Source organism: Rhizobium sp. Root1203 (assembly GCF_001424945.1).
Taxonomy (GTDB): domain Bacteria; phylum Pseudomonadota; class Alphaproteobacteria; order Rhizobiales; family Rhizobiaceae; genus Rhizobium.
In genome coordinates, this window is the sequence record NZ_LMCW01000008.1 from 113,582 (window position 1) to 169,057 (window position 55,476).

The 55,476-nt window shown below is 58.9% G+C and carries 54 protein-coding genes and 9 pseudogenes (2 of these 63 only partly in view); 39 read left to right on the forward strand and 24 right to left on the reverse strand.

Going from position 1 to position 55,476, the window contains the following annotated elements:
• The 3 genes from ASC97_RS08480 to ASC97_RS08490 all read right to left on the reverse strand — a co-directional run.
• Positions 1-84 carry the beginning of an SGNH/GDSL hydrolase family protein gene (locus tag ASC97_RS08480; protein WP_057467917.1) on the reverse strand. The gene continues 1,212 nt to the left of window position 1, outside the view, so 84 of the gene's 1,296 nt are visible here — the first part of the coding sequence; its start codon is at positions 82-84; the stop codon falls past the left edge of the window.
• 190 nt (positions 85-274) lie between these two features.
• Positions 275-514: a hypothetical protein gene (locus tag ASC97_RS08485; protein WP_057467918.1), complete on the reverse strand. Its 240-nt coding sequence runs from the start codon at positions 512-514 to the stop codon at positions 275-277.
• Between the two features lie 247 nt (positions 515-761).
• Positions 762-1,949, reverse strand: coding sequence for an MFS transporter (locus tag ASC97_RS08490; protein ID WP_057467919.1), 1,188 nt, complete (start codon positions 1,947-1,949; stop codon positions 762-764).
• A gap of 97 nt (positions 1,950-2,046) precedes the next feature.
• Between ASC97_RS08490 and ASC97_RS08495 the strand changes: the two genes are divergently transcribed.
• Positions 2,047-2,943 (forward strand): LysR family transcriptional regulator, encoded by an 897-nt coding sequence (locus ASC97_RS08495; RefSeq protein ID WP_057467920.1) that lies wholly within the window; start codon positions 2,047-2,049, stop codon positions 2,941-2,943.
• Positions 2,944-3,064: 121 nt separating this feature from the next.
• A pseudogene (locus ASC97_RS35095) lies at positions 3,065-3,249 on the forward strand (hypothetical protein); the annotation flags it as partial.
• A 2-nt stretch (positions 3,250-3,251) separates the two neighbouring features.
• Here ASC97_RS35095 and ASC97_RS08500 read toward each other — a convergent pair.
• From ASC97_RS08500 to ASC97_RS08510, 3 genes are all read right to left on the reverse strand, one after another.
• The gene (locus ASC97_RS08500) at positions 3,252-4,028 is read right to left on the reverse strand and encodes a molybdopterin-dependent oxidoreductase (RefSeq protein WP_057467921.1); all 777 of its coding nucleotides are present in this window, start codon (positions 4,026-4,028) and stop codon (positions 3,252-3,254) included.
• On the reverse strand, positions 4,025-4,897 hold the full coding sequence (locus ASC97_RS08505; protein WP_057467922.1) for a cytochrome b/b6 domain-containing protein: 873 nt from the start codon (positions 4,895-4,897) through the stop codon (positions 4,025-4,027). The genes ASC97_RS08500 and ASC97_RS08505 overlap by 4 nt, the downstream gene beginning before the upstream one ends.
• Positions 4,898-4,967: 70 nt before the next feature.
• The gene (locus ASC97_RS08510; RefSeq protein WP_057467923.1) at positions 4,968-5,216 is read right to left on the reverse strand and encodes a hypothetical protein; all 249 of its coding nucleotides are present in this window, start codon (positions 5,214-5,216) and stop codon (positions 4,968-4,970) included.
• A gap of 193 nt (positions 5,217-5,409) precedes the next feature.
• On the opposite strand from ASC97_RS08510, the gene ASC97_RS08515 reads away from it, so the two are divergent.
• Together ASC97_RS08515 and ASC97_RS08520 are read left to right on the forward strand one after the other, a co-directional pair.
• On the forward strand, positions 5,410-5,958 hold the full coding sequence (locus tag ASC97_RS08515) for a sigma-70 family RNA polymerase sigma factor (protein WP_057467924.1): 549 nt from the start codon (positions 5,410-5,412) through the stop codon (positions 5,956-5,958).
• Positions 5,955-6,596: an NrsF family protein gene (locus tag ASC97_RS08520; protein ID WP_057467925.1), complete on the forward strand. Its 642-nt coding sequence runs from the start codon at positions 5,955-5,957 to the stop codon at positions 6,594-6,596. Before ASC97_RS08515 ends, ASC97_RS08520 begins: the two co-directional genes overlap by 4 nt.
• A gap of 470 nt (positions 6,597-7,066) precedes the next feature.
• Here the strand turns inward: ASC97_RS08520 and ASC97_RS08525 are convergent, their stop codons facing one another.
• Positions 7,067-7,729, reverse strand: a complete 663-nt coding sequence (locus tag ASC97_RS08525; RefSeq protein WP_057467926.1) for an SGNH/GDSL hydrolase family protein — start codon at positions 7,727-7,729, stop codon at positions 7,067-7,069.
• Positions 7,730-7,835: 106 nt separating this feature from the next.
• Between ASC97_RS08525 and ASC97_RS08530 the strand changes: the two genes are divergently transcribed.
• The 7 genes from ASC97_RS08530 to ASC97_RS08560 are packed head-to-tail and all read left to right on the forward strand — an operon-like array spanning position 7,836 to position 15,355.
• Positions 7,836-8,867, forward strand: a complete 1,032-nt coding sequence (locus tag ASC97_RS08530) for a LacI family DNA-binding transcriptional regulator (RefSeq protein WP_057467927.1) — start codon at positions 7,836-7,838, stop codon at positions 8,865-8,867.
• A 28-nt stretch (positions 8,868-8,895) separates the two neighbouring features.
• A complete protein-coding gene (locus ASC97_RS08535; protein ID WP_057467996.1) occupies positions 8,896-10,497 on the forward strand; it encodes an FAD-dependent oxidoreductase in 1,602 nt (533 codons plus the stop codon).
• 40 nt (positions 10,498-10,537) lie between these two features.
• A complete protein-coding gene (locus ASC97_RS08540) occupies positions 10,538-11,809 on the forward strand; it encodes an ABC transporter substrate-binding protein (RefSeq protein WP_057467928.1) in 1,272 nt (423 codons plus the stop codon).
• 11 nt (positions 11,810-11,820) lie between these two features.
• A complete protein-coding gene (locus ASC97_RS08545; protein WP_057467929.1) occupies positions 11,821-12,753 on the forward strand; it encodes a carbohydrate ABC transporter permease in 933 nt (310 codons plus the stop codon).
• Positions 12,743-13,585, forward strand: a complete 843-nt coding sequence (locus tag ASC97_RS08550) for a carbohydrate ABC transporter permease (RefSeq protein ID WP_057467930.1) — start codon at positions 12,743-12,745, stop codon at positions 13,583-13,585. Before ASC97_RS08545 ends, ASC97_RS08550 begins: the two co-directional genes overlap by 11 nt.
• Positions 13,586-13,601: 16 nt before the next feature.
• Positions 13,602-14,654 (forward strand): ABC transporter ATP-binding protein, encoded by a 1,053-nt coding sequence (locus ASC97_RS08555; RefSeq protein WP_057467931.1) that lies wholly within the window; start codon positions 13,602-13,604, stop codon positions 14,652-14,654.
• A gap of 8 nt (positions 14,655-14,662) precedes the next feature.
• Complete coding sequence (locus ASC97_RS08560; protein WP_057467932.1) at positions 14,663-15,355, forward strand: hypothetical protein; 693 nt, start codon at positions 14,663-14,665, stop codon at positions 15,353-15,355.
• A 313-nt stretch (positions 15,356-15,668) separates the two neighbouring features.
• Here ASC97_RS08560 and ASC97_RS08565 read toward each other — a convergent pair.
• The 3 pseudogenes from ASC97_RS08565 to ASC97_RS08570 all read right to left on the reverse strand — a co-directional run.
• Positions 15,669-15,824: pseudogene (locus tag ASC97_RS08565) on the reverse strand (DUF982 domain-containing protein); the annotation flags it as partial.
• A 151-nt stretch (positions 15,825-15,975) separates the two neighbouring features.
• A pseudogene (locus ASC97_RS33810) lies at positions 15,976-16,273 on the reverse strand (LysR substrate-binding domain-containing protein); the annotation flags it as partial.
• Position 16,274: 1 nt separating this feature from the next.
• Positions 16,275-16,900: pseudogene (locus ASC97_RS08570) on the reverse strand (LysR family transcriptional regulator); the annotation flags it as partial.
• Between ASC97_RS08570 and ASC97_RS36195 the strand changes: the two are divergent.
• Both ASC97_RS36195 and ASC97_RS32655 read left to right on the forward strand, forming a co-directional pair.
• Complete coding sequence (locus ASC97_RS36195; RefSeq protein WP_443216734.1) at positions 16,868-17,215, forward strand: hypothetical protein; 348 nt, start codon at positions 16,868-16,870, stop codon at positions 17,213-17,215. The pseudogene ASC97_RS08570 and the gene ASC97_RS36195 sit on opposite strands and share 33 nt — an antisense overlap.
• Positions 17,216-17,226: 11 nt before the next feature.
• Complete coding sequence (locus tag ASC97_RS32655) at positions 17,227-17,439, forward strand: helix-turn-helix domain-containing protein (protein ID WP_244481420.1); 213 nt, start codon at positions 17,227-17,229, stop codon at positions 17,437-17,439.
• Positions 17,440-17,761: 322 nt separating this feature from the next.
• Here the strand turns inward: ASC97_RS32655 and ASC97_RS33815 are convergent, their stop codons facing one another.
• The gene (locus ASC97_RS33815; RefSeq protein ID WP_156390323.1) at positions 17,762-18,367 is read right to left on the reverse strand and encodes a hypothetical protein; all 606 of its coding nucleotides are present in this window, start codon (positions 18,365-18,367) and stop codon (positions 17,762-17,764) included.
• Positions 18,368-18,510: 143 nt separating this feature from the next.
• Here ASC97_RS33815 and ASC97_RS08580 point away from each other — a divergent pair, with 143 nt between their 5' ends.
• Both ASC97_RS08580 and ASC97_RS36200 read left to right on the forward strand, forming a co-directional pair.
• Positions 18,511-18,999 (forward strand): hypothetical protein, encoded by a 489-nt coding sequence (locus tag ASC97_RS08580; RefSeq protein WP_057467935.1) that lies wholly within the window; start codon positions 18,511-18,513, stop codon positions 18,997-18,999.
• 66 nt (positions 19,000-19,065) lie between these two features.
• A pseudogene (locus tag ASC97_RS36200) lies at positions 19,066-19,272 on the forward strand (hypothetical protein); the annotation flags it as partial.
• Positions 19,273-19,741: 469 nt separating this feature from the next.
• On the opposite strand, the gene otnC reads toward ASC97_RS36200, so the two are convergent.
• The 3 genes from otnC to ASC97_RS08595 are packed head-to-tail and all read right to left on the reverse strand — an operon-like array spanning position 19,742 to position 22,676.
• The gene (gene otnC, locus ASC97_RS08585; protein WP_057467936.1) at positions 19,742-20,386 is read right to left on the reverse strand and encodes a 3-oxo-tetronate 4-phosphate decarboxylase; all 645 of its coding nucleotides are present in this window, start codon (positions 20,384-20,386) and stop codon (positions 19,742-19,744) included.
• A complete protein-coding gene (gene otnK / locus ASC97_RS08590; protein ID WP_057467937.1) occupies positions 20,383-21,648 on the reverse strand; it encodes a 3-oxo-tetronate kinase in 1,266 nt (421 codons plus the stop codon). Before otnK ends, otnC begins: the two co-directional genes overlap by 4 nt.
• A 29-nt stretch (positions 21,649-21,677) precedes the next feature.
• Positions 21,678-22,676, reverse strand: a complete 999-nt coding sequence (locus ASC97_RS08595; protein ID WP_057467938.1) for a LacI family DNA-binding transcriptional regulator — start codon at positions 22,674-22,676, stop codon at positions 21,678-21,680.
• A gap of 174 nt (positions 22,677-22,850) precedes the next feature.
• Here ASC97_RS08595 and ltnD point away from each other — a divergent pair, with 174 nt between their 5' ends.
• The 10 genes and pseudogenes from ltnD (at position 22,851) to ASC97_RS08645 (ending at position 32,519) form a co-directional block, all read left to right on the forward strand.
• The gene (gene ltnD, locus ASC97_RS08600) at positions 22,851-23,768 is read left to right on the forward strand and encodes an L-threonate dehydrogenase (protein ID WP_057467939.1); all 918 of its coding nucleotides are present in this window, start codon (positions 22,851-22,853) and stop codon (positions 23,766-23,768) included.
• Positions 23,769-23,879: 111 nt separating this feature from the next.
• Positions 23,880-24,128, forward strand: a pseudogene (locus ASC97_RS35115) (hydroxypyruvate isomerase); the annotation flags it as partial.
• 1 nt (position 24,129) lies between these two features.
• Positions 24,130-24,599: pseudogene (locus ASC97_RS35120) on the forward strand (TIM barrel protein); the annotation flags it as partial.
• Positions 24,600-24,615: 16 nt separating this feature from the next.
• Positions 24,616-24,954, forward strand: coding sequence for a TIM barrel protein (locus ASC97_RS08610; RefSeq protein WP_057467941.1), 339 nt, complete (start codon positions 24,616-24,618; stop codon positions 24,952-24,954).
• A gap of 937 nt (positions 24,955-25,891) precedes the next feature.
• Complete coding sequence (locus tag ASC97_RS08615; RefSeq protein WP_244481413.1) at positions 25,892-26,881, forward strand: Bug family tripartite tricarboxylate transporter substrate binding protein; 990 nt, start codon at positions 25,892-25,894, stop codon at positions 26,879-26,881.
• A gap of 114 nt (positions 26,882-26,995) precedes the next feature.
• Positions 26,996-27,484 carry a tripartite tricarboxylate transporter TctB family protein gene (locus tag ASC97_RS08620; RefSeq protein WP_057467942.1) on the forward strand — a complete coding sequence of 163 codons (489 nt, stop codon included), beginning with the start codon at positions 26,996-26,998 and terminating at the stop codon, positions 27,482-27,484.
• A gap of 15 nt (positions 27,485-27,499) precedes the next feature.
• A complete protein-coding gene (locus tag ASC97_RS08625) occupies positions 27,500-29,017 on the forward strand; it encodes a tripartite tricarboxylate transporter permease (RefSeq protein WP_057467943.1) in 1,518 nt (505 codons plus the stop codon).
• 1,170 nt (positions 29,018-30,187) lie between these two features.
• Positions 30,188-30,814, forward strand: coding sequence for a hypothetical protein (locus tag ASC97_RS36025; RefSeq protein ID WP_443216733.1), 627 nt, complete (start codon positions 30,188-30,190; stop codon positions 30,812-30,814).
• A gap of 207 nt (positions 30,815-31,021) precedes the next feature.
• Positions 31,022-31,750 (forward strand): sulfite exporter TauE/SafE family protein, encoded by a 729-nt coding sequence (locus ASC97_RS08640; protein ID WP_057467945.1) that lies wholly within the window; start codon positions 31,022-31,024, stop codon positions 31,748-31,750.
• Positions 31,751-31,812: 62 nt separating this feature from the next.
• Positions 31,813-32,519 (forward strand): annotated as a pseudogene (locus ASC97_RS08645) (DUF6088 family protein).
• Positions 32,520-32,769: 250 nt separating this feature from the next.
• On the opposite strand, the gene ASC97_RS08655 reads toward ASC97_RS08645, so the two are convergent.
• From ASC97_RS08655 to ASC97_RS08665, 3 genes are all read right to left on the reverse strand, one after another.
• Entirely contained in the window at positions 32,770-34,482 is a 1,713-nt protein-coding gene (locus tag ASC97_RS08655) for a dihydroxyacetone kinase family protein (protein WP_057467947.1), read from the reverse strand.
• 12 nt (positions 34,483-34,494) lie between these two features.
• Positions 34,495-35,433: a sugar phosphate isomerase/epimerase family protein gene (locus tag ASC97_RS08660; RefSeq protein WP_057467948.1), complete on the reverse strand. Its 939-nt coding sequence runs from the start codon at positions 35,431-35,433 to the stop codon at positions 34,495-34,497.
• A gap of 171 nt (positions 35,434-35,604) precedes the next feature.
• The gene (locus ASC97_RS08665) at positions 35,605-36,594 is read right to left on the reverse strand and encodes a 4-hydroxythreonine-4-phosphate dehydrogenase PdxA (protein WP_057467998.1); all 990 of its coding nucleotides are present in this window, start codon (positions 36,592-36,594) and stop codon (positions 35,605-35,607) included.
• Positions 36,595-36,810: 216 nt separating this feature from the next.
• Here ASC97_RS08665 and ASC97_RS08670 point away from each other — a divergent pair, with 216 nt between their 5' ends.
• Both ASC97_RS08670 and ASC97_RS08675 read left to right on the forward strand, forming a co-directional pair.
• Positions 36,811-37,491: a GntR family transcriptional regulator gene (locus ASC97_RS08670; RefSeq protein WP_057467949.1), complete on the forward strand. Its 681-nt coding sequence runs from the start codon at positions 36,811-36,813 to the stop codon at positions 37,489-37,491.
• A gap of 226 nt (positions 37,492-37,717) precedes the next feature.
• A complete protein-coding gene (locus tag ASC97_RS08675; RefSeq protein ID WP_057467950.1) occupies positions 37,718-37,918 on the forward strand; it encodes a type II toxin-antitoxin system VapB family antitoxin in 201 nt (66 codons plus the stop codon).
• Between the two features lie 70 nt (positions 37,919-37,988).
• Here the strand turns inward: ASC97_RS08675 and ASC97_RS08680 are convergent, their stop codons facing one another.
• Together ASC97_RS08680 and ASC97_RS08690 are read right to left on the reverse strand one after the other, a co-directional pair.
• On the reverse strand, positions 37,989-39,203 hold the full coding sequence (locus ASC97_RS08680; protein ID WP_057467951.1) for an adenylate/guanylate cyclase domain-containing protein: 1,215 nt from the start codon (positions 39,201-39,203) through the stop codon (positions 37,989-37,991).
• 594 nt (positions 39,204-39,797) lie between these two features.
• Positions 39,798-40,805, reverse strand: coding sequence for a sensor histidine kinase (locus ASC97_RS08690; RefSeq protein WP_057467953.1), 1,008 nt, complete (start codon positions 40,803-40,805; stop codon positions 39,798-39,800).
• A gap of 498 nt (positions 40,806-41,303) precedes the next feature.
• On the opposite strand from ASC97_RS08690, the gene ASC97_RS08695 reads away from it, so the two are divergent.
• The 4 genes from ASC97_RS08695 to ASC97_RS08710 all read left to right on the forward strand — a co-directional run bounded on the left by ASC97_RS08695 (position 41,304) and on the right by ASC97_RS08710 (position 43,774).
• The gene (locus ASC97_RS08695) at positions 41,304-41,642 is read left to right on the forward strand and encodes an ArsR/SmtB family transcription factor (RefSeq protein ID WP_057467954.1); all 339 of its coding nucleotides are present in this window, start codon (positions 41,304-41,306) and stop codon (positions 41,640-41,642) included.
• On the forward strand, positions 41,626-42,108 hold the full coding sequence (locus ASC97_RS08700; RefSeq protein ID WP_057467955.1) for an SRPBCC family protein: 483 nt from the start codon (positions 41,626-41,628) through the stop codon (positions 42,106-42,108). The genes ASC97_RS08695 and ASC97_RS08700 overlap by 17 nt, the downstream gene beginning before the upstream one ends.
• An 8-nt stretch (positions 42,109-42,116) precedes the next feature.
• Positions 42,117-42,761 carry a glutathione S-transferase family protein gene (locus tag ASC97_RS08705; RefSeq protein WP_057467999.1) on the forward strand — a complete coding sequence of 215 codons (645 nt, stop codon included), beginning with the start codon at positions 42,117-42,119 and terminating at the stop codon, positions 42,759-42,761.
• 563 nt (positions 42,762-43,324) lie between these two features.
• Positions 43,325-43,774: a pyridoxamine 5'-phosphate oxidase family protein gene (locus ASC97_RS08710; RefSeq protein ID WP_057467956.1), complete on the forward strand. Its 450-nt coding sequence runs from the start codon at positions 43,325-43,327 to the stop codon at positions 43,772-43,774.
• A gap of 284 nt (positions 43,775-44,058) precedes the next feature.
• Here ASC97_RS08710 and ASC97_RS08715 read toward each other — a convergent pair whose 3' ends face one another.
• Complete coding sequence (locus ASC97_RS08715; RefSeq protein ID WP_057467957.1) at positions 44,059-44,316, reverse strand: GlsB/YeaQ/YmgE family stress response membrane protein; 258 nt, start codon at positions 44,314-44,316, stop codon at positions 44,059-44,061.
• Between the two features lie 292 nt (positions 44,317-44,608).
• Here ASC97_RS08715 and ASC97_RS08720 point away from each other — a divergent pair, with 292 nt between their 5' ends.
• Entirely contained in the window at positions 44,609-45,229 is a 621-nt protein-coding gene (locus tag ASC97_RS08720) for a hypothetical protein (protein WP_057467958.1), read from the forward strand.
• A 212-nt stretch (positions 45,230-45,441) separates the two neighbouring features.
• On the opposite strand, the gene ASC97_RS08725 is transcribed toward ASC97_RS08720, so the two are convergent.
• The 3 genes from ASC97_RS08725 to ASC97_RS08735 form a co-directional block, all read right to left on the reverse strand.
• Positions 45,442-45,660 (reverse strand): hypothetical protein, encoded by a 219-nt coding sequence (locus ASC97_RS08725; RefSeq protein ID WP_057467959.1) that lies wholly within the window; start codon positions 45,658-45,660, stop codon positions 45,442-45,444.
• Positions 45,657-45,869, reverse strand: coding sequence for a hypothetical protein (locus ASC97_RS08730; RefSeq protein WP_057467960.1), 213 nt, complete (start codon positions 45,867-45,869; stop codon positions 45,657-45,659). The genes ASC97_RS08725 and ASC97_RS08730 overlap by 4 nt, the downstream gene beginning before the upstream one ends.
• Positions 45,870-45,957: 88 nt before the next feature.
• Positions 45,958-48,810 carry an ATP-binding protein gene (locus ASC97_RS08735; protein ID WP_057467961.1) on the reverse strand — a complete coding sequence of 951 codons (2,853 nt, stop codon included), beginning with the start codon at positions 48,808-48,810 and terminating at the stop codon, positions 45,958-45,960.
• Between the two features lie 194 nt (positions 48,811-49,004).
• Here ASC97_RS08735 and ASC97_RS08740 point away from each other — a divergent pair, with 194 nt between their 5' ends.
• From ASC97_RS08740 to ASC97_RS08750, 3 genes are all read left to right on the forward strand, one after another.
• Positions 49,005-50,312, forward strand: a complete 1,308-nt coding sequence (locus tag ASC97_RS08740) for an epoxide hydrolase family protein (RefSeq protein WP_057467962.1) — start codon at positions 49,005-49,007, stop codon at positions 50,310-50,312.
• A 95-nt stretch (positions 50,313-50,407) separates the two neighbouring features.
• On the forward strand, positions 50,408-51,082 hold the full coding sequence (locus ASC97_RS08745; protein WP_057467963.1) for a VOC family protein: 675 nt from the start codon (positions 50,408-50,410) through the stop codon (positions 51,080-51,082).
• A gap of 81 nt (positions 51,083-51,163) precedes the next feature.
• Positions 51,164-51,589, forward strand: a complete 426-nt coding sequence (locus tag ASC97_RS08750; RefSeq protein WP_082529915.1) for an Ohr family peroxiredoxin — start codon at positions 51,164-51,166, stop codon at positions 51,587-51,589.
• Positions 51,590-51,641: 52 nt separating this feature from the next.
• Here the strand turns inward: ASC97_RS08750 and ASC97_RS32670 are convergent.
• Positions 51,642-51,827 (reverse strand): annotated as a pseudogene (locus ASC97_RS32670) (helix-hairpin-helix domain-containing protein); the annotation flags it as partial.
• A 151-nt stretch (positions 51,828-51,978) separates the two neighbouring features.
• Between ASC97_RS32670 and ASC97_RS08755 the strand changes: the two are divergent.
• The 4 genes in view from ASC97_RS08755 to ASC97_RS08770 are tightly spaced (at most 34 nt apart) and all read left to right on the forward strand, a layout consistent with a single transcriptional unit that may run on beyond the window.
• Positions 51,979-52,767: a GntR family transcriptional regulator gene (locus ASC97_RS08755; protein ID WP_244481415.1), complete on the forward strand. Its 789-nt coding sequence runs from the start codon at positions 51,979-51,981 to the stop codon at positions 52,765-52,767.
• A gap of 34 nt (positions 52,768-52,801) precedes the next feature.
• Entirely contained in the window at positions 52,802-53,917 is a 1,116-nt protein-coding gene (locus ASC97_RS08760) for an ABC transporter ATP-binding protein (RefSeq protein ID WP_057467964.1), read from the forward strand.
• The gene (locus ASC97_RS08765) at positions 53,914-54,843 is read left to right on the forward strand and encodes an ABC transporter permease (RefSeq protein WP_057467965.1); all 930 of its coding nucleotides are present in this window, start codon (positions 53,914-53,916) and stop codon (positions 54,841-54,843) included. The genes ASC97_RS08760 and ASC97_RS08765 overlap by 4 nt, the downstream gene beginning before the upstream one ends.
• A gap of 10 nt (positions 54,844-54,853) precedes the next feature.
• Positions 54,854-55,476, forward strand: partial view of a carbohydrate ABC transporter permease gene (locus ASC97_RS08770; RefSeq protein WP_057467966.1) — the 5' portion only. Its footprint extends 259 nt past the window's final position; the window shows 623 of its 882 coding nt (coding positions 1-623); its start codon is at positions 54,854-54,856; the stop codon falls past the right edge of the window.

Here is a 55,476-nt window from a genome sequence, read left to right on the forward strand (position 1 = left end):
AAGCGCGCCCACAAGCCTGCCGGCAAGAGTGGACCTCCGACTGCCAATGTCGTCGGAGGTGACGCGGTGTATTTCAAGCGGCATTGTTGTTTCCATCCTCTTGTTCACGAGCAGAGCGCGCGTTGGGCGATCCGGGTTGCATCGCAGTGCCTCGGACATAGAGATAGACCCTGAGGAGGCGGTGATATAGTGTGCCGACTTTCACACCATTTATGAATTCAAGGACCAATTAGGCGCGCTGAAACCAACCCTGCCGGCGAAATGGAAGTGTTATCTACGCGGTCGAGCGGGAGGATTCTCGGACCGCTGCGCTCGCCTGCCGTATGACGCCGTCCATGGTCAACAGATTGGTATTCAGGTCAGAGGCACGCCTTGGCACGCGATGGGTGAACCGCTCGACACCAGCGTTCCAGCTAACACGGAGGGATGCGCTTTCAATAAGCGCGCCACGCGAAACCTCGCGGATATCGAGGCAGACGAAGGCGCTGGCACCGGCGAACAACCTGTCAACCATATCCGGGTCAATACAACCGCCTCTTATGCTTCACCTATCCTCGTCTTAGCTTTACCGTGCACGCCGATAGCGCGGCCGGCCGCCTTGTGCCAGTGCTGGGCCCCTTGAGCTCGGGCGACTGGGAAACCTTCCACGCCCATATCGGCCAAGACGGCCCCACTGTCTTCACGCGTCAGGCCCCTCCTCGGTTTTCTCGCCCAACGCGGTAGACATGATGTCCCCCTGGTGTCGAAATTTCGGAGGTTTTTTAGGTTTGGCGGCTGGCAAGAGCCGCGAGCAATGTGGAGCCTGTGAGAAGGCAGGCAGCCAAGAGAAACGGGCTCCACCATCCCGCATTGTCGAAGAGCACTCCGCCTGCAAAAGCGCCTCCCGCTATTGCGAGCTGGATCAACGCGACTTGCAGTCCGCCCGCCGCCTCCAGGTCTCCGGGAATGATCGCCGCCATCCATGTGTTCCAGGCCACCGGAATGGGGGTGGAGAAGAAGCCCCACATTACGAGCAGGAAAGCCGTGACTGCTGCGTATGGGCCGAGAGCGATCAGCAGAAGGGCGATGATTGCAAGCGCACCTGGCAATCCGATCAGCAGAGTTGCGAGATGCCGCCGGACGACGAAACCGATGACGGTCGTACCAGTTAGGCCGCCGAGGCCGAGGCCGAGTAGCACGATGGAGAGGGCGTTCACTTCCAGTCCAGTGACGCTTTCGAGGAATGGGCGGAGGTAGATTGACAGCGAGTTCTGGCCGATGAAGGCGAGGCCAGTTGCCGCCATACCGATGGCGAAGGTGCGGTTGCGCAGAAGCCCGAAGATTTTCTCCACCGATACCGTTGCCGTCGCTGGCATCTTCGGCAGGATGGCAAATTGCCAGACCAGCGCGGCAAGTCCCATTGGAACTGTAATCAGGAAGGTGCCACGCCAACCTATCAGTCCTCCGAGAAAGCTGCCGAGAGGGGCCGCGATGACGACGGCGAGCGCAGTACCGCCTTGGAGCAGAGCGATCGCCTTCGGCAGATCTGACTTCGAGGCCAGACGGGCGAGGATGGCTGTCGACAACGACCAGAAACCTCCAATTGCCACTCCGATCAGCGCCCGGCCTGCCAGGAAGACGGCGAAGGTGGGAGCGAGAGCGACAGCCAAGCTGGAGATGACCAGAATCCCGGTATAGAGCAGCACCACCGCCTTGCGATCCACCTTCGACAGAAGGCCATTTCCGATGAGGCTGGTGAGAACCGCGAAGACGCCTGACATGGTGATGGCCAGCCCGGCCTGTCCTTCTGACACCGAGAGGTCTCGGGCGATCGGGGTCAGTAGACTCACTGGCAGGAACTCCAATCCGACCAACAGGAAGGTGAGGAGTGACAGGCATATCACGGCAGCCCATGGCGTCTCCGCCATTTCGGGAGAAATCATCTCGTCCACTGTCAGCTCGATGGCCATTCCGCGCTCTCCTGTCTGCTTGCCCCACTAGATAGCCATATGAGGCAACGTGCACTAGAAGCTACAATGTGCATGTGTATGTGAAGGAGATTCACCAATGCGACGAGATGAGTTCACTGAGATGAGAGCATTCCTGGAAGTTGCCAAGGAGCGGAGCTTCACGCGCGCCGCCGCCAAGCTCGGTCTTACGCGCTCGGCGCTCAGTCACACGGTCAGCGCGCTCGAGGAGCGGCTGGGCATCAGGCTTCTTTCCCGTACCACGCGGGATGTGGCACCGACGGCCGCCGGAGAACGTCTGATTGAGAGCATTCAACCCCATTTCGAAAGTATCGCCGCCGGGATCAGCGCCATCAGCGCTTTACGCGACAAACCGTCCGGCGCCGTCCGGATCGTCTGCCCCGATGACGCGGTCGAGCTCGTGTTCCAGCGTCGGCTGTCCTCGTTCCTGCGGGATTTTCCCGACGTCACGGTGGAGATCGTTGTCGACAACGGTTTCACCAACATTGTCGAGCGGCAGTTCGATGCCGGGGTGCGGCTCGGCGAGGCCATCGCCCGCGACATGGTGGCCGTGCGCGTAGGGCCCGACGTGTCGTATTCGGTTGTCGCATCGCCCGACTACCTGGAGCGGCACACGCCTCCGGCAATCCCGCAGGATCTGACAGACCATAACTGCGTCAACCTGCGACTTCCAACGTCCGGGGGGCTCTACGCCTGGGAATTCGAACGGGAGGGCCGTGAGTTCAACGTGCGGGTGGAGGGCCAGCTGACCTTGAGCAACATCGCGCCTGCAATCGACGCTGCAGTGGACGGCATCGGTCTCGCCTACGTGCCCACGGACCTCGTTCTACAACATTTCAAAAGCGGACGACTGCGGCCGGTTCTCTCGGAGTGGTGCCCGACCTTCCAAGGCTATCACCTCTATTATCCGAGCCGTCGAAATCCCTCGCCACCCTTCTCGGCGTTCGTCGATGCCTTTCGGCATAGACCGCGATAGCATAGCTCGCAGAACAAGCGCCTCCTATTGATGCTGTGGACGGCTCGTCTGCCGGCATCGTCATGTGCCCCGTTTGCGGTGTTGTTAGGAACCGCATGGGAGGAGCCATGGAGAGATTGCCATGACTGGACTCGACATTGCTAGATTGGTGACAGCCGTGGCGAAAACCCTCGGAAGTGAACGACAAAGGCGTTGATTGCGCTGCTGATTGCCAAGCGTATGGGCGCAAATCTTACGCAGACGGAGCTCGCCTCAAAACTGGGAGAATACCAGTCTTTCGTTGCCCGTCTTGATCCACGCCAGAAAGTTCAAATTCCCGCGTACCATTCGTAGCCGCGGTCTTCCCAGAAGCCGCCATTGCCACCATAAAGGCTGGCGAGGTTGGCAACCACCTCGATCCGCATCAGATATTTCGCGTGCTTGTAGCCCAGTTGCCGCTCGACCCTCAGCCGAAGCGGTGCGCCATGGGGCACTTCGAGATCGCGCCCGTTCATCGCATATGCGAGGATGGTCTGGGGGTGAAAGGCGTCGATGAGGTCGATGCTTTCGTAATACCAGCCGCTGCCATCAAGGGTCTTTTCGTATTCGTCGGCACAATGAAACACGATGTAGCGCGCTTCCGGCTTGAGGCCGACCTGATGCAGCAGCGCGCCGAGCGGCACGCCTCTCCACTGGCCGATTGCGCTCCAGCCTTCGACGCAGTCGTGTCGAGTGACCTGGGTGCGCGACGGCATCGACTTCAACGCGGAAAGCGAGAAGGAAGCCGGTCGTTCGACCAGTCCTCCGACCTGCAACTGCCAGGTCTGAAACTGTCGGCCGAGTAAATCTTGGTACTGTGCACTATCCGGCATGCTCGTGCCGTTGGCGCGGAATATCGGCGAGATATCCGCAACACTGAATTCGCGCGCCAGCGTATCGTCGCCGATCAACAGGCGCTGCGTCTTCATCGTCAGTCCCTCGGCGATCTTCAGCACCGACTGCACCTTCGGGTTCTCGACCAGCGCGTCACATCCGCTGAGCCCGAGCGCTGATGCTGTGAGCGTCGAGCCGATCAGGAACCGGCGGCGGGTCATGAGGCGGGTCATGGCTTACCCTCCATGTTCGCTCCGGTGTTTACTTGCGGCTCCGTCTCGATGGCGTAGCGACCGGTGATCATCGAGCGCATGTTGTTGAAGAGGCCGGAGACCAGCACCATTATGACATGGACGACGACGAAGGCGACCAGCGAACTGGCGGTGATGAAATGTAGGGTCCGGGCTGATTGGCGGCCGCCGAACAGGTCGAGCAGCCATGGAGCGAAGGCATCAAACCCCGGTGACATGGTTAGGCCCGTTGCAATCATCACAGGCAGGGCGACAAAGATCACCAGAAGATAAGCCAGCTTCTGCAGTGCATTGTAGTGGCGCGCCTTTTCGCCCTTTGGGAAGCGCAGCCGGGCATGGTCGGCAATATCGCGGGCAAGGTGCGCCGGAGCGAGCTCGTCCCTCGTGGGCACAAGGTCGCGCCGAAAATGGCGGGCAAGGAAACCGTATGCAACGTAGACCAGGCCGTTGATCACGAACAGCCAGGCGAAGAAGAAGTGCCATCGCCGCCCAGTTGCGAGATCCTGGTAGCTCGGCAGCGTCATCCAATCGGGAAATCCGCGAGCCGTCGGCTCGCCATCGACATTCGACAGGCCAAGGACACCGGTCGTATCGAAGGAAAGGCGGCCGATTCGGGTAACACCCCGGGTGGCACCGTCCTCGTCGACCGCCTCCATGGACACGAAGGATGGGTCGGCGTCAGCGCCGTACTGTCCCCAGTAAAGCGCCGGATGGGCGTTGAATATCTGCAGCCCGCTAAAAAGCAGCACGGTCATGCATAGCACGTTAAGCCAGTGCGACAGGCGTACGGTTAGGCTGTGGCGGCGGATCAGCAGGTGTTTTCTGCCGGTGGTCTGGTCAGGTGCGTCCATGGAGCTCTCACCTAGATTTTGCCAAACGGCGAGGCCCCCGCAAGCGCTTCAGATTGCGGGGGCCTCGATATCATTTCATCGCGTCGCAGTTCTTCATCATCGCGGATTTCTTCATGCTATCTTTTTCCATGCCAGCCTTGTGCATGCAGTCGGACTTGCCTTTGCTCATCTTCATGCTGTCCGTCTTCATACTATCCATTTTCATTGTGTCGTTTTTCTTCATTGTGTCGGTGCTGGTTTGCGCGCTGGCGCTGCCGGCAGCAAGGAAAAGGCCGAAAAGGACTGAGCCCGTGATGGCGACGAAAGGACGGATGGTCATGCTGGTTCTCCCAGGTTGGGTGCGCGCCGCTCTATGCGACGACGGTCACATCGGCTCCTTCGTGCTGGCCTTGCGATGGTTACAAACATCACGCCGATGTGATCGCGAAATTTTTGACGCCCGCAGGTTTCTCGTTTTTCTTTTCGCCCGTGTGTAACCGTTTCTTCACGCGGCCGTATGAGCATTCGAAGACATGAAGCAATTGACCGAGCCAGAGCTGAAAACCCTGATGCTCTTGTCCCTTGGTGGCGACGAGCCGGCTTACCGCTGTCTGCTCGAAATACTGCGAAATCTGTTGGCTAGCTACTACAGGCGCAGGCTCCACGGCTCGGATGCAGCTGATGTCGAGGACCTCGTCCAGGAAACTTTGCTGGCCCTGCATCAGCGGAGGATCACCTATGATCGGGACAGGCCCTTTACGGCGTGGTTCTTCGCGATCGCCCGCCACAAGCTGGTGGATCATCACCGCAGGACAGGCGGCAGATCCTATCTCGGTTTGGAAGCGATCGAGGAAATGGCGAGCGATCGGGGTGAGGATGCGGTGTCGGCGAGCCTCGATGTCGAGCGGCTGCTTGCGGCCCTCCCGGCATGGCAAGGCGAGATGATCCGCGACGTGAGGCTCACGGGGCGTTCCGTTGCGGAGACCGCAGCGGGCAGCGGGCGCAGCGAGGCGGCCGTCAAGATCGGCGTGTTCCGCGGCATACAGGCAATGGCGGCGAAACTGAAAGGCGAAGGCAAGTGAAGACCGATGACCTCATCGATGCTCTGGCACGTGATCTGCAACCGGTTTCGGCCGGCGCACTCGAGCGGGGGCTTGCTTTTTCGCTCGCGTCCGGTCTGGTGCTTTCTGCTGCACTGATCCTGATCGCCCATGGCCTGAGGCCCGACCTGTCGCTGGCGCTGCATCTACCGGTTTTCTGGATAAAATCCTTCTATCCACTGGCTCTTGCTGCAACCGGAATTGGTGCAATGATAAGCGTTGCCCGGCCTGGCGGCGTTCCCATGGCCTGCGGTATGGCCGCCCTTTCCATCTACGTGGTCCTTGTCGCGCTGGGGCTTTGGCAGTTGCATGTTTCTCCGGCCACTGACTACCCGGCATTGATTTTTGGCAGCTCCTACTGGTTCTGCCCGCTGATCATCGTGGCTTCAGCCCTGCCGGTTTTCGCCGCCAATATCTGGTTCCTGCGCCGCGCCGCTCCAACCCATCTCGGGCTGGCTGGCTTCGTCGCTGGCATGACAGCAGGAGCAGTCGGAGCCTGGACCTATTCCTGGGGCTGTACAGAAAACGGCCTGCCGTTTCTTGCACTCTGGTATACACTTGGCATCGGCTTGTGCGGCCTCATCGGAGCGCTTACGGCGCGCCGGCTGCTGCGCTGGTAGCTAAAAACATACGATCCTGAGCCTGACCTGTTCCGTCTGAGCAAAAAAGTGCCGCCGTTCGTCATCATTGTAACGAACCCGCACTACAGGCGCGAGAACGCCCCACATTCTGCCGATGCGATCCGGCATATGCTCGCACACGTCGTTTACCGCACCAATGAAACGGGGACCGTCATTTGAAATGACGCGCCACTCTGCAAGGCTATCACGCCAAATACGGTTTCCCACGCCGCGGTCCATCCCATCGGCGGTGCTCGCCCAAACTAGTCTGGCGCAAGGCACGGATACCAGCGTAGGCCAAAGCACCAGGTGAATGCCTTGCGGTCTTCTTGATGGGATACGAACCGGAGTCAAGAAAATGAAACGCCCTTAAGCGCGTGAAAATTCGATTATTGTTGCGTGGGTTCTATTGTGGAACTGAAATGTACCTCTATCGCTTTTGCGCCGCCCGCACGGGACGGAACACCAACTCACGGACGGAGTGCATTGCAAAAGACGTCGCAGATCACCCGGTGTCCGAGATCGTTTGGATGCGTAATATCGGGAGAAGAAAGCTCACCATCGCCGTGTGCCTTCATTTGTTCGTAGACTGGCGCGTAAAAGATACCAAAACGCTCTGCCAACGCTTGGACAGACTGGACGTAGGCTTCAAAACCCTCGCGTGTCTGGCCGTGGAAGCCGGGGCTTCCGACTGACAACCCTGCCTCGGGGATATAGGGCGGACTGCCAATCGCAAGCCGTTGCGCATGACCTGCCTCAATCAACCTATCCAGGATTCTTGCATAGTCTGCGCCGAAGTTTGCCACGTTCACGGTGTCGGACGAGGCGGTGTAGCGGGCATCGTTGTAGCCGTAAAGAATGAGGATCGCATCTCGATGCGAACTGGCCAGCAATGCCTCGGAAAAGCGTCCAACACCGTTTCCCGGCCGTTCATTGCCATCGGCAAACGGCGACCCTTGAAGCAAGGTTCCCGGAATCGCGAGATTGTGGAGAGGCAGTCCTCCCACTTCAGCAGCAAACAGCGCCGGCCAGGACAGATGCGGCTGGCTGGCGTTGAGGCCGGTGGTGATGCTGTCGCCAAAGACGCGAATTCCGGAAATCCCCTGCATTTTCAAATGCTGTGCAAATGTCATCTATTTTCTCACATCTTGGCGCTTGACAGAAGCAAGGCAGATTATGTTTATACGTATTAGCTGCTAATACGCATTAGCGGTCAAGAGGAGAAAGGGAGGATGCGACGTGGCTGGCACTAAGCGCTTGACACAGCACGATATCGCGAAACTGGCCGGCGTCAGCCAAGCGACGGTTTCCCTTGTGCTGAACGGCGCTCCGACCGCCTTGGCGCGCATCCCCGCGGAAACCCGCGAGCGTGTCCAGGAGGTCATTCGCAAGACCGGATATGTGGCCGATCCGATCGCCCGACGCATGGCCAAGGGCCTCAATCGGATTCTTGGTGTCTTTACCTACGAGCCGGCCTTTCCAAGTGAGCAGGCCGACTTTTTTGCGCCCTTCCTGCTGGGCATCGAGGAGGAAGCGCAGTCGCGGAGCTACGACCTTTTGCTGTTGACGGGCGCTGGCATCGGCCGTGAGCGCAAGATTTTTGCCGACGGCAACCGCCTACGGATCGCCGATGGCTGTCTTGTCCTGGGTCGTGAATTCGATCGTGCCGAACTGAAACGGCTTGTCACAGGGGATTATCCGTTTGTGGCGATCGGCCGACGTGAGGACGCAGGCGGACCTGTTCCCTACGTCGGCGGCGATTACGCGAGCGGCACGCGGGCCCTGGTGGAAGGAGCGCGTGCGCTCGGTCATGACCGGCTGGCCTTCATCGGCCCGAACGGATCGGCCGAATCCGTCGTTGACCGCTGGCGCGGTTTTTCGGACGCGATCACCGGAAGTGCGCAACTGGTTTTGCACGTGAATGAGGTTGGTCGGGGTGCCGCCGAAACCCTCGATGCGATTGTCGCGAGCGGCGCGAGTGCAGTCTTCTTCGTCGAACTGGCCGATGCGGTACGCGTCGAAGCGGCGGCGCGCGAGCGCGGCCAGTCCATTCCGGGCGATTTCTCCGTGGTCGTGCTCGGCAGCCATGTGCGGGCCGAGCGCAGCCATGTGCAGTTTACCTCCTTCAACATTCCCCGCGAGGAGATGGGGCGGCAGGCGACCGCAATGCTGGTGCGCCGAATCGAAGATGCCGCACCTGTCGAACAAATTCTTCTGACCTGCAAGCCGGTCGAGGGTCAAACCCTCGGACCAGTAACGAAACGGACCTGAGAGCGTGACAGACATGACGGCAAAAGAGATGCGAGCGGATATTCTGGTTGTGGGCGGTGGCCTTGGCGGCGTGGCGGCTGCCCTTGGCGCCTGCCGAGCCGGCAAGAGCGTCATCATGACCGAGGAATTCGACTGGATCGGCGGTCAGTCGACCAGTCAGGCTGTGCCTTCCGATGAGCATACTTGGGTGGAACAGTTCGGCATCACCCGCTCTTATCGCAAGCTGCGCAACGGCGTGCGGCAATATTATCGCGACCATTATCCGCTGACCGAAGGCGCCCGTGCATGGAGTGACCTCAATCCCGGCGGCGGCTGGGTGAGCCGCATCTGCGCTGAGCCGCGCGTCAGTCTAGCGGTGTTGGAAGCAATGCTGATGCCCTATCGGGGCGCCGGCCGTCTTCGTGTGCTGCAGCCCTATCGTCCCGTCGCTGCCGATGTCGAGGGTGACAGCGTGCGTCTCGTTACCGTTCGCCACCGCGATACGGGCCGCGAGATCGTCATCTCGGCCGACTATGTCCTTGACGCCAGCGAGCTCGGCGACCTGCTACCGATGACCGGCACGGAGTATGTGAAAGGCTTCGAGGCGCAGTCCGATACCGGCGAACCGAGCGCACCTTCCGAGGCCCAGCCGGACAATGTCCAGGCAGTCTCGATCTGCTTTGCAGTCGATTGTGTCGATGGCGACCAGACGATCGACAAGCCTGAGAATTACGATTACTGGCGCAAATACCAGCCACATTTCTGGGGAGGTCCGCTGCTCGGCTTTACTGCGCCCCACCCGCGCACGCTGGAATCTACCACGCGCGGCTTCACGCCCAATGTCAATGACGATCCGCTGCTGGTCGATGCCGATCAACGCAAGGGCGGTGGCGATGAAAACCTCTGGCTCTTCCGCCGCATCGCGGCGCGACACAATTTTCAGCCCGACTTCTATCAGTCCGACATCTGCTTCGTGAACTGGCCGATGATCGACTATATGGACGGAACGATCATAGACGTCTCGGACGAAGAAAAGGCGCGGCATCTGAAGTCGGCAGCGGATCTTTCCTACTCGGTCTTCTATTGGCTGCAGACGGAAGCGCCCCGCATCGATGGGGGCCAGGGTTATCGGGGCCTGCGACTGCGCGGGGACGTCACCGGAACCGAGCATGGCCTTGCGATGGCCCCCTACATCCGTGAAAGCCGCCGCATCAAGCCGATCACCCGTATCGCCGAACAGGATCTCTCCCATGCGGTGCGCGGCGATAAGGGCGCGGTAAACTACCGCGACAGCGTCGGTATCGGCATGTACCGCATCGACCTGCACCCTTCGACCGGGGGGGACAACTACATCGACGTCCCGTCCTGCCCCTTCGAGATCCCCCTCGGAGCCCTCTTGCCGCAGCGCATGACGAACCTGATCGCCGCCGGCAAGAATATCGGTACAACCCATATCACCAACGGTTGCTACCGCCTACACCCGGTCGAATGGAACATCGGCGAAGCGGCTGGCATGCTCGCCGCATATTGCCTCGACAAGGGGCTCAAGCCCCATCAGGTCCAAGAAAACGACGCGCATCTCCACGACTTCCAGCAGGAAATCGTGCGAGAGGGCATTGAAATCCGCTGGCCGGTTATCTCGGCTTACTGAGAAGGCTTCAGGGCAACCCAACTGTGGAGGAGGAACGGGAATGAACAAGAACAAAGGAATAAAATCGGCATTGGCGGCGCTTGCGCTGACCCTGCCGCTTGCCTGGAGCGGTATCGCCGCCGCCCAGGATGCCGTTAACCTGCGGATGACCATCTGGAGTGCGGCAGAGCCGCATCTGAAGCTCTTCAACGAGATCGCAGCCAACTTCAAGAAGGATCACCCGAACGTCACCGTTACCTTCGAGTCGCTGCCGTTCGACACCTATACGACCGCGCTCACCACGCAGATCGCCGGGGGTAATGCACCCGATATGGCCTGGATCTTCGAGACGACTGCCTATGACTTCGTCAATTCAGGCGCGCTCTATCCACTCACCGATACGCTGAAGGCGACACCGGGCTACAATCTCGACGAAGTAAGCGCGACAGCGACCGAGCGTTGGCAGAAGGACGGTGTGCTCTATGCCTATCCCTTCTCCACATCGCCCTTTGCAGTCTTCGTCAACAATGACGTGATCAAGGCCACTGGCGCCAAGACACCCGGCGAGATGATCGCCGCCGGCGAATGGAACTGGGACAACGCGATCGCAACGGCTTCGGCGGTTGGTAAGACCGGCAAGGGCGGCCTAATCGTTCGCGACTTCAATTACCAGATCTGGCAGAACCTCGCCTCCGTCTGGAGCGGCTTTGGCGCGGCGCCCTGGAGTGCCGACGGCAAGACCTGCACGATGACGGAAAAGCCGATGGTCGATGCGCTGACCTTCATCCACGATGCGATCTTTGCCAAGAAGGCGATCCCCGGCCCCGGTGAAAACGTCGACTTCTTTGCCGGCAATGCCGCAATGACCATTACCCAGATCAGCCGCGCATCGCTCCTGCCGAAGGACAAGCCCTTCTCTTGGGATCTCGTGCCGCTGCCGACGGGACCTGCCGGTGACTATGCGCTGATCGGCCAAGCGGGTATCGGCGTCATGCAGTCGGGCAAGAATGCCAAGGCCGCCTCCGAGTTTATCGCCTACATGACGAACCCGGAAAACTCGGCCAAGCTCAGCCAGTTCTTCCCCTCGGCCCGCAAGTCGTTGCTCAATGCGGAAGTACTGAAGAAGACCAACCCGCTGCTCAGCCAGGAGCAGATCGACAAGGTCGTCATCGCCGGCATTGAGAGCGGGAAGGTTATTCCTGGCCACACGGGCTTTGCCCAGATCCAGCAGACCGTGCGTTCAGGCCTCGACGCCGTCTGGCGTCCCGATGCCGATATCGCCGGCACGCTGCAGACGATATGCGGCCAGATCGGCCCGTTGCTCAAGCGCTGAGGAGACAATTGATGGCTGTCGCACACGACAACGCAAAACCGGAAGGCCGCTCCTCGGCGCCGTTCTGGACGGTTGCGCGGCGCGACAGCCTCGCTGGCTTCCTGTTCATCGCGCCGCAACTGATCGGGATTATTATCTTTGTGCTGATCCCGCTCGGCCTCGTCTTCTGGTATTCGCTGCACGAGTGGAATGTGCTCGCCAATACGTTCACCTATACGGGCGCGCAGAATTACCAGATGCTGATCGACGACCCGAACCTCTTGCAGGTGCTCGGCTCGACCGCGATGTTCTCGGCCGGGCTAGTGATTTTCAACCTGTCGTTGGCCTTGCTGCTGGCGGTACTGCTGAACCAGAAGCTTGCCGGCATCACCATCTTTCGGACCCTGTTCTTCTCGCCGGTCGTGGTGTCGCTGGTGGCCTGGACGATCGTCTGGGGATTTCTGTTGCAGAAGAATGGCGGAATCAATGGCATGCTCCAGCTGTTCGGGCTCGAGGGGCCGAACTGGCTGCGTGGCGAAACCACCGCAATGATCTCGGTGATCGTCGTTCAGGTATTTAAGAATGTCGGACTCAACATGATCCTGTTCCTGGCAGCTCTCCAGGGCGTGCCGAACGAACTTTATGAGGCGGCCCGTATCGATGGCGCTCCGCGCTTCAAGCAGTTCCGGCGCATCACCTTGCCGCTGATCAGCCCGACCATTCTTCTGACCTCAATCATTACCATCGTCGGGTCTCTGCAGGTCTTCGCCCAGATCGCGGTGCTGACACAGGGCGGGCCTGGTCTTTCGACGACGGTGCTCGTCTACTATCTCTACCAGCAGGCCTTCCAGTTCCATTTCTTCGGCTACGGCTCGACGCTGTCGATCCTGCTCTTCCTGATCGTCGCCATTTTAACCTTCGCCCAATGGCAATTGCGCAAAAGGATCGTATTCTATGAAAGCTGAGATCTCGCCGCGCATTAAGGTTTTTGTTTATGGGCTGTTGTGCGTGCTTCTTATTCCCTTCGTCTTCCCGACCTGGTGGATGGTCACTTCCTCGGTGAAGCCGATCAGCGATGTGTTCGCCTTTCCGCCGCAACTGGTGCCGCAAAGCTACGACTGGACGACCTATAGCAAGGTCTTCGAGCTGCAGCCTTTTGTGAAGCAATATTGGAACTCGGCCTATATTGCCGCCATCGTCACGGTGGGCACGATGATCGTCTCCTCGATGGCAGGCTACGCCTTCGCGCGTATCAAGTTCCCCTTCGCCAACACGATCTTCATGATCGTTCTGCTGGGCCTGCTGATCCCTTCGGAAGTGACGATCGTGCCACTCTTCCAAATGTTTCTAAAGGCCGACATGGTCAACACCCATTGGCCCCTGATCCTCGTGCCGATCTTTGGTACGCCGAGTGTCTTTGCCACATTCGTCATGCGGCAATTTTTCGTCACGTTGCCGGTTGAGCTGGAAGAGGCCGCACGCGTCGATGGCCTTGGACGTTTCAAGATCTTTCGCAAAATTGCCCTGCCGCTTGCAAGACCCGCGCTCGCCTCGGTGGCGATCTTCACCTTCCTGCATTCCTGGAACCTCTATCTGGAACCGATCGTCTTCCTGTCGAGCGCCGACAAGTTCACTTTGCCTCAGGCGCTGACTCAATATACCGACGCCTATGGCGGGCCGATGTGGAACATCCAGCTCGCCGCGGCGACGCTTACGGCCCTGCCTGTTCTCATCATCTTTATCATCGCGCAGAAGCAATTCGTCGAAGGGCTCGCGCATACCGGCCTCAAAGGCTAAAAACCGGATTTCTCCTATGGCTGAAGTTACCCTCTCCCGTGTCCGCAAGAGCTATGGCGCCCTGGACATCATCCATGGTGCGGATCTTGGTATCCGTGACGGCGAATTCGTCGTGCTGGTCGGCCCATCCGGTTGCGGCAAGTCCACCCTGCTTCGAATGATCGCCGGACTTGAAACAATTACCGGAGGGACGATCCAGATCGGCGGGCGTGTGGTCAACGATCTGGACCCGAAGGATCGCGACATTGCCATGGTGTTCCAGAACTACGCGCTCTATCCGCATATGACGGTTGCAACCAATATGGGTTTCTCGCTTGAACACCGCGGTACCAGCAAAACAGAGATTGCCGAACGGGTGAGCTGGGCAGCAGACATCCTCGGCCTGTCCCAACTTCTGGGTCGCTATCCGCGCCAGCTCTCCGGCGGTCAGCGCCAGCGTGTCGCCATGGGCCGGGCGATTGTCCGCAATCCGCAGGTCTTTCTCTTCGACGAGCCGTTGTCGAACCTTGACGCCAAGCTGCGCGTGGTTATGCGCGCCGAGATCAAGAGCCTGCATCAGAAACTCAGGACCACGACGATCTACGTCACCCATGACCAGGTCGAGGCCATGACCATGGCTGACAAGATCGTCGTTTTGAATGCCGGGCGGGTCGAGCAGATCGGCGCTCCGCTCGATCTCTACGATCGCCCGGCCAATCAGTTCGTGGCCGGTTTCATCGGATCGCCATCCATGAACTTCCTGAGCGGCGCAATCACCGATAAGGGATTTGCCGCACCAGGCGTCGTCTTGCCGCTGCCGCAGACAGCAGCAGGATTGAACGGCCGCAAGGCCGTCTACGGGATCCGACCCGAACATTTCACGTTCGACGATGCTGGCGTGCCGGCAGAGATTGTCCTTGTGGAGCCGATGGGTTCGGAAACGCAAGTGACGATGTTGCTCGGTGAAACACAGGTCACCGGCGTATTCCGCGAGCGCATTTCGCTCCCGTCCGGTGCGACGATCCGCGTTCGTCCGGAACTCACCAATGTCCATCTTTTCGCCGCTGATGGCGGACCGCGTCTGACCTGAGGCTTTCCATGCCGGCTTATCCAGAAACCAGGCTCACCAGGGCCCTCCGAAACGCTGAATTCCCCGTCATCGTCTCACTCGCGCGTCACGATCTCGATCTCGCCAAGGCTGCCATCGATTCGGGTGCTTTCGCGATCAAGGTTCATCTCAACGCATATCATCGCGCTACCGGCACGACCTTTGGCAGCTTTGCCGAGGAGCAGCCGTTTTTCGAGGATCTTGCAACCCTCGGCGTGCCGCTACTCGTCATGGCCGGACAGGAAAAGGTTCCCGACGCACGGGAGATGGACGCGCTCGCCGCTCTCGGATTCGAAGGTTTCAACATCTATCTCAGCGACATGCAATCGCATCTTCTGCAATCGAGGCTCCGGCCCATTCCGGCGCTTGGAGAGGCGAGCACAGATGAGGACCTGCAGAGGATTCTCGGCATTCCCGGTGCCATGATGGAAGCTTCGGTGGCTTCCTTCGCCGACTACGGGAAGCCGCTTGAGGAGACGGATCTTGCCCGCTACCGGGCGATCACGAGCAAGGCAAGTCTTCCGGTCATCGCCCCAAGCCAGAAACGGTTCGTACCGGATGATATGACGAAGCTGAGGGATGCGGGTATTGCGGCTCCCCTCCTCGGCGTTGTCGTCACCGGCACGACGCCGGCGAGTATGAGAGCGGCAGTACAGCCGATTGTCGCCGCGGCGCAGCATTAAACTGCGCAGCCCTTGGCCGCCGCTTTACTCCGCAGCCAGTCTCATCCGGTCGTTGGCTTCGACAATCGACTGCAGGATCGAAAGTTCTTCTCCCGCATCCCGTTAGCGCGCCGAGCCGGCTTAAACGAACTGAAGCGCTGCTGGGATGAATACAATTACGATGTCGCCGAGCCATCTTGGTATATCGAACCCCACGGAAAGGTTCTTGGCCGTTTCTGCAATGCGTTCATGATGAACATCGCGGCTTCGTTCCATGCTATTCGAATCGCAACAGATAATGACAATTTATGGAGCCGGCGATTGACTTAGGGCGTCGCGCGGTCTCCGCTTCGATTTCACCGCACAGCGCGGCACCACGTGCCTTGAGCGCGACCGCGTGAGCGGCTTCCCTCAACGACACCGGCCATTCGACGAGATGCCGATAGGCGTACACTACACCGCGAACCTCCGCAGCGCGTTCCACTTCGATGTTTTTGCTATATTGGCCGGCAAGATAGTCGGTGGGAAAGTATTTCCGATCGTTGTCAGCTTCAGACGGCCCCCTTGCGTCCCTCCTCGATATAGATCTCGCGGAGACGGGTCGCGATCTGGCCCGGCGCGCGGTTGATCAAAGTCCTACATCACCGCCCCGACCGTGCGAGTGACCGGGCGATGTCGATGATGTCGTCGCGCGATGCGGTTGGATCGTCCTTGCTCCAGGCGACACCAAGCCCGATCCGGAAGTCGATCCCCTCACCTTCTTCAGCTCGAAGGCGCGGTTGGGAAGATCGAGTGTCCATTCCGGCGCAAAGCCGATGCCAAGCCCGGCCGAGACCAGTGACACCAGCGAATAGGTGTCGTCGCAGCTGTAGGCGATATTAGCCGTCAGATCGTATTCCTCGAACTTCTCATTGAAGTAGCGCTCTGTAAACGACAGGTNACCAGTGACACCAGCGAATAGGTGTCGTCGCAGCTGTAGGCGATATTAGCCGTCAGATCGTATTCCTCGAACTTCTCATTGAAGTAGCGCTCTGTAAACGACAGGTTCTGCCTGTTGAAGGCGATGATCTTCTGGTCGCGCAGATCATCGATGGTGATCTCCTCGCGGCTCGCCAGTGGATTGGAACGGGCCACCGCCAGATGGTAGCGTTCATGGGCAATCGAGCAGAACCGGAGGCAACCGATATTTTCCACCGGACGGATGAAGCCAAGATTGATCTGGCCGCTCTCGAGGCTGCGGATGATGTCACCGGTGTTGCCGGAGGAGATATGGATGCGGACATCGGGAAACTTGCGGGCGATCTTTGCCAGGAACGTCGGCAGCATGCCCATGGTGGCGGGATAGACGGTGCCGATGCGGATCTGGCGGATGCGACTGCCGCCGGCCGCCCGGGTCAGCTCGGTGGTCAGGTCGACGTCGCTCAGGATCCTGACGCAGCGCTCGTAAAAGGTCTCCCCTGCCCTTGTCAGTTCGACCTTTCGGGTCGAGCGGATGAAGAGCGCGCAACCGAGCTCCTTCTCCAGCGAGATCACATGGTTGCTCAGCGCCGGCTGGGCGATCCTCATCTTCGTTGCCGCCCTGCCGAAGTGCAGTTCCTCGGCTTCTCCAGCGAGATCACATGGTTGCTCAGCGCCGGCTGGGCGATCCTCATCTTCGTTGCCGCCCTGCCGAAGTGCAGTTCCTCGGCCACTGCCTTGAAGTACGAGAGTTGGCGCAGTTCCATAAAGGCTGTTCTCCCTCGAACATATCACTTCGCGATCGAGACAGAGAAATACCCTATTTTGGGGTATTTGAAAATCGAATTTATCGGAGTTGCCGGTGAAATTTCAACTGGCACTCCACATTGTCATCATTGGATCGCGTTATTTATCGACGACTGATTGAACTTCTCGTGGAGGCGAGGAGAAAGAAAAATGTTACTCAGTTGGAATTGGGAAGACGCATCGGACAAAGGCAAACAGTAATATCGAAGATCGAAACGGAAGAGCGGCGATTGGATGCCGCTGAGTTTCTGCTGATCAGCCGGGCAATCGGGGTCGACCCCTACGAGCTTATGCGTCGCGCCGAAAGTGAGCAGTCCGCAATTCCTAATCCTTCTCTTTGAACGAATACCCCAGCGTCCAAATCACTGGAGTCGCACCCCATTTATGGAACCAGCGGAATGCGGGTTTCTCAACACGGGCGCCCAAGTATGCCTGGGCGAGTCCCGCGATCCGATGCGATTCTGCTACTTCTGTCCACCGGCGTCCAAATTTGGCTCCGACGCGGTGTGATCGGCTGGATCATGAGGTGGGCTTGAACCAAATTCCTTTCGAAAAATCTCCCAGTGCCCGCGCTAGTCGATTGCAGAACCGCTAGATCGGCAAATTGAAAATAAGAACAAGGAGAAGACAGAAATTCGTCTGGACAGGATAGACCCGATGGTCCTACCGACTGCTCTTCGGAAGCTCTTCGTCGAAGCGGGTCTTTTCGCGCGCCGGGTCGTCGCCTAGAATCTCCTCCTCACTGTCTTCGGGCAAAGCATCATCAGAGCTTATATTGGCCTCATCGCGGCTCGGAATCGGCGGTACGCGGCCCTTGTCGTGCGGAGACTGGTCGGAATCATCCAAAGAGGATCCGACGGACTGATCCGGCAACGGTATCGGTTCGAGTTCCATTTCCGGGGGGCTCGGCTTCCAAGTCGGGGACGGCATCGGCGCGTTCGTTCGCTTGTCCAGGGGATCGCTCATCGCTGGGCTCCTTTCATATAAAAAAACGAACTGGCCACCGCCGAGAAAGTTCCATTGGGCAGGCGCTCCGAGCGAACCGTTGACGAATGGATCGGCCGCATCTACCGTCAACCGATCTGTGCAAAATTGCTGAAAGCAAGTCGCCAGCTGCGTTGACTGCAAAAAGCTCCGTTCAAGCCACAGGATTGTTTCGACCGTATGACTCCGCTTTGGCTTAGAGCCGCAAACGGCGAGACCAAGCTGCGCGGGTCTTGCCGGAAGAACACAAAGGAAATCTCCCGCTGCGGCGGCCTCAGATGACATGATACTCTCTCTTCGATTGTGGGGTACAACGTCGAACGGAAGAAAAAGTTAGCGGCAAAAAATGCTCCTTTCACACATTACCCCGAGCGCATGGAACTTCGGAGCCTCCCTGGTCTTTCTTATCAACACATTGGAGGACCACCATGCCAGACCCGAAGGACTCCCCAGCAGTACGATCCATTCAAATCGAGCAGGCCGAGCAGCGCGAACGGGCTTTGAAGGGCGATCTCGACACCGGTCTTGAAGACAGCTTCCCTGCGTCGGATCCGGTATCCGCCACCACCACTGCCGTTCCAGCCGGCAGAACCGACCCCGACGAGGCCGACCGTGTGCGGAAGCAATCGGCGACGGATGAGGACTTTCCGCTCGTGGAGCAGGCGCTCCGGTCGACGGGAGAAGGCCGCCATTCCGTCGATGGGACCGACGCTCGTCGCGATAGCCTGCGCGCGCTTCGCCGAGATGTCGATCACATCGCCGAGACCGCATCCGAAGTCGCGTCCGGTGCGACGTCGCTCGCCCAGTCGGAAGTCCGTAGCTTTGTGCAGGACGTCGAAGGCAGGATTCGCGAGCGGCCGATCGCGGCTGTTGCCATCGTCGCCGCGCTCGCCTTTGTTTTTGGTGCGACGCGCTAGGAGTGGGCCACGGCTCCGCGTTGGACTGGAGGCTGTCTATGCGGGCGTTGCCGCTACGAATTCGATGGCGATCCCCCGCACTCGGGATACTGTCATTGCAATATGTGCAAGAAGGCGGCGGTCCTTTCCTCGTTCAGGCGGGCGTCGAAGACCTTCGATGAACGAAAGGAGCGCCCTCCTCTTGCAGGTCGTCGCCACTCTGGGACGCGCGGCTTCTCTGTTCACCGCTTGGGGCTGGCCAGTCCGCCTGGAGGAAGACGAAATCTACATTGAAACAAAGCCTGCAGATGGCGGGCGGAAGTGCCACAAACGATTGTATTCCTGGCTTCCCCCTCCTCGTATGGCCACGTGTCTATAAGACGACCGTTCTGCGTACCTACCAAATGTCCCGCAAGCCTGCCTTCGCATTCCAAGCGTAGTTGTCACCGTCGAATGTCGTGCTGAAGTTTACGTTTCCATAAAGCGAAGTGTTGGTGGAGCTTCTATAGGGAGGGCTACGATGTAGGAGTCCGCGAGGCAACATGACTGCAATCCCGCATAGATTGCCTGGTAACTACGGCGGACAGGTCGCCCTCTATTTGAAATTTCGACAGGGCACTTAAGAGAGGTCCACCGGCGGGTGCCGAAAGAAATCGTCCGCCCGTGGCGCGGCGTCGCGATTGTTCGCGACGACCGTCCTAAAGTTCGTGTTGCGGGTCATGATCGCCCAGGCGATGCGTCGACACAGAACTCTGAACGACACTCACGCCCTATTTGCAAGTTCGTCTTTCTGCGCCGCCGTCAACGGCCGAATCTTTTCCCCGCGCAGCATCAGAAACAGTTTCGCCGTTTCCTCCAGTTCCTCCGTTGCGTATTGCGCCTCCCGCAAGGTGGCGCCGGCAACGACTGGGCCATGATTTGCAAGGAGCATAGCGTGGTTTCCCGCAGCCTCTCGCCGGACGGCCTCGGCCAATGCACTGTCACCGGGCGGATAATATGGGACGAGCGGCAGCTTGCCGACACGCATAACGTAATAGGCGGTCAGGGGCGGCAGCAAGTCGCGCTCATCGAGCCCGTCCAGAATGCTGATCGCGACGGCATGGGTCGAGTGCAGATGCACCACGGCGCCGGCCTTCCTGCGTTCGCAGTACATGCATTGATGGAGAAATGCTTCTTTGGTGGGTTTGTCGCCACTGACATGGACGCCCTCAGCGGAAAAGCGCGACAGTCTGCCCGGATCAAGCGCGCCGAGTGAGGCGTTTGTCGGCGTCATGAGAAGATCACCGTTGGAAAGCCGTGCGCTGATGTTGCCAGTCGAACCGAACGTAAAGCTTCGGTCGAAGAGGGATTTGCCGACCTCTACGATCTCGTCGCGCAGTCGTGTTTCTTCGGATACAACCGCTGTCAATTGAGAAACTCCCAAGCCTTCACAAAGAAATCTGCAGTCCCGAAGTTACCGGATTTCAACGCCAGCGCCATCTGCTCCCCTTCGCCCACGGTCAACGTCCAGGGAACGCCCGGATCAATTTCGGGACCGATGAACAAGGCCGACGGTGCCAGAGCATTAACGACGGCCCCGGACGTTTCGCCACCTGCAACGACCAAGCGCCTCACACCGCCTGCGCGTAAACCGATCGCAACCTGCGCCAGAAAATGTTCAATGAGTTCGCCAGAGGCGGCCCTGCCAAGCTTTTCCTGGGCGACAACGACCTCCGCTGGATCCGCACTTGAATAGAGTAGGGGCACCTTGCCTCCCTGGCTCATCGCCCAGGCGATCGCCTCCTGCGGTGAGGTTCGCCCTTCCGAAATCTTCATCGGGTCAAGCTTCATGGTTGGCATCCCTGCCCTGATGGCAAACTCGATTTGCCCCCGGGTGGCTTGCGAGCATGAGCCGGCGAGGATGGCGGCTCTGCCCTGTGGCGCAGAAAATTGCTTGGAATGTTCTTGGGCCGACAGCAGTCCCTTGCGGCGAAAGTTCTCGGGCAGCCCGATCGCAATACCTGAGCCGCCGGTGATCAACGGAAGGTCGGCGATCGCCTCTCCGACCAGTCGCAAATCCTGATCTGTGACAGCGTCAACGACAAGCACCTGTTCACCCTGAGACCGGGCTTTCGCAAATGCATCGCGAATTGCCAATGCACCCTGCCTGACAACGCCATATTCGATCAAACCGACTTTGTGCTTCGACTGCGCTGTCATGAGGCGCACGAGGGACGAATCCGTCATCGGGGTAAGCGGATGATTGCGCATCGGACTTTCGGACAGCAGCTCGCTTCCGACAAACAAATGCCCTTTGTATATCGTCCTTCCTGTTGCAGGGAATGCAGGACACACGATTGTCGTCTCGCAACCGAGTTTTTCCATCAGCGCGTCCGTTACCGGGCCGATGTTTCCTTCCGGCGTCGAATCGAACGTCGAGCAATACTTGAAGAGAATCTGTTGCGCGCCCATTTCCTTCAGCCAGGCAAGCGCCTGCAGTGATTGGGCGACCGCATCGGAAGCCGGCGTTGTACGGGACTTCAACGCGACAACGACCGCATCGACGTCAGTAAGATCCAGGCTGGTCGATGGTACTCCGATCGCCTGTATGGTGCGCATGCCCTCGCGTGAAAGCGTCAGGGCAAGATCGGTCGCGCCGGTTAGATCGTCAGCAATTGCGCCCAGTAACATAAGATCTCCTGCATCTTGTGCAGCGCCGCTCAGGTGGTGGCGCCGTCTAAAAGGGAAAAGCCGGTGTCGATAATTTGGGGATCGGACGAGCGGCCAGCCTGAAGCAGCAATTCGACTGCCGTCTTTCCAATCGCAAAGCGATTGGAAAGAATTGTCGACAACGGCTTGGGTAAGGATTGGCCGATTTCCAGACCATTGAAGCCCATCAAGGCCAATTCGTTCGGCACCGAAATCTCCCCGGCAAGACAATGCATGAAGCCGCCGACGGCCATATCGTCATTGGAAAATGCCACGGCGTCGAGCTTCACGTCTTGAGCAAGAAGCTTTGCCAGCGCTGCACGGCCAGCGCGTGTCGAGCTCGCATCATGGCCTCGTTCTTCCGCGGCGAGAGTATGCCCGGCCTCAGCAAGCCCTTCGCATAGGCCAAGATAACGGGCGTTGGCTCTGCGGTCATCGGTCCAGTCATGGCCGACGTAGCCCACCTTTGTATAGCCGCGTTCGATAAGTCGCCGCGCCATAGCCTTGCCCGCCATGCGATGGGACAAGCCAACCGCGATATCGATCGGAGTTCCGTCGATATCCATCAGTTCGCCGACGCGTATGCCGCTCCCCTCCAGCATGCGCCTTGCACTATCGGTATGATCGAAACCCGTGGTTATGATAGCGGCGGGCTGCCAGGCCAAGAGTGAAGAAATAAGCTGCTGCTCCTTGCCAAGGTCGTAGTCTGTCACTCCGATCATCGGCTGATATGGCGTGCCGGCTAGTCCCGCATGAATGCCCCGCAGAACTTCGGGAAAGACGATGTTGCTCAGGGACGGCAAAATGACGCCGATGATCATTGACGACGAGGACGCGAGTGACCCTGCCGCACGGTTCGGCACATATCCAAGCGTATCGATCGCGGCATGCACCCGCTCCCGAGTGGCGGCGGCGATCGAACCTTTGTTGCGAACCACCCGCGACGCTGTATTGGCACTTACCCCGGCGAGCCGGGCGACGTCATCCAGTGTCGGTGTCTCAGCCTGCATTCCGGTTCCTTTTCCCGTCTCACCGACATATGGACCTGAGAAGAGTGAATAGAGCATTCTTTTATCTCAGCGCTAACATTATCTCTTGATCGGCGCAAGCCACTGTGTTTTGAGTTATGTTAGCGCTGAGAATTTGTTTCCCAGCTGTGCATGGTAAAATTTCAAGAAGAGTGCATGGAAACCGGAATTTCAAAAATTGCTGTCATCGGTCTCGGCTCAATGGGCATCGGGATGGCTCGGTCGGCACTGCGCGCGGGCCATAATGTCGTGGGTTTCGACGTCAATGCCGCCTCGCGTCAGGCGTTCGAGGTGGATGGCGGCAAGGTTGCTGACGGTGTTGCGTCAGCTGCGGGAGAGGCAGCTATCGCCTTTATAGTGGTCGTCAACGCCGCCCAGACGGAGACTGTGCTTTTTGGCGAAAACGGGCTCGTCTCGACACTCAAGCCTGGCAGCGTCATCGTGTCATGCGCCACCGTCGCGCCGAAGGAAGCAAGAGATTTCGCGTCAAAGGTTGAGGCTGCGGGCCTTCTTTACCTCGATGCGCCGATCAGCGGCGGCTCCAAGAAGGCGGACTCTGGCGAATTGACCTTCATGGCATCGGGGCGGCCGGCTGCTTTTAAAGCGGCACGGCCAGCGCTCGACGCCATGGCCGGCACCGTCTACGAACTTGGCGAGCAGCCTGGCATTGGTTCGGCGTTCAAGATCGTCAATCAGCTTCTTGCCGGCGTTCACATAGCGGCCGCCTGCGAAGCGATTACCTTTGCAAAGAGCCTCGATCTCGACATTTCCAGGGTCTTCGAAGTCATCACCAAATCCGCTGGCAACAGCTGGATGTTCGAAAACCGCGTGCCGCATGTGCTTGCCGGTGATTACACGCCGCATAGCGCTGTTTCGATCTTCACGAAGGATCTGGGCATAGTGTCTGACATCGGGCGGCAACAGAAGTTTCCGCTGCCGGTAACGGCTGCAGCACTTCAGCTGTTTATCATGACTGAAGCCGCGGGAATGGGCCGCGACGATGATAGCTCGGTTGCGCGTCTCCTGGCGCAGATTACTGGTCTGACACTTCCTGGCATGGCACCTGAGGACTAAGGAAATGCCAACATTTGCTGCAAACCTATCCATGATGTTTGGCGAGCGTTCCTTCCTGGATCGATTTCAAGCCGCCGCTAACGCCGGCTTCCCAGNCTGAGGACTAAGGAAATGCCAACATTTGCTGCAAACCTATCCATGATGTTTGGCGAGCGTTCCTTCCTGGATCGATTTCAAGCCGCCGCTAACGCCGGCTTCCCAGCTGTCGAATATCTGTTTCCGTACGACTATCCGGCGGCCGAAGTGTTCGAGCAACTTTCTCTTGCGGGCTTGAAGCAGGCGCTCTTCAACATGCCGCCCGGGGATTGGGAGCGCGGAGACCGCGGCCTTGCGTCGCTTCCGTCGCGGCAGGAGGAATTCNTTGCGGGCTTGAAGCAGGCGCTCTTCAACATGCCGCCCGGGGATTGGGAGCGCGGAGACCGCGGCCTTGCGTCGCTTCCGTCGCGGCAGGAGGAATTCAGTAGAGGGCTGAAGACGGCGACGTCCTATGCGAAAGTCATCGGTAGCCCCCTTCTCCATATGATGGCCGGCAATTCCGACTGCACGGATCCGCTGGCTGTTGCGACCTTCCGCGACAATCTCAAACGGGCGGCGGACGCAACGGGCGAGGTCGGCGTCGGCCTTGTGATCGAGCCTATCAACCGCCGCGACATGCCCCATTATTTCCTGAATGACTTTGACAGGGCGCTGGATTTCGTCGTGGCTCTCGATCAACCGCATGTGCAGCTGCAGTTCGATATCTACCATCGCCAGATTCTGCATGGTGACGTGGTGATGGCCCTGAGAAGGATGGCCCCCCATATCGGCCATATCCAGATCGCTGCTGTGCCGNATCAACCGCCGCGACATGCCCCATTATTTCCTGAATGACTTTGACAGGGCGCTGGATTTCGTCGTGGCTCTCGATCAACCGCATGTGCAGCTGCAGTTCGATATCTACCATCGCCAGATTCTGCATGGTGACGTGGTGATGGCCCTGAGAAGGATGGCCCCCCATATCGGCCATATCCAGATCGCTGCTGTGCCGACCCGCCATGAGCCACTGACCGGCGAGTTGGACGACCSTCGTATTTTCGCGGAGATCGATGCTATCGGATATCAGGGATATGTGGGCTGCGAATATCGGCCTGCGACCACGACGGAGGAAGGCCTCGGCTGGCTCAAGGCTTTGAACCACGCCTCCTGATCGCTGTCCCGTCAAGCGGCTGCGTCTCCATCGTGCGGCGGGCGATATCNTCGTATTTTCGCGGAGATCGATGCTATCGGATATCAGGGATATGTGGGCTGCGAATATCGGCCTGCGACCACGACGGAGGAAGGCCTCGGCTGGCTCAAGGCTTTGAACCACGCCTCCTGATCGCTGTCGCTATAGAGAGTAAGATATCGGAATACACCGAGTGGTTCGAAATGCACGACGAGCTCTTCAGGAACTCATTGTGCCAGACGTCCTCGTGGGCCTGCGTTGCGATGGCGGAAGGAACAGTCCAGCCGTGCTCAGAATCGGCCCGCTTCAGATGACGGTCGACCACGCCGCTTGGGGCAGACCGCCTGGCGATGATGATGGATGAGGTTGGCGATCGGCCGCGGGTTGACATAAAGCGCTTGCCTTCGCTCGGCCAAAGCTTGGCTTTGTTCGATAAAAAAACCCTTTACTAGTGAGGTTTAGAGCATCGCGGAAAGGGGTCCCGAGCCGCAATCGCGTCTACTCTCGCCGCCAAATCGATTAGATCGCCCTGAGGCTGTCGTGTAGCTGGCGTGGATGTCAGCGACTGCTGTCGTCCGCAAAATTTTGTATACAGAATTCAGAAGACTTGATTTGAACCGCTAAATCCCCTATCAGTTTTTACGGATGGAGGAGATTATGAGTTCAGATGGAAACCAATTGCTAACCGCTATTGCACCCGCCTCGGGTCATTCCACGAGCGCTGGCTTCCACGCTTCGGAACGCTCTGAGTTCCGCGTTTTCTTTGCAGTCTCGACACTCTGTTCTCGTGGGTCACATCGCAGCCGCGTGTCCAGATCAGCCAAATGCGGTGGAGGCGTAGCGTCTGCCGCCTGACTACTTCATCAGAATGTTGGTGCTGGGAGGCTTGCACCGTTTTTTTGTCTAAAGGAGGAAGAAGATGAAAACTCTATCGATAGGACTAACGCTAGCCGCCGCACTGACGGTCGGGGGACAGGCGCTCGCCTTTGAGCCAACGCGCCCCGTCGAATTCGTCGTGGCATCGGGTGCCGGTGGCGGTACCGACAATTTCGCCCGTACCATCCAGGCAATCATCACCAAGCACAATCTGATGAACAAGCCGATGGTCATTCTCAACAAGGGTGGCGGCAGCGGCGCAGAAGCCTTTCTTTATGCCAAAAAGAACGAAGGTGACGTCAACAAACTCTATTTCGGTACCAACAATGCCTACCTTCTCCCGCATGTTGCCAAGATGGCTTATTCCATCGAGGACCTGAAGCCTGTGTCGGCACTCGCCTTCGACGAGTTCCTGATCTGGGTGAAGGCTGACTCAAAATACCAGACGCCGTCGGCTCTGATCGACGCGGCCAAGACTGCGCCCGGCAAGATCACGTTTGCTGGCAGTCAATCGAAAGATACGGACGAAACATTGGTGGCCCTGATCAGACAGGTGACCGGAGCGAAGTTCAAGTATCTGCCGTTTAATGGCGGCGGCGAAGTCGGCGTGCAACTTGCCGGCGGCCATGTCGAAGCCAACGTCAACAACCCGAATGAAAACCTGGGCCAGTGGCAGGCAGGCGTCGTGAAGCCGCTATGCGTCTTCGACGACAAGCCGATGGCCAAGAGCGATCCGGTTTATGACGGCAAGGGCTGGGGCGACATTCCGATCTGTTCGTCCGCCGGGATCCCGATCAAATCCTACAAGATGCCTCGCACAGTCTGGGCCGCCGCCGGCACCCCCGACGATGCCGTGGCCTATTATGCAGACGTGATGAAGAAGGTCAGCGAGACGCCCGAATGGGCAAGCTATATCAAGAAGACCTCGCAGGCCTCCGATTATTATGATCCTGCAAAGCTGCAGGAGTTCATCGGCAACAGCGAAGCCGATGCCGTCAAGGTCTTCAAGGACGAAGGCTGGCTGGTTCAGTAAACGGGTCTTGGGTCTGGCGTCTCCGACAGAGACGCCGGGCCGCATTACCTTGCAATTGAGCGCAATGGGATCGGACAGCGACTAAGCGGGTCCGTTCGGCGAAGGAACCTGATCATGCATATCAAGCGCCTCCACATGGAAGTCATCACTGCTCTTTGCCTCGGCGCCGTCGGCGTGGCGGGTGCGACGGGGTCGTTGGAACTGGGAGTGAGCTGGGGTGACTCCGGCCCCATGCCGGGATATTTCCCATTTTACGTCGGTCTGATCGTGATTGCGGCCAGCATCGGTTGTCTGGTGCAGGCGCTTGTTCAGGCAAAAAGCGTCGAACTGCACGAGACCTTCCTTGAATCGGAGCAGACCAAGCGCCTGGCGTCCTTTTTCGTTCCGATGGCTTTGTTCGTTGTCGTGACGATCTTTCTCGGTGTCTATGTCGGCACCACGCTCTACCTGTTCTACGTCGCCTGGCGCCATGGCAAGTACAAGCCCTACATCGCGCTTTTGATCGGCATCGCCTTCTCTGTCGCACTTTATCTGGTTTTCGAGACTGCCTTCCAGGTCCCGCTTCTCAAGGGACCGATCGAAGACATGCTCGGCATCTATTGAGCAGGGACTATTCCAATGGCAAATTTCGACCTGCTTATGCACGGCTTCGGCATCGCGCTGAGCCCTATGCACATCATGCTAATGATCGTCGGCGTGTTTCTCGGCCTGATCGTGGGCGTCCTCCCCGGCCTCGGCGCCCCGAACGGCGTATCCCTGCTGATCCCCCTTACCTTTTCCATGGATCCTGTCTCGGCTATCATCCTTCTGGCATCGATGTATTGGGGCGCGTTATTCGGCGGCTCGACAACCTCCATCCTGTTCAATATTCCGGGTGAACCGAGTTCGGTGGCAACGACATTCGATGGCTACCCCATGGCGCATAGCGGGCAATCGACCCGCGCGTTGACCTTTGCCTTCGTTTCGGCGGGCATTGGCGCACTGATCGGCGTGCTCGTCATTACCCTCTTGTCGTCGTGGGCCGCCAATTTCGCACTGAAATTTGGTGCTCCAGAATATTTCGCTGTCTATTTCCTCGCCTTCTGCGCCTTCATCGGCATGGGGAGTGCCTCGCCGCTGAAGACGCTTGCCTCGCTTTGTGTCGGACTGCTGTTCGCCAGCGTCGGCATGGACACGGTCACAGGATCACTTCGCTTGACATTCGGCCTCGACGTCCTTGTCAGCGGCATCAGCTTCCTTGTCGTCGTCATTGGTCTGTTCGGCATCGGGGAGCTGCTGGCAACGGTACAGGACGGCCTACATTTCCGTGGCGTCTCGTCTCGGATCGATCCGCGCGACGTGTTCAAGGCCATCTGTGAAATGCCCCGTTACATCACGACAATCATCCGCTCGTCGGCGGTGGGCATCTGGATGGGCATCACTCCCGGCGGCCCGACCGCAGCTTCCTTCATGAGTTACGGCCTGGCGCGGCAATGGTCGAAGCCCGGAGCCAAGTTTGGCACGGGCCGTCCCGAAGGCATCATTGCACCTGAAATCGCTGACCACTCGGCTGGAACCTGTGCCATGCTTCCCATGCTGGCGCTCGGTGTACCCAGCTCTGCGACGGCGGCCGTGATGATGGGCGGCCTGATGATCTGGGGCTTGACGCCTGGTCCGATGCTTTTCACCACCAAGCCCGATTTCGTGTGGGGGCTGATAGCGAGCATGTACGTCTCTAACATCGTCGGCGTTATTCTCGTCCTCCTGACGGTCCCCCTGTTTGCGGCGCTGCTGCGTATCCCGTTCACGATCATCGGTCCGATGATCGTCGCAATCTGCTTTGTCGGCGCCTATACTGTTGCGAGTTCCACCTCGGATCTTTGGCTCGTGCTGATATTCGGCGCTGTGGGCTTCATCTTCAATAAGCTGGAATACCCACTGGCCCCCATGGTCCTTGCCATGGTGCTCGGTCACAAGGCGGAAGAATCCTTCCATCAGTCGATGATCATTTCGGACGGGTCGCTCGGCGTGTTCTTCTCCAACTATCTGGTAGGTGGGATCATGATCGTGGCACTCGGCCTTCTGATCGTGCCGCAGGGCGCTAAGCTCGTCTCCTACTTCAGGGGGCGCAAGCTAGAAGTGGACAAGGCTAGCTGAGGCCGGTTTCCTTTTTGCCNCCTCAGCGGGACAATGCCGGATGCCGTACTATCTGGTAGGTGGGATCATGATCGTGGCACTCGGCCTTCTGATCGTGCCGCAGGGCGCTAAGCTCGTCTCCTACTTCAGGGGGCGCAAGCTAGAAGTGGACAAGGCTAGCTGAGGCCGGTTTCCTTTTTGCCCTTCGGAGGATTTAATGAACTATCACACCTATTTCGGCACCAATGCCGAACCTGTCGAATGCTGCATTGTCGGAACCGGCGGTTTCGGCCGCAGCTTTATTGCCCAGAGCCTCAAAACGCCTTTGATCAGCGCCCGCATTGCCGTCGATCTGAAGGCGGAGACGGCGGCAGGCGTTCTGMGCAGTCTCGGCATCGAGGCGTCCAGGATTGCCCAATGCTCAACGACCGCGGCGGCCCGGGAGGCTTGGGAACGAGGCCTGTACATCGCGGCGGATGACATCGCCATAGTGAATGAATCGAAGGACGAGACCAGCCAGATCGAAGAGTTTCTGAAGAAATACAAGGGCGAAGGCGGAAAGGCCTTGCCCGTCACGCGATCGATCCCCAACGACGCCCANGCAGTCTCGGCATCGAGGCGTCCAGGATTGCCCAATGCTCAACGACCGCGGCGGCCCGGGAGGCTTGGGAACGAGGCCTGTACATCGCGGCGGATGACATCGCCRTAGTGCTCGATTTGCCGATCACGGTTGTCGTCGAAGCCACCGGCCATCCGGAAGCCGGCGCCCGACATTCGCGGCTTGCGATTGATGCYGGCAAGCATGTCGCCCTGGTGTCGAAGGAGGTCGACAGCGTCGTCGGCCCTGGRTTGGCTTTGCGCGCACGCCGCAATAATGTCATCGTAACCCCTGTGGACGGCGATCAGCCGAGCCTCTTGATGGGMYTGGTGACGTGGGCTCAAGTCCTCGGGCTCGACATCATCGCCGCTGGCAAGTCCAGTGAATACGACTTCGTTTTCGATCCTAAGCAGGGAACGCTGACCTCGAACGGCAAGGTGGCCCCTGCCCCAGAATTTGCCGACTGGATGGAGCCCTCAAGCTTCGAGCTGCCAACTATCGCGGCCAAGCGCTCGCAGATCGCCGGCGAATTTCCCCAACGTGCTGTGCCGGACCTGTGCGAGATGACTCTTGTCGCCAATGCGACCGGCTTCATGGTGGACCGCCCCSAACTGCATGTGCCCATTGCCCGGATCACGGAAGTTGCCGATTTCTTCTCGCCGCGCTCAAGCGGCGGATTGCTTGAAGCCCCCACGGTTCTCGACGTCTTTCATTGCCTGCGGCTTCCCGGCGAGGTGAGCTTTGCCGGCGGCGTCTTCGTCACGGTTCGCTGCGACGATCCGGAAACCTGGCAAATGCTGGCGGAGAAGGGCCATGCCGTCAGCCGCAAAGGTGATGTCGCCATGCTCTATATTCCCCGCCATCTGCTGGGCGTCGAGGCGGCGACGAGCATTCTTGAAGTCGGTCTGCGCGGAGTATCGAGCGGCTCTGCCGAGCCCCGCCCGGTCATCGATCTGGTCGCGCATGCCGATGCCGATATAGCTGCCGGAACGGTGCTCACCGCAAGCGGACACCACCATTCGATCATCAATGTCTCGGCACAGATGATCCCCGCCGGCCGGCTGTCAGACGAGGTGCCTATACCCTTTTATCTCGCAGCCAATCGCACGTTGARGAGAGCCGTCAAAGCGGGCCGCCCGATCCTGTGCGGCGATGTTGAACTCGATGAATCGTCGGAACTGCTGGCGCTCCGRCGCGAACAGGATGAAGCCTTTTTCTAACCTCTCGAGAACCAWAAGGCCGGCAGATTTGCCGGCCTTGTTCTTTCAGAGCTGCTCTACGCCAACTCTCTCTTCGGGGTCTCGCCTTGCTTTCCTATGTTCTTGTCTGTGCCATCGCCTTCCTGGCCGGGTGCCTGAGCGGTGTGATCGGCACGGCCTTGTTCTTTCAGAGCTGCTCTACGCCAACTCTCTCTTCGGGGTCTCGCCTTGCTTTCCTATGTTCTTGTCTGTGCCATCGCCTTCCTGGCCGGGTGCCTGAGCGGTGTGATCGGTACCGGCGCCAGCCTCATTCTCCTGCCCGTTCTCGTTCCGATGTTCGACCCGGCACGGGCCATCCCCGTCATGGCGATCGCCGGGCTGATGGCGAATGCGGCGCGCGTCATGGCATGGCACAGGGAAATCGATTGGCGAGCCGTTCTCGCCTATGCGCTGCCGGGCGTCCCTGCGGCTTCGCTCGGAGCCCTCAGTCTCGTCCATCTGCCGGCGGCGATCAGCGGTACATTGCTTGGCATCTTCATTATTTTGCTGGTGCCGCTTCGCCGCTACATCACGCATTGCAACATAACCATCGGCCCGGCAGGGATGGCCGTTGCCGGCGCGGTAGTCGGCTTTCTGACGGGACTGTTTCTGTCCACCGGGCCGCTCAGCGTGCCGGCCTTTCTTGCCTTCGGACTTGTGAAGGGCGCGTTCCTATCGACGGAAGCGGCGTCCTCCATCTTCGTCCAGGTGGCGAAGGTTCTGACGTTCTATCAAGCAGGAGCGCTCACCAGCGACCTCCTGATCAGCGGTCTGATCATCGGCTGCGCATTGATGGCAGGAACCTTCTTCACCAAGCGTTACGTCATAAAAATGTCGGAACGCAGTTTCCGCCTGATGATGGATGCCATTACCTTGGCATCCGGCCTCTGGCTAACGCTTGTCGGCCTTTTCGGCTGAGCATGTTCGAGGGTTACTGACCAAAATTTGTATATAATCTTGGGTCAGAAAGTAGGAAGATTATGCCGGATCCCACTTCTGATACGCTCGAACGCATTCACGACCGAATTGCCAGCGCGGCGCCTTCTGGCGTTTGGTCGCGCGCTGATTTCCTCGATATTGCTACACCGAACGCCGTCGAAAAGGCGCTGCAGAGGCTGGCCAGCCGCGGCGACATCCGCCGCCCTCATCTCTGCCTCTATGACAAGCCGGGCTTTAGCCAACTGACGGGCAAGATGGTGTTTCCACCACTCGCCTCATTCATCGATGCAATCGCGCGGCGCGACCGCTTCGTGTGTGCGTCGACGGCATGACGGCGGCCAATGACCTTGGCCTAACGACGGCCGTTCCGGCCCGGTCCACGATCAACGCGGATACCTATCCCCGAGCAATCGAGATCGAGGCCAATGTCGGCGATGCGCAGGCCACAAAACCGGTCATCTATATCTTTGACTTCAAGCGCATTTCGGCAAAGACCGCTTTCTGGGCATGCCGACCGGCAATGCGGGTAATCCAGGCCCTCCACTGGTTTCGCGATGAGCGCTCCAATCTGGAGACAGTAGTGGATGGTATTGTCCGTTACCTGGCACGAAGCCCGCACAGGCAGCCGATTGTCGAGGATCTGCGCGAAAACATACACGCCATCCCAGCTTGGAAGTACCAGGCGATAGAAACGACAACACGCGACCCGCGGCCCCCGAAGGATGAACGTGCGCCAGAGCTTCATTGACGTCCTTCGCTCAAGCGCTGACGAGCGGAGAGCACTATTCCGCACCTGCGTCCGATCCGGAGACGCGGGCCGAGAATATCGAGAAGGTACGTCTGCTGGCTGCTCGACTTCCTGTGCAACCGACGGAACGACGAACAATCGGCCTTTATTTGGGCGGCACGAGCCTCAGCAAAGCGTAGGCTGCAACGCGGCCAACCCTGTGCTCGACCCAAGTTAAGGCGACGCTACGTATTCGAGCGCGCCTCGCGGCTCAGCTCCGCTTCCTGACAAAGGCGGCGCAGAGCTGTGCCACCATCGCAAGCGAGGTTGCCCCGGCATCGGGGTGGCCGATGCTCTTTTCCGCCAGCGGCCGGGCGCGCCCGAGGCGCGGCGTCAGCGAAGCCGTGTCCCTTGCCGCAGCCTCCGATGCGTCGGCCGCCGATTTCCACGCTTCGACAAGTGTTTTTCCGCCGGAAACGTCCGTCGTCAGGGTTTCAACGAAGGGAACGAGCGAATCCACCAGCGTCTTGTCACCGACGCTCGCGCGGCCGAGGCGGGTAACGCCTTCGAGCGCCCGACGGGCGCCTTCGGCAACCGCCTGGTTGCTCGGCACGCCGCTGTCGCTAAAAGCAGTGCTCCACGAGCGCAGCAGCAGCCCCCAGATCGCGCCGGACGTGCCACCTGCCCGGTCAGCCCAGGCATCGCCGCCAAGCGCGAGCGTCGTCTGTACGCCTGCACCGGCAGAAACGGCCGCAGCCATTGCTTTCGCTGCCGCATCCGAGCCGCGCTGCATGCCCTGGCCATGATCTCCGTCGCCGGCAATCGCATCGATACGGCCCAGTTCGGCTTCACGATCCTTCAGCATCGCAGCAATCTCGGCGAACAGGTCGCTTATGCAGCCCGCAGACTTGCGGGAGGCTTCCGACGCCTCCGGGATGGTCGGCGCAGCCTCCTCATCGACAGCCACGTCGCTACGCAGGTCAACGGCATCCGGACGCCCCCTGCGGAAGGCAGGCGTATCGCAAGGTGCAGCCCAATAACGCTCCAGCTCGGCATCGAGCCAAGCCAGCGTCAGCGAGCATCCTTGCATGTCGAGGCTGGTGACGAATTCGCCGGCCTCCGGCTGGACGATCTCCAGACCGGCGCCATTCAGCTTTTTCTGAACGGCGGTCCAAAGAACGAAAAGCTCTTCGTATTTCGTCGAACCCAGGCCATTCAGTACTGCTGCAACGCGCGCGCAGCCCGCAGGCTTTTCGGCAAGAAGCCTGTCGGCAAGGATGCCGGCGAGTTCGCTGGCGCTGGCAATATCCTTTTCGCTGATCCCCGGCTCGCCGTGAATGCCGAGGCCAAGCGCCATGCGGCCGTTCGGCACGCTGAACAGTGGCTCCGCAGCACCTGGCAGGGTGCAGCCGGCAAACGCGACGCCGAAGGAGACGGTGCGATCATTGGCGTGGCGTGCGATCCGCTCCACCTCGTCGAGCGAAAGACCCGCTTCGGCTGCCGCACCGGCAATCTTGAAGACCACGAGGTCGCCGGCGATGCCACGGCGCATCGCATGCTTGTCAGACGTTGCGCTGGCAACGTCATCCGTTACCGCGATGATCCGCACATCGACGCCTTCGGCCCGCAGCCGTTCTGCGGCAACGCCGAAATTCAGCACGTCGCCGGCATAGTTGCCGAAGCCGAGGAGGATGCCGCCGCCATTGTCGGCCTGGCGGCAAACCCGCGCCACAGCCGCCGTCGAGGGCGAGGCAAAGACGTCGCCGGCCACTGCCGCATCCGCCATCCCCTGGCCGACATAACCGGCAAAGGCCGGGTAATGACCCGAGCCGCCGCCGACAACGACGGAGACCTTGCCCTTCGGCACCGTCGTTGCACGCACGACGCCATTGGTGACCAGACGTACGTGGTTCGGGTAGATTTGGCAGAAGCCGGCAAGCGCGGTCGCGGCGAATTGCTCGGGAGCATCAAAAATCGTCGTCATGGAAAGCAGTCCTTAGCTACGCGGCAGGATGCGCCGAAGATAATCGCGGTTGGAGGCACTGACTGAAAGGCCGTCGCCGCCATAATGCTCGCACAGAAATGGGCTTTCGAATCCATGCTGCAGTGCCAGCTGGATGGCCGTTCGGTAATTGATCAACCCCGATTCAAGCGGAACCGGATGGCTTGCAATAAGGCCGGTATGCTCGTCTTCGATCCGCATGTAGTTCTTGACGTGCCAGTACTTGGCATAGGGGGCGACCTTGGTCATCATTTGCAGCCAATGCTCGACTGGCCTGTGAAGACGAATGAGATTGCCGAGATCGGCATTGATGCCGACATTGTCGAGACCAACCTCCTCAACGAAGCGGACCGAACTGTCTGCTGTACCGAGATAGGTATCCTCATACATTTCGAGTGAAACTTCGACACCGACGTCCGCGGCATGGCGACCGAGCTCTGCGATGCGGGCGACGGCCCTTTGCCAAATCGCCGGATCGTCAGGGTTCTTCGCCCCCTGTTCTGTCCAGAACCAGAGGGCCGACTTCTGCTTTTCCGTCAGTGGCTCGAAAAAGCCAAAAGAGACGCTCTGGGCCCCGATTTCGGCTGCGACATCGATAACGCGATGACTATAGGCGAGGTATTCGTCGCCGCATTTTGCGTCAATGACGCTTCGACGCGATGTCGAGATCGCTGGAATAGTCATGCCGCTTTCGCGAACGACCTCGCAGAAGGCGCGACGACGCGCGGGCGAAAGGTCAGCGAGGCGAAGCCAGCTGTCGGTGGGATCGATTTCAGTAAAGCCTGCATCGGCGACTTCGCCGACCGTTGAGGCCCATTCCTCGACGCTCTGATCCTGAACGGATCGACCATCGGCAAGCGTGTTCGGATATTGGATCATGGCGGCCGCAATCGGCCAATTCTCACGTGTCCATTTGCGCGCTGAACCCGTCATATCGTCCTCCCAACTGCAGCCCGATACGCCGCTCATGGCGCAAATCGGAAGCCGCAACTCCTTGATAGTGAGCCTCCCTCGCCCGGCGGATGAAGCCGGTCGAGCAGGATTGAAAGCCTGCGTTCCTCCGGCAGGCATGCCGGCCGGCGGACGGCCGGCCTTAGAACACGTTCAGGCAGCCTTGGCGGCCTCGCGCTGGCGGGTTGCCATGCGTGCGGCGAGAAGGATCGCCTCACGGCTGGCGCCGATATCGGCAATACCCTTTCCGGCAATGTCATAAGCCGTGCCATGGGCGGGCGTGCAGAGCGGAAAAGGCAGTCCGCCCATCATCGTCACGCCCTTGTCGAAGCCGATAAGCTTCATGGCGATCTGACCCTGGTCATGGTACATGGTCAAGACGGCATGATAGCCTTCCTTCATGGCGCGCAGGAACACAGTATCTGCCGGGAACGGTCCTTCGACCCCATAGCCGCGGGCCTTAGCCTCAACAACGGCGGGTTCGATGATGTCGATCTCTTCCATCCCAAAACTGCCGCCATCGCCTGCATGGGGATTGAGGCCGGCAACGGCTACCCGCGGCTCGTCAATGCCGGATGCCTTGAGGCAGGACACAGTCAGTTCCAACTCCGCCAGAATACGCTCAACGGACAGATTGTCAGCCACTTCCTTGAGCGGAATATGCGAGCTGACGCGGGCGTTCCAGATCTTTTCCAGGACATTGAATTCGCGGATCTTGCCGGTGAACGACAAGACATCCGACACGAAGCGGATTTCGTCGTCATAGCCCGGATAAGCGAAACGCATCGCCTTCTTGTTGAATGGCGTAAAGCAGACTGCATCGGCTTTACCGGCATGGGCCAGTTCCAGCGCGGTGCGGAAGTTGCGGGTAGCGAATGCGCCACCTGCCAACGTCGCCTCTCCGCGTTCGACATCCTCAGGCGCCAGGTGGCCAAGATCGACGAAAGCATGCTTCGAACGCTCAAGACCGGCGAGGCCTTCAAGGGAGGACGCCGTCAGATCCAGTTCAACACCCGCTTCACGCGCGCCCTTGTCCAGAATGCGGCGATCGCCGATGACGATGATATAGGCTTTCTCCTTCACGTCGTCCAAAGCCAGAAGCTGAGCCGTCAACTCCGGGCTGATACCTGCGGGGTCGCCCATGGCGAGCGCGATGACGGGGCGATTGTCTTTGTGATCGTTGATATCCACTGCTTCGTTCTCCAACCTCGATGACGCGGTTTTAAGCCATCCCGAATAGGAGGACAAGTCTTTTGCATTTTGTATGCAGCATTTTTATGTTTGGAACCGGATCGAAAGTGGTGTACCCCTGAAGCGGGGCGTTCACAGCCTCACCGCACCTAAATCGGGCTTTCGAACATGAGTGAAATAGTGACTGATCTGCCAGCCTCTCCTTCCGGACCGATTCAGCGAACGGCTCTTCACGACACGCTCGTCACACGGTTGCGCGACATGATCATCGAGGGCGAATTGCCACCTGGCGCAAGGATGCACGAGAGCCACCTCGGAGAGCAACTGGGCGTCTCGCGCACACCTCTGCGCGAGGCGATCAAGTATCTCGCCAGCGAAGGTTTGGTCGAGCTCATTCCGAGCCGCGGCGCGATCGTCAAGCGGTTCAGCGGCAAGGACGTGCACGACATGCTGATCGTGCTGAAAAGTCTCGAAGAGCTGGCCGGCGGCCTCGCCTGTGTGACGGCAACGGACGAAGAGATTGCCAAAGTCCGGCGACTGCATGACGAAATGCAGGAATGCTACAATTCGCGCGACCGCCTCCGCTACTACAAGCTCAATCAGGCGATCCACACCGAGATTACTCAACTTGCCCATAACCAGGCGCTCAGCAGCATGCAGGCTGTGCTGCAATCCCGGCTGAAGAGAATACGCTTCATCGGCCATGAGGGCCCTGAAAAATGGGAAGCGGCAATGGCCGAACATCAAGAAATGATCGTGGCGCTTGAAGCGCGGGACGGCAAGGCCCTGGCCAAAGTTCTCGGTCGCCACCTCCTCAACGCTTGGCAGCGCGTCAAGGATGCGATCTAGTCGCGCGTCCGCGGCCCGTATACCCACGCGGCTGATCGTCGACGAACTGGCCAAACGGCTAACCGACTAGGACGTAGGGCCTTGGTCATCTGGTCACCGAAGGTAGGGGTCAGACCACGCTTCTGGTGCGGACCTCGGACCTTACCCATCTATAGGGCCGTCTCAATGAGGCGTAGATATTAGCACCAATGGAGCTAGTATTACGGCTCATCCATGGGAGCTAAGTATGCGTTCTACCATTAACATTGACGATAAGCTCATGGAGCGGGCCAAGTTCCTTACGGGCACAAAGGAAACGGCAGCCCTTGTTCGCCAAGCACTAGAAACGCTTGTACGTGTAGAATCCGGCAAGCGGCTGATCGCGCTTGCCGGCTCTATGCCCGAAGCTGAAGCGGCCCCTCGCCGACCGAGCGATGTAGCTAAGTGATCCTTGTAGACCCTTCGATCTGGAGAGATCATTTTCCGAAAACGGTCCTGCGCAAGGGCCGCTTCCAAGGTCATCCAAGGGTTCCGTAAACGCTAACGGGCTTCTCCAGGCCTCTTAGAGAATGAGGTCCAAGATCAGCAAATCCGTTCAAAGTACCCAATACCTTCACGAAATCAGAGGACAGCAACACCGGCCGTTTAATTACCTTTGTAAGTTCCTCTAAGCGCGACGCAACATTGACTGCTGGGCCGATCGCTGTGAAATCGAGACGCTTTCGCGATCCAATGTTACCATACATGACGTCACCAACATGCACGCCGACGCCATAACGCAACGCTGGTTTGCCGCTTTCCGCCAGCTGAATGTTCAACGCACCTATTCGCTGCCTTCCCTCGTCGATGGCTTGGAGAAGGTCAGCGCACGCATTGGGGTTGCTCAGCGGGAAAATAGCCAGAAGTCCATCGCCCATGAATTTCAGTATTTCACCGCCACGGGCCTCGACGGGATCGCACAACGCGTCGAAATAGCCGTTGAGGATCTCGATGATATCATCGCGGGGCCACAGGTCGGATAGCGCGGTAAAATCCCGAAGGTCACATATCATAATGGCGGCACTGATTGTCTTGCCGCTGCCGCGTGTCGTGGCTCCCGCAAGTATCTCCGCACTTGCATGGGGGCCGACGTAGGTCTCCAGGAGTGTCCGGGCCATGGCATTTTTCATTCGGATTTCACTTGCCAGCGCGAGCGCAGGTAGCAAATCCTTCAAGTAGTCGATCTCGTATTCAGAAAATCCTTTAGACTTTTTGGTCGCGAACGTTACGACGTGCCGCTTTCCCCACGTGTGCTGGATTGGCCAGGCCACATAGTCAGTGAATCCGTCCTGCTTGAGCTCTTCGAAAAGCGGATATCGGACGACGTCTGCGTTGCTCCCTTCCAGATGCTGCCGGACCTCCGATGCGCCGTTGTATATTTCCGTAGCTGGTCTGCGAAGAAACAGTTCGGTGGTATCGACATCGTAGTCAAAGGTATCGACATACGCCTCTTCAGCCCCGGGTTGCCATAAGATACGGGCACCCTGCCATTGCGGATGCTGAATTCTTAGATGAAGCGATGACCTCGCGACGGGCACCCCCTCACCAACCAAACGCTCGCACATCTCGACCAGCAAGTTATCGAGAAAGCGTTGAGAACTCGTCTCGTTCATAAGCCAATCGAGGACGGAGCGGCGCTCACTGGGCCATATGCCAACGCTCTTGCGTGACGGAAAGTGCGAAATCGTGGTCACAGAATCCTCCTCGGGTAGTCCTCACCTTAAGGTCCTTACACAGGCCGGGGAAGAGAATATCCGTCGCGGGCATGGCAAACGCGCAGCTGGGTCTCGGTCTTCACATTGCGTCGGAGATCGCGAAGGCCCATCGCACCACGTTGACCGTCACATCCGAATTCTAGAGGTCGATCTTCAAGTTCAGATGAGAAACGAGCCCCCTCAGGATGGGAAGGAGCAGTCCATAATCGCGAGGGAGAAAAAGCCGATTCTCAAGACCTATACCGGTCCAGAAGGGCCCTTTACGGAGCGAGGCACTCTTCGCAAATGCCACAGCCGTCTTCGTCCATCCGCGAACGCCATCCACAACAAAGGCATGGCGACGTATCCTCCTCCCGTGAACGCTCGGGGGGAATGATCTCGATGACGCGTTCGTCAAACATGCTGGCGAAGGTAAGGTCTTCCATCTCGGGCTCCCAAGTCGAGGTCTCGGACTCGAGATAGGAAATCAACGATGGAAGGCAAGATGGGCGCCTTGCCCGAAGGCGGGGGGACGACAGTCTCATGGAACTACTGGCCTTGCCTCCGTCATTAGAGCGGAGTTAGCGAGGTCCATCATTGCGACACCCGGCTTTCCTTCAGGCTTAGCGATATCAGGAGGCCGCTCCTGGTCCAGTCATAGGCGATGGAACCGCCCAGCTGGCCAGTGACTGCGCGATGAAGAAGCTTGCTGCCGTAACCGCTTGAAACCGTGGGAGCCTCGACTTCCGGGCCGCCCTGCTCGGTCCAGGCGATCTTGACCTCGCCGTTGAGAAGAAGTCCGGCGATGTCCAACGTTCCGGTTTCGACCGAGAGTGCACCATATTTGAGGGAGTTCGTGGCCAGCTCGTGGATGACAAGAGCGAGACTCGTTGCCGAAGCCTCGCCGACGCCCATCCGCGGAACGGCGACGCGGATGCGTCCGGCAAATGCCCCTTCGTCCTCGTAAGGGGCGAGCAGAACGGTAAAGAGGTCTCCAAGCAGCGCTGCACTCCCCTGTCCACCCTTGAGCGGCCGGACGAGATCGTGCGCGCGCCCGAGGGCCGTCAGGCGTTGCGTGAGTTGCACGACCATCTCCTCCTTCGACGACGTCGAGCGGGAGGTGATAGCAGTTAGGCCGGACGCAAGTGCCAACAGGTTCTTAACCCTGTGGCTCATCTCGCCGGCAAGCAGCTCGTGTCCCTCTTCGGCCTGTTTGCGGCCGGTCACGTCGAGAAAAATACCGGTCATCTTTCGGTCGGCGATGTCTGCATCGTCGCCCTGGCCTCGGGCGGATACCCAACGGACGTTGGAGGCTTCCGTCAAAATACGGAAGTCAATCTCATATGGGCCGGCGATCGCACGTGTTGCGACGAATGCGGACCGAACCCTGTCGCGGTCGGCGGGATGAATCTTCGCGGACAGACGGTCGAATGTTAGCCTCCTCGTCCTTGAGATATCCCAAAGATCATAGCCCTTGGCGTCCATCAGGAAAGCGTCGTCATCTACATTCCACGTCCAGAGCGCGACGCCCGCGGCCTTGATGGCGCTGCGTAGCTGATTGGAGTTCCATTCGGGCTGGTCTAGGGGCTCGCTGTCTGTCACGGATTCAATCCCGTCTTGAGGAGGCCGATCTCTGTTCTGACTGCCACCCTCTATATAGGGATGATTTCCGAGGCCGCGTGAAATGGTCTGCACGAAGCGATCGTCGACGTCGTTACGGCTTGGAGAAGAGCGCGCCACGCTCGGAAGCGCGTTCCAGCTGGCCGACGCTTCCCGAAAACGGTCATCCCGATGCTCGGCCCGTCGTTTGCCCCTTCAAGAACAGCGCTCGACGAATTGGTGTGCCAGGGCAACGATGGCCGCCCAGGCTGCCGACGCCTGATTGGGCGGAAGCTCTGACCAAGTCTGGCCCACTCAATTCACGTTTGTCCCCAGACCTCACGTCGCAGAACTGCATTAGGCAACCCCCGACTGATCGGCTTGACACATTCGGCAGTGCGCGAATGGTTGGCAATAGTCCTGGAGCGTCACGCTTCGCTTGACATGGCGCCGTCCTGCTTGTATTTAACATTTGAGTTAATTAACACATCGGCTAAATACATGGATGGATTGAATGAGACTTTTGCCGCGCTGGCTGACCCCACGCGACGCGCGATCGTGATGCGCCTTGCCGAAGGTGAGGCGACGGTCAACGAGCTTGCCGCACCTTTCGACATCAGTCTTCCGGCAATTTCCCGTCATCTCAAGGTCCTCGAAGCCGCTGGCCTTATTACCCGCACGCGCTCGGCGCAGCTCCGCCCCTGCAGGATCGAGACTGGGCCTTTGAAGGAGATCGCCGATTGGGTCGATCGCTATCGTGGATTCTGGGACCAGAGTTTTGATCGCCTTGATATCTTTCTCTCTGCAGCCAAAGGAAAAGACGATGAGAATGCCGACTGATAGTCGCCAAGAAAAAAATGAACTTCTTATTGTGCGAACCTTTGCGGCCCCTCGGGCTCTGGTGTTCAAGGCATGGACTGACATGGATTCCATGATGCATTGGACAGGCCCCAAAGGCTTCATTTCGAAGGGAGATAAACTCGACGTCCGTCCTGGGGGCAGTCATAGGGCATGTCTGATTGCTCCGACCGGGGAAGAGCATTGGGTGAGCGGCAAATATATCGAAGTGCTTCCACCCCACCGCCTGGTTTTTACGCATGCCTGGGAGCTCCCGAATGGGAAGCGTAGTCCCGAAACGGTCGTGACCGTGGATTTCACGGAGAAGGACGGTGCAACGGAAATGAGGTTTCACCAGGCATTCTTCGAAAGCTCGACCTCTCGCGATGGCCATAAGGGCGGTTGGACGGAGAGTTTTGAGCGATTGGAACAGTTCTTAGCCGATTGCAACAAGAGGGACGCAAGATGAACGCGCCGATGAAGCTCTATTATTGCGAAACGCTCAATCCGCGAAAAGCCTGTGCGGCAGCCAAATTTCTGAAGGTCGACGTCGAGTTCGTACGGATCGATCTTGTCCATGGGGAACAAAGGACCGCGGAATTTCTGGCACTCAATCCGAACGGCAAGGTTCCAGTTTTGCACGACGGAGAACGAACACTATGGGAAGCCAACGCTATTATGTGTCGTCTTTCCGACAGCGTCGGCGCAGATTTTTGGCCCCACGATGACCGTCAGATCGACGTGATCCGTTGGCTAAGCTGGGACGCGGCCCACTTTACGCGATATGGTGCGGCTCTCTGGTTCGAAAAGGAGATCAAGCCCCTATTGGGGCAGGAGCCTGACGAAAATGCGGTGCTGGACGCTGAAAGCAATTTCAGATCGAATGCCCGGGTGTTGGACGAACATCTGGCCAAGAGCCCCTATGTCGTCGGGCATAGTATCAGCGTCGCCGATTTTGCGCTGGCCGCTGCGCTGCCATACACCGCCCCGTCGCGAATACTGCTCGGTGAATTCGGCCACATAGCGCAATGGTACGATCGACTAAATGAGCTGTCCGCGTGGCGCGAGCCATTTCCGGCAACAGATCGGGAAGCAGGGATGCGGGCCCATCGGCACGACTGAAAAGCATGCACAATCCGCGCAATTGGTCGCATTCCAGCCAAACAGCTGGTCTTCCCTGGCCCAAAAGCGGTCGATGACTACGATTAAATATGGAAGCTCATTGAGGCTGAGAATACGTTATGGCAGCCTCTCATAGAGCGAAGTATTGTCGATCGCCTCAATGGCGAAGGTTAGACCCCACGATAGCGATGTCCCTCTAAAGCCCGTGAAACACAGTCGTCCCTCACCTGCCCGACCGTGCCAGCGACCCGGCGATATCGATGATGTCGTCGCACGATTTGGTAGAACGTCCTTTTATGTGCCAGGCAACTCCAAGCCCGATCCGAAAGTCGACCCCCTCACCTTCTTCAGCTCGAACGCGCGGTTGGGAAGATCGAGCGTCCATTCCGGCGCAAAGGTCGCGAAAGGAGAGTGACGCCAATCATTCGTCCTCGTCGGGTGGATGACTAGTGCCCCTTCAACTTTTGCCTTGGGCCTCGTTTGGGGCCTCGTTTGAATTTCCTTTCGGAACAATCAGGCCTGAGGAACGATATTCCCGAGAATTCAACGTTGGGAGATCAAAAATGGCGTCCATGTCACTCGAAGACCTGTCTTCGCACTTGAAAAAGATTGATTTCTGCATGCTGTCCACGAATGCCGGCTCTGGCCGTATATCGTCGCGACCGATGAGCAACAACGGCGACGTGGAGTACGATGGTGATACGTGGTTTTTTTCCTATGAGGACAGCAGGAAGATCACCGAGATCGATGCCATCGACACCGTCTCACTGACCTTCACTGCGCCACCCAGCCTCCTGGGCAAACCGGGGATTTTCGTCGCCGTCCAGGGTGCGGCATCGCTGGTGCGGGATAAGGCAACGTTCCAAGACCATTGGGTTCCCGATCTCGAAAGATGGTTTCCCGAGGGGATAGAAACGGCGGGGCTCGTTCTCATCAAAGTCTCAGCGTCCTCCATCCGGTACTGGGACGGCGAGGAGAATGGCGAGGTTACCCTCTCTCGCTCGGCCAGTTGAAAAGATAAAGGCGGGCGCGATCTTCGCCCGCCTTATCGAGAGTATTCAGCTCCGGTTGAAATCACTCCAGTCGTTCACCTTGCTCCTTCGCCTTCGGCGTTCGGCCGCGTGTCCTGAAGAGAGGACAATGCGCCGGGACGAAGAGGTTGCCGGAACAACTGAAGACCGACGCCCGTGAACGGCTTGTCGATGCCATGGCAGGGGACGCCCCTACCGCTTGCTAGATGTCGTTCGCACCCGTCCGCCCTTTAAAGATCCATTTTGGGCAATGAAGACGACCGTTTTCAGGCCGTCCGTCGAACCATGCGTGCGATGGCGATCAGGATGCAGGCTCCGATGAAGCCGGCGATCAGATATCCGAGCCAGCCGCCCAGGACGATGCCGAATAGGGAGAGGATGAAGTTGGCGACGATCGCGCCGACGATGCCAAGGATAACATTCATCAGAACGCCCATGTTTGACTTCATGAACATCTCTGCGATCCAACCTGCAAGGCCGCCGATGATGATGGCTGCGATCCAACCGATACCTGCATTTTCCATTTGTATCCCCTGTATGTCGAATTGAACACGTCGCCGTCGAGCGGCTGTGGCGCCTCGTTGCTTTGAGGGAGACGATTGCCGGACGACATCATTGAAACACGCTGGAGGACAGAAGGTTCCGCGGCCCGCGTACAACAAGTGGCTCCCTCCGGCGACACCCGGAGAAGGTTCCGATGAGACGGCTAGCGAAGGCTCGTCTGGAGCTGGCGACGCTAATGGACGCTGAGGATCATCAACCGGGAGCGGGCGTGACGCCGTTGACGTATAACGCCACTCATCCCATCTACGCGTGATGCCGAAACACGAAAAGAACGACGTAGAACTCATCAGGACCTGGACGCTTTCCACCGCGGCCACACTGGGATCAGCAGTTCGGGCGAAAGGCATTCTGCAGGAACTGCAGTCGCGTGTTCCTGCCGCCTCGAAGAAGTCGCTTGCAGTGGATGGTACCGACATCGTCCTCGCCATGCCGGCAAGCGAGAAAGCCGTTTTCAACGCGGCCGCCGCCATTGTCGCAAAGGCCATGGAGGACGTTGAGGCCCTGCCCGTCATCCCTCGTGAGATCCAGGACATCCTCACCATCAAGGTCGGCGAACGGCACCGCTGGCTTGCGGACGGCCGTCTCCCGAGCGCAGGAACCCGAACCGTGCGGTTGAACGGGCGCGCCAGGAGGATCACCTTCCATGTCTTCGATCCCAAGGTTGTCGAGGACCTGCTAGACCGCGGGGCCGTGGACCAGTGGCGGGAGGATGATGCCGAAGCCAAAGCGGAGAACCGTCGGAAGGCTGCGTACAAGGCGAAGCTGACACGTTCGCTAAAGAAAGCGAAGAAGACCGGCGGAGATAAGCCGGACGAGCCTGCGACGACGCTTCGCGGGTGGGAAGAGTTCGATATGGATGGACTGCTTCGATAGCTTGCCGCTCCGCAACGCCGCACGCCGGGCCTTGAAATGGACCCAGTGCCCAATTACTTACAGGTCATCGGCGTTGCTGGTGAGTGCTCCACGCGAGCGTTCGCGACTGCCGAAATCGCTTATCTGCTTTTGACCACGGATGTACTGGCACTGGTGTGAAGAGCGATGTTTGAAAGGTCGGTGCGATTTCGCCCCGGCCTTTTTTATTGTTCTCAGGGAAGAGCGCCGGGCCATTCGTTCGACGGTTCCTCGGCCTCTGCGCCTGGGCGATCTTCGGCAGGATCGGGATCTCGCCCGTAAGCGGTTCGAAGATTGGCAATCTCATCGATGGTCGCGTCGTAGACATCCTCCTGTTTCGCGCCTTTCACGACCAGAGAATCGACGAAGTCCTCCAGCTGAAGCCGAAGACCGTCTTTCCAGTTATCGTTCATGCGTGATCCTCCGGCTGGAGGCGAACGCCCTGGCAGAGCATTCCCCAGGTCGGGCACTGAGACGACGTCGGACTGATCGGCGCTGCTCCCTCGTCCGGTTCAGAATCAAGAAATGGCTCTTCACCAGAAATGCGATCAGGATCCGAAGGCGGGTTGTCGAGCGGGGGCACGGATGGCGGCGGCACGATCGGCTCGAATGGAACTGACATTGGGATTCCTCCTCGATTTTAACGAACGCCAAAGAATTCGCATGGTTCCGTGCGTCCGGTTGTCCTCAGCAGGTATCTTGGGTTTTGCTCACCTCATCTCAGTCAAGATTCGCTGGGCTTTTTTATAATCGGTCGTTTCCATTCCTTCGACGAACTGATCGACAACAGGTTGAAGCACTTCGCGAGCGGCGGCGTGGGTCTTCTGTCCACTTACCATGGCTGCAAGGTCAGTTGCTGCTCTCAGTTCCCAGCCATGTGCACCCTGAAGGCGGCTCATGGCGATTGATTGCTGAAAAAATGCCTGTGCTTCGGAACGACGGCCTGGCGTTTCCAGAAGGATGTTTCCCATCATGCGGAGAAGTTCCGGCATATATAGCTCATCACCGTTCCTCGCCACGGCTTGGATCGTGCGTGTGGTCAGTTCCGTGGCCTCGGCCGTCCGTCCGACTGCATGCAGTCCTCGAATGAGCGAGATGTTGAACTCAGTCGTCAAAACTTCGTAGCCGATCGATTGAATAGTCGCCAATCCGGCTTGCAACTCAACGATACCCTCGTCTGCTGAACCCCGAAAAATTGCCAGTTCGCCGCGACGAGCACGCCCGGCTGCGATGAACGGTCCCAGCGAATTCGTCTCGGCCTGATACACGAGCGCCTCGACGTGCTCCTGAGCGCTCTCCCAGTCGCCGGTCCAAATGAAGACAGAAACGGCCCATCCCAAGGCAACCACCAACGCGGCGGCCCGGTCGGTTCGTACCGCGCTATCGATAACCCTGTGAGCGCACTCCGTCGCCTGATCGGGAAAGCCCCGGAGCCACAGGTTTCTCGCCATCGTCACCTCGCTTGGGAAATGCAGTTCGTGAGACAGATAAATCGTCGTCCGACCTGCACGCGACCAGTCGAGCAGACTGGCCTCAAGCTCGACGTGGGCCGCCGCCAGGTCGCCAGCCAGATGGAGCGACCTTCCCAGGATCGATCGCGCCTGTGCCGAGGCAGCGAAGTCCTGGATAGTGTCGGCCACAGATTTGCAACGGCGCGCGTATGCAAAGGCCGTCTTGAAATCGCCGCTCCGGAAGTAGTAGGTCCGCAACATGCTGAGAAGCCCGACCTGATTGACGACGTCGTCCATCGCTTCAGCGATTTCCAGCCCCCGGTTCAAGGCCATCAGGGCGGCGTCGGTCTTTCCATGGAGATGCGTCGCCACGATGCCGAACACCGCCTGGAGATGGAGCTCATCGACACCTCCGCGAGTGCTGTCGTCGATCGCCATGAGGGCACGCTGCGACCAGCGGAAGGCTTCGGGCATCAGCGACATCGCAAGCAACGCGGGGCCTGCCGACGCTGCCAGCCGGACGCCGACTTCGATGTTACCTTCGTCGCCGAAACACCACTCGAGAGCAGCGCGCACGTTATTCAATGCGGCGAAATATGATGCGCGCTCTGGCCCAGTCTTTTTGGTCGCCCATTCTCCAGCACTTTGTCCCAACCAGCGACCGTAGTAGGTCGCGTGTCGGACCGCGAGAGCGGTGCGTTCGTTACCTTCAAGGGGCGTGGCCAAGGCGTACGCCCGCGTCGTATCCAGGAGCCGATAACGCAGCATCGCTCCTATCGGGCGGGTCGCCACCATCGACTTGGCGACAAGACTGTCGATCGCACCGAATACCTCCGAACGCTCGAGGCCAGAGCTCGCTACGATCTCTATCGCAGCGTCCAGGGTGAAGTGACCGACAAATATCGCAAGACGCCGCAGTACCGTGCGTTCAAGAGGAGAAAGCAATTCATAGCTCCAGTCGAGCGTAGCCTGAAGCGTCCGGTGCCGGGGCTGTGCAGTACGGGCACCCGTCCACTGCAGCGACAGATGCTGATCGAGGAGTTCGGCGGTCTGCCGAAGCCCATAGGCTTCCACCCGCCTTGCGGTCAGTTCGATCGCCAGCGCGACGCCGTCGAGCTTGCGGCAAATGTCCGCGACGATCGGCGCATCCACCTCGTCGATATCGAGATGGGCGTCGTTCGCCACCGCTCTCTCGACGAACAATCGGGTGGCGGGAAACTGGCGGACCGTCTCTGCCGAGGTCACGCGATCCTCCGGTGGACAGGCAAGCGGTTCGAGGCGGTAGACCCGCTCTCCTTCGACCTGGAGGGCTTCACGCGTGGTCGCGAGGATGCGCACTTGAGGTGCTGCCATCATCAGGGATGAGGAAAGCCGTGCTACCGCCTCGATAACGTGCTCGCAGGTGTCGAGGATTATGAGCGCCCGTTTATCGCGCAGGAATGCAATCAGACTGGCCTGCGCATCGCCCGCACCCACCTGCAGCCCGAGCATGGAAGCGATGGCGGTCGTCACAAGGCGGGAATCGCTCAGCATTCCCAAATCGACGAACAGGACTGCCCCCGCGAACTTGTCGTTTACACCGTGTCCGACAGCAACGGCGACCGTCGTCTTTCCAATTCCGCCGGCGCCGACGATCGTTACCAGTCGCGACCCTTCGAGCTGCGTGGATATTTCACCGACGTCCTCAGCCCTTCCAATGATCCGGCTCAGAGGACTCGGCAGGTTCGCATGCGGGAAATCGGACAGTGTCTCCGCGTGCGGCAGTTGCTGGTTCAATGTCCTTGAGATGGCCGCGACGAAACAATATCCGCGCCCCGACAGCGTCTTGATGAATCTGGCACCATCCTTGCCGTCGCCGAGCGCTTTGCGGAGGCTGGTCATATGGAACCGGAGGCTGCCTTCCTCGACCACGACCTGAGGCCAGACGCGGGCAATCAAGTCCTGCTTGCTTATCACTTCGTTAGGGGCGGAGGTGAGCGCGATCAAAATGTCATAGGCGCGTGCTCCCAGCTCGACGACGGCTCCCTCCCTCATCAGAAGACGCTCGTTCGCTCGCAACTGGAATGGACCGAACGATATCTCGTCGGTGGTCGGACCGCCCCCTGCCGTCATGGCGCTGACCTTTCTTGGTCGCCCCCATGATAGCGCGAACAACCACCTGTTGCCACGCATCAGGGCGTGCGACCGGAGCCAGGCAGGCACTATTAAAATCTAACAATGCATAACGGGCGGTCTCCGGCATGCGGGAGTACCTATTCGGCAGCACAAAGGTGCAGTCGTCAAAAGGTACTCCCGAGGAGGAACTCATGCCTAAGGTGACACCAGAGACAATCGACCAGAACCGCCGCACGTTGCTAGGTGCTGCCGCGACTGGACTTGCTGTCGCAAGCGCGGCGAGCCTGTTCCCAGTCGGACATGCTGCAGCCGCTGCTGGCGGGGACGCCATCCGCCCATTCAAGGTGAGCATTCCCGAAGCCGACATCGTCGACCTTCGTCGCCGCTTGGCTCACGCGCGGCTTCCCGACAAGGAAACTGTCGCCGACACGACGCAAGGCGTCCAGTTGAAGACGATCAAGCAGCTCCTTCATCATTGGGAAAAGGACTACGACTGGCGCAAGGTCGAAACGCGAATCAATTCCGTGCCCAACTTCATCACCGAGATCGACGGGCTCGATATTCACTTCATGCATATCCGTTCCAAGCACGAAGACGCGTTGCCTCTCATCGTCACGCACGGCTGGCCAGGTTCGATCGTCGAACAGATGAAGATCATCGGGCCGCTCACCGATCCCACTGCACATGGCGGCACCGCCGCGGACGCCTTCCATCTCGTGATACCGTCGATGCCCGGCTACGGCTTTTCCGGCAAGCCAACGGAGACCGGCTGGGGCCCCGAGCGGATCGCCAGCGCCTGGATCGTTCTCATGCAACGCCTGGGCTACAAGCGGTATGCGGCGCAGGGTGGCGACTGGGGTGCGGTTGTGACCGAGATGATCGGCGTGCAGGCGCCGACGGAGCTGGTCGGCATCCATGTCAATATGCCCGGTGCCATCCCGGCAGAAATCGATCAGGCTTCGTTTTCGGGCGCTCCTGCCCCATCCGGCCTATCCGACGAGGAGAGAAGTTCCTACGACCAGCTCGTCTTCTTCTACAAGCATGTCTACTACGCGCTCTGGATGGGCACGCGCCCGCAGACGGCGGCGGCGTTCGCAGATTCGCCTATCGGTCTTGCGACTTTCATGATCGACCACGACGCGCGCAGCCTCGAGCTGATCGCCAGATCGTTCGACGGGACGCCGGAAGGCCTGACGCCCGACGACGTCCTCGACAACGTAACGCTGTTCTGGCTCACCAATACCGGCGTCTCGGCGGCCCGTCTCTACTGGGAAAACAAGCTCGCCTTCTTCAGTCCGAAGGGGGTCAAGGTTCCCGTTGCTGTCAGTGTTTTCCCCGACGAGCTATACCAGACCCCGCGTAGCTGGGCGGAGAAGGCCTACCCCAACCTTATCTATTACAACAAGCTCGACAAGGGCGGGCATTTCGCCGCGTGGGAGCAACCTATCCTCTTCACCGAAGAACTGCGCGCCGGCCTCAAGACGCTCCGCACAGCCTAGTCTTTTCGAGACCGACAAGCCTAACACCCAGTCAATGCCGCGACGGAGCGGGGGAACCGCCGTCGTCACGTGCAGCGCACATAAGGAAATTGGACATGACCGATAAACAAGCAGCAGCAACCAACACAAGAATGGACATGAAACTGGAAATCGTCGTCTTGCCGGTTTCCGACATCGATCGGGCGAAGGCTTTCTATGCCAAGCTCGGGTGGCGATCCGACGCCGACTACGCCTCCAATGACGCCGACTTCCGGGTACTGCAGTTTACACCGCCCGGCTCGGGCTGCTCGGTGATATTCGGAAAGAACGTGACGTCGGCTGCTCCCGGCTCCGCCGAAGGCCTCTATCTGATCGTCTCCGACGTCGTCGCGGCTCGCGAGAAGCTGCTCGCGGACGGCGTGGAGATCAGCGACGTCTTTCATGACGCGGCCGGTGTCTACGTAGGAGATGACGAGCACTACCTCTTTGGCAGCCGCAGGGCCGAAGGCAGGGATCCGGAAGGTCGTAGCTATCGTTCTTTCGCTTCGTTCAACGATCCTGATGGCAATCGCTGGCTGCTCCAGGAAATCACCTCCCGCCAGCCGGGGCGCATCGATGCCGCAGCCACCACGTTCAACTCGGCGGCCGAACTTGCGGCCACGCTCCGTCGTGCAGGCGCGGCGCATGGCGTGCACGAAAAGGCGATGGGAGGCGAGTACGACGTCAACTGGCCGGACTGGTACGCCGAATACATTGTGCAGGAACAGGCCGGCGGCACACTTCCATCATAACCTTCGAAACAGGTAAAAGGTAAGGTCAGCGTCATGAGGCGTATCGTTCGACGATGTGCTGACGTCGCTGACCGACTGGGAATGTCGGTGAGCAAGATCCCGAAGATGATCTACACGGCAATGACGGATACGATCGGCGGACGCGAGAGCGGCGTCGCGCGAAGTTCGGATGGCGTTCTCGACATTCGATTTTGCACCCCCGGCTCGACCGGGATCGGCACGAACCCCGAGCAGCTTCTTGCAGCCGCTTGGTCGGCTTCCTTTGCGAGCGCTATCGCGCGCGCTGCATTCGAGAGAAAGATCGCTTTTGCAGGGCAAGTCCGCGTTCGAGGCGAAGTCGAAATCGATGTCGAGCCGGACGGATACGACCTCTCCGTCCGGCTGCGCGTCTGCCTGCCAGGCATCGAGGGATCCTTGGCGCAGCTTCTAATAGATGAAGCACATCAACTTTGTCCCTTTTCAAAAAGCATTGGGCGCGGTCTCGCTGTGTCTGTGGAATTGAACTGACGCGGGTCTCCCCATTCTGCATTAATCGCCATCGGCGGATCCGGTACGACCCTACCAGCAAGGCGGAGGGAACGTCGGATCGCCGCCACATGTCATCGACACTCTCGAGCTGGCCATTCATCCGGGCGGCGACGATCCGCACGACGTCTGCAGTCCCCAAGTCCTTCACCATGCGCGTGGCTAGGCGAACCGCATGGCGTTTGGTATTGCCGACGTGCTCGAGCGTGCAGTCACCGCGTAAGTTCGAAGCCCATTTCAACCTCCCAGCCGAGAAGATAGTCGACAAATCGATGACCAAACCAATCATTTGACGGTTCACGATGCCTTGACTTCCAAAAACACAACAGATATGTCAACTATCAATCTGATATCTCAGTCCGGAAATTGATATGTCAAGCCCAGTCGAATTTCCATCGCTTCCGCTGTCTGAACTCGTCACGCCACAAGACCTGCCGGCTCACGGGAACATGACCAACCGGATCCACGCCTTGCTTCGCAAACTGATTGTCGAGGTAAAGCTGCTTCCGGGGCGTGCACTCTCGGAAAAGGAGATCGCTGCGCTGCTTCATGTCAGTAAGACGCCTGTGCGCGAGGCGATCATTCGCCTTGCCGAAGAAGGTTTCGTTACCGTCGTAGCGCAGGGCGGCACTTACATTTCGCCGATTGACGTGCAGCGCTATATGGAAGCCTGCTTTATCCGCTTCAAGCTTGAAGAGGGCGCCGCCATCGAGGCGACCAAGCGGCATTCGCTCGAAGACATCGCCCGCCTGAAAACCTGCCTATCCCAGCAGCGCATCGCTGCGGAAGACGAGGAATTCACCGACTTCTTCCTGCTCGACGAGGAGTTTCATCGCACAATCTTTGCGGCAGCCCGTCTTCCAGGCGCCTGGAGCGTCGTCAACCAGGCAAAGGGCGAAATGGACCGGATGCGCCACCTGAAGCGGGTTTTTGCGGTCCGACGTACCGAAAAGGTGATCGAGGAACACGAGGCGATCGTCAACGCCATCGAGTCTGGCAATGTGGAGGCGGCTCACGAAGCCATCCAGCGCCATCTGGGATCGCTCGAATCCAAGATCGCAGAACTCTCCAAAAACCCGAAAATCTGGACCTTCATCGAACAGGTCAACACGCGCGTCACGAGGAAGCGCGTATCACGAGGAGCCAAGGCCCCCGCCTGATTGACCATTCAAGGCTTTTGAGGAGGGGCCTTTCATGTCTGCAGTTCAAATTCATGATGTCGTCAAGCGTTACGGCGCGCTCGAAGTTGTCCACGGCATCAATCTTTCCATTCAGCCACAGGAATTCGTGGTGCTTGTCGGACCTTCGGGATGCGGCAAATCCACTACGCTGCGCATGCTTGCCGGGCTGGAAGATATCTCCGGAGGCACCGTCTCCATTGATGGCCGCGTGGTCAACAAGATTGCCCCGAAAGACCGTGACGTCGCAATGGTCTTCCAGAATTATGCCCTCTACCCACACCTCAACGTGGCCGAGAACATTGCCTTCGGCCTTCGGGTGAGAGGCGAAAAAAGAGACGTAATCGACAAGGCAGTCGCGGAAGCCGCCCAAATCCTGAGCCTTACGGACTATCTGGCCCGCAAGCCTGCAGACCTTTCCGGCGGCCAGCGCCAGCGCGTGGCAATGGGCCGCGCCATCGTCCGCCGCCCCAAGATTTTCCTCTTCGATGAGCCCCTCTCCAATCTCGATGCCAAGCTGCGCACCCATATGCGCGCCGAGATCAAGCTGCTTCACAAGCGTATGCAGGCCACCAGCGTTTACGTCACACACGATCAGGTCGAGGCGATGACACTTGCCGACCGTATCGTGATCATGAACGGCGGCAATATCGAGCAGGTTGGCTCGCCGATGGAAGTATTTCTCGAACCGGCGAACACATTTGTCGCCAGCTTCATAGGCTCACCACCGATGAACCTTCTCGATGCGGCAATCGAAAAGCGGGATGGCAATGTCAGCGCAGTGCTTGCAGGCAATTCCGGACAGCGTCTCACCATTCCCGACGCCTTTGCGAAGGGTGCCACGGAGGGGCAGACGGTCAAGTTGGGTCTGCGACCCGAAATCATGTCGGTTAAAACAGGCGATGGCCGTGAATTGCTGAATTGCAGCATCGATCTCGTGGAACCCCTCGGGGCCGAAGCTCTGCTTCATGGCAAGGCCGATGGCCAATCTTTCATAGCCAAGGCAGAAACACTCTATGCCGATCATGCCCTTAACGGCGTCACTCAGCTCGGCATTGACACGACGCGTATCCAAATCTTCGACGCGACAACCGGTCGGTCTCTCAAGGCCGCGGGCGGGGCGTGGTCATGAAACAGAATTATCAGCAACGCCTGCATGATCTGTGGACAGATGTGCGCCGGGACTGGCAGCTCTATCTGTTGCTTGCGCCGATGGCCGTCTGGTTCGCGCTCTTTCTCTACAGGCCGATGTACGGTCTGGTCATTGCTTTCCAGGACTTTTCTATTTTCCGCGGTATCGAGAAAAGCCCATGGGTCGGCTTTGCGAACTTCGTCGAGCTTTTCCAGAATGACATGTTCATCCGCGCATTCTGGAATACGATCAGCATCAGCGGCCTCGGACTGATCTTTGCATTTCCCGTGCCGATCATTCTCGCTCTGATGTTCAACGAAGTTCAGAATGAAATCGCGCGCCGATGGGCGCAGACGATCGTCTATCTGCCGCATTTCATCTCGGTGGTTATCGTCGCTGGCATCGTCATCAACTTCCTTTCTCCCTCAATCGGCATCGTCAATCTGTTCTTGAAGGGGATAGGACTGGAGTCGATCTACTTCCTGACCCAACCCGAATGGTTCCGACCGATCTTCATCGGTTCGTCGGTCTGGAAAGAATCGGGCTTCGAGTCGATTGTTTATCTTGCAGCCATCGCCGGCGTCAGCCCGACGCTCTACGAATCCGCCCGGGTCGACGGTGCCTCGCGCTGGCAGATGATGTGGCGGATAACGCTACCCTGCATCCTGCCCACGATCGTGATCATGCTGATCATCCGCATCGGTAATCTGGTCGAGGTCGGTTTCGAATACATCATCCTGCTCTACCGCCCATCCACCTTTGAGTCGGCCGACGTCGTCTCGACATTCATCTACCGCACCGGCCTGCAGGGTACGCAGTACGACCTGGCAACGGCTGCCGGGCTGTTCAATGCGGTCATCGCTTTCGTCCTTGTCTATTCGGCAAACCGTATCAGCCGAAGAGTCTCTTCGACATCGCTTTGGTGAGGAACTGAAGATGGCAAATTTCAATCTCTATTCCCGCGGCGACAAGATCTTTGGCTGGGCCAACGCCATTCTTCTGGGCCTGTTTGTGCTCTCGACGCTTTATCCATTCATTTATGTTGCCGCGGTCTCGCTGTCGTCCGGCGCGGCTGTCACTGCCGGCCGCGTCACGTTCTGGCCGGTCGATGTCACGCTTGCAGCCTACGAGCACGTGCTGTCCGACAGGATGTTCTGGATCGCCTACGGCAATACCTTCATCTACACGTTCGGCGGCACGCTCATGAGCCTGCTGATCATGGTCCCGGGAGCTTATGCGCTGTCGCGCAAACGACTGCGCGGCCGCACGTTCTTCAATATCGCGATCGCGTTCACTCTCTGGTTCCATGCCGGCATGATCCCGTTCTTCCTGAACATGCGCGATCTCGGCCTGCTCGACAGCCGTTTGGGTATCATCATCGGTTTCGCAGCAAGCGCCTTCAATGTCATCCTTTTGCGCAACTTCTTCGAGGCGGTGCCAAAGTCCTTCGAGGAAGCCGCCAAGATGGACGGTGCCAGCGAATTGCAGTTGCTTTGGAAGGTCTTCATCCCGCTTTCCAAACCGGCCATCGTCACCGTTGCCCTGTTCTGCATCGTCTC

Bases quoted from the DNA above. Each gene is read 5' to 3' on its own strand.
- ASC97_RS08485 (WP_057467918.1), bottom strand. From the start codon at position 514: ATGGTTGACAGGTTGTTCGCCGGTGCCAGCGCCTTCGTCTGCCTCGAT.
- ASC97_RS08490 (WP_057467919.1), bottom strand. From the start codon at position 1,949: ATGGCCATCGAGCTGACAGTGGACGAGATGATTTCTCCCGAAATGGCG.
- ASC97_RS08495 (WP_057467920.1), top strand. From the start codon at position 2,047: ATGCGACGAGATGAGTTCACTGAGATGAGAGCATTCCTGGAAGTTGCC.
- ASC97_RS08500 (WP_057467921.1), bottom strand. From the start codon at position 4,028: ATGACCCGCCTCATGACCCGCCGCCGGTTCCTGATCGGCTCGACGCTC.
- ASC97_RS08505 (WP_057467922.1), bottom strand. From the start codon at position 4,897: ATGGACGCACCTGACCAGACCACCGGCAGAAAACACCTGCTGATCCGC.
- ASC97_RS08510 (WP_057467923.1), bottom strand. From the start codon at position 5,216: ATGACCATCCGTCCTTTCGTCGCCATCACGGGCTCAGTCCTTTTCGGC.
- ASC97_RS08515 (WP_057467924.1), top strand. From the start codon at position 5,410: ATGAAGCAATTGACCGAGCCAGAGCTGAAAACCCTGATGCTCTTGTCC.
- ASC97_RS08525 (WP_057467926.1), bottom strand. From the start codon at position 7,729: ATGACATTTGCACAGCATTTGAAAATGCAGGGGATTTCCGGAATTCGC.
- ASC97_RS08535 (WP_057467996.1), top strand. From the start codon at position 8,896: ATGCGAGCGGATATTCTGGTTGTGGGCGGTGGCCTTGGCGGCGTGGCG.
- ASC97_RS08540 (WP_057467928.1), top strand. From the start codon at position 10,538: ATGAACAAGAACAAAGGAATAAAATCGGCATTGGCGGCGCTTGCGCTG.
- ASC97_RS08545 (WP_057467929.1), top strand. From the start codon at position 11,821: ATGGCTGTCGCACACGACAACGCAAAACCGGAAGGCCGCTCCTCGGCG.
- ASC97_RS08550 (WP_057467930.1), top strand. From the start codon at position 12,743: ATGAAAGCTGAGATCTCGCCGCGCATTAAGGTTTTTGTTTATGGGCTG.
- ASC97_RS08555 (WP_057467931.1), top strand. From the start codon at position 13,602: ATGGCTGAAGTTACCCTCTCCCGTGTCCGCAAGAGCTATGGCGCCCTG.
- ASC97_RS08560 (WP_057467932.1), top strand. From the start codon at position 14,663: ATGCCGGCTTATCCAGAAACCAGGCTCACCAGGGCCCTCCGAAACGCT.
- ASC97_RS36195 (WP_443216734.1), top strand. From the start codon at position 16,868: ATGGTTGCTCAGCGCCGGCTGGGCGATCCTCATCTTCGTTGCCGCCCT.
- ASC97_RS33815 (WP_156390323.1), bottom strand. From the start codon at position 18,367: ATGTCATCTGAGGCCGCCGCAGCGGGAGATTTCCTTTGTGTTCTTCCG.
- ASC97_RS08580 (WP_057467935.1), top strand. From the start codon at position 18,511: ATGCCAGACCCGAAGGACTCCCCAGCAGTACGATCCATTCAAATCGAG.
- otnK (WP_057467937.1), bottom strand. From the start codon at position 21,648: ATGTTACTGGGCGCAATTGCTGACGATCTAACCGGCGCGACCGATCTT.
- ASC97_RS08595 (WP_057467938.1), bottom strand. From the start codon at position 22,676: ATGCAGGCTGAGACACCGACACTGGATGACGTCGCCCGGCTCGCCGGG.
- ltnD (WP_057467939.1), top strand. From the start codon at position 22,851: ATGGAAACCGGAATTTCAAAAATTGCTGTCATCGGTCTCGGCTCAATG.
- ASC97_RS08615 (WP_244481413.1), top strand. From the start codon at position 25,892: ATGAAAACTCTATCGATAGGACTAACGCTAGCCGCCGCACTGACGGTC.
- ASC97_RS08620 (WP_057467942.1), top strand. From the start codon at position 26,996: ATGCATATCAAGCGCCTCCACATGGAAGTCATCACTGCTCTTTGCCTC.
- ASC97_RS08625 (WP_057467943.1), top strand. From the start codon at position 27,500: ATGGCAAATTTCGACCTGCTTATGCACGGCTTCGGCATCGCGCTGAGC.
- ASC97_RS08655 (WP_057467947.1), bottom strand. From the start codon at position 34,482: ATGACGACGATTTTTGATGCTCCCGAGCAATTCGCCGCGACCGCGCTT.
- ASC97_RS08660 (WP_057467948.1), bottom strand. From the start codon at position 35,433: ATGACGGGTTCAGCGCGCAAATGGACACGTGAGAATTGGCCGATTGCG.
- ASC97_RS08665 (WP_057467998.1), bottom strand. From the start codon at position 36,594: ATGGGCGACCCCGCAGGTATCAGCCCGGAGTTGACGGCTCAGCTTCTG.
- ASC97_RS08670 (WP_057467949.1), top strand. From the start codon at position 36,811: ATGAGTGAAATAGTGACTGATCTGCCAGCCTCTCCTTCCGGACCGATT.
- ASC97_RS08675 (WP_057467950.1), top strand. From the start codon at position 37,718: ATGCGTTCTACCATTAACATTGACGATAAGCTCATGGAGCGGGCCAAG.
- ASC97_RS08695 (WP_057467954.1), top strand. From the start codon at position 41,304: ATGGATGGATTGAATGAGACTTTTGCCGCGCTGGCTGACCCCACGCGA.
- ASC97_RS08700 (WP_057467955.1), top strand. From the start codon at position 41,626: ATGAGAATGCCGACTGATAGTCGCCAAGAAAAAAATGAACTTCTTATT.
- ASC97_RS08705 (WP_057467999.1), top strand. From the start codon at position 42,117: ATGAAGCTCTATTATTGCGAAACGCTCAATCCGCGAAAAGCCTGTGCG.
- ASC97_RS08710 (WP_057467956.1), top strand. From the start codon at position 43,325: ATGGCGTCCATGTCACTCGAAGACCTGTCTTCGCACTTGAAAAAGATT.
- ASC97_RS08715 (WP_057467957.1), bottom strand. From the start codon at position 44,316: ATGGAAAATGCAGGTATCGGTTGGATCGCAGCCATCATCATCGGCGGC.
- ASC97_RS08720 (WP_057467958.1), top strand. From the start codon at position 44,609: ATGCCGAAACACGAAAAGAACGACGTAGAACTCATCAGGACCTGGACG.
- ASC97_RS08725 (WP_057467959.1), bottom strand. From the start codon at position 45,660: ATGAACGATAACTGGAAAGACGGTCTTCGGCTTCAGCTGGAGGACTTC.
- ASC97_RS08730 (WP_057467960.1), bottom strand. From the start codon at position 45,869: ATGTCAGTTCCATTCGAGCCGATCGTGCCGCCGCCATCCGTGCCCCCG.
- ASC97_RS08735 (WP_057467961.1), bottom strand. From the start codon at position 48,810: ATGACGGCAGGGGGCGGTCCGACCACCGACGAGATATCGTTCGGTCCA.
- ASC97_RS08740 (WP_057467962.1), top strand. From the start codon at position 49,005: ATGCCTAAGGTGACACCAGAGACAATCGACCAGAACCGCCGCACGTTG.
- ASC97_RS08745 (WP_057467963.1), top strand. From the start codon at position 50,408: ATGACCGATAAACAAGCAGCAGCAACCAACACAAGAATGGACATGAAA.
- ASC97_RS08750 (WP_082529915.1), top strand. From the start codon at position 51,164: ATGTCGGTGAGCAAGATCCCGAAGATGATCTACACGGCAATGACGGAT.
- ASC97_RS08755 (WP_244481415.1), top strand. From the start codon at position 51,979: ATGTCAAGCCCAGTCGAATTTCCATCGCTTCCGCTGTCTGAACTCGTC.
- ASC97_RS08760 (WP_057467964.1), top strand. From the start codon at position 52,802: ATGTCTGCAGTTCAAATTCATGATGTCGTCAAGCGTTACGGCGCGCTC.
- ASC97_RS08765 (WP_057467965.1), top strand. From the start codon at position 53,914: ATGAAACAGAATTATCAGCAACGCCTGCATGATCTGTGGACAGATGTG.